The following is a 57,671-nucleotide window of genomic DNA, read 5'->3' as shown; positions in this document are numbered from 1 at the left end:
GAGTTTTAAACGCATGCTACGTCCTTATATGATATCGGCCGGTATCATCGCGATCTCTACCTTTATATTAGGATCGTATGTTATCCCGAGGGGAAGTGTGACGCGTTTGGATTTTGAAGATAAATACGTAAAGAAAAAAAAGACTACTTATGTACATAACATACAGTTGGAGATCGACACAGGCGTGATTGCTTATATTGATAATTATCAGGATTATAACAAAACGGGAAACCGCTTTTCGCTGGATAAGTTTGTAGATAAGAAGCTGGTGTCTCATTTGACCGCCCGCAGTATAACTTATGACACTACAGCTGTTAATAAATGGACGATCAAGGATTATATGATTCGTAATCTGGACGGATTGAAGGAGACAATTATCCGTGGGGATAAACTGGACTCCATCATACCGATGGAACCTGCCGATTTTATGATCATGCGTAATCAACAGGAAATGCTGACCAGTCCGCAATTAAGCGCTTATATTGATAAACAGCGCCAAAGAGGCATCGCTAATATCAAAGAGTTCGAGATCGAGTATCATAAGCGGATCGCCATGTCATTTGCATCGTTTATCCTGACTGTAATCGGAGTATCTCTTTCTTCAAGAAAAACAAAAGGGGGAATGGGGTTACATTTGGGAATCGGGCTTGGTTTGAGTTTCTCATACATCCTGTTCCAGACCGTAGCATCCACTTTCGCAGTGAATGGAAATATGCCTCCGGTGATCGCAATGTGGATTCCTAACTTACTATATGCACTGATTGCATTTTACTTATATAGAAAGGCTCCCAAATAATGGAGTGCATCTGAATATGAAAGGTCTAAAAATAAGAATTTCCGCCTGCTCCTGTGAAATCACAAGTGCGGGCGGAATTTTTTGTTGTATTCATTTCCTCTTTTGTCTCGTTCCCAAGACCGAAGTCCTGTAGGGAACCCCCACTCTCTTCTTACGCCTTAAAATCAACCTTTGATTTTGTTTGCATAAGCAGAAAGTTCTGCAGCAGAGATGTTTTTGGCTATAATCACACCATTTCCATCCAATAAATAGTTAGTGAAACCCCGGTTCAAACGGTATTTCTTAAACAAGCCGGAGCTTTCGCCTTTAGTTTCCACGAAACAGGTGGGCGTAACTATTTGGTCCTTACGAATGGTTTCTTTAAATACCGACTGGTACTCGTCAAACGAAACGGAAACCATTTCCATATCTTGAGAAGTTGATCGAAGCGCATTGCTTAAACTTGCGTTTTGCATCCGGGACTGCGCATCATAACTTGCCCAGAAACTAAGCAGCACATATTTACCTTTCAAATCGGTTAAATCAAGATTGTGCTGTACATCTGACGTAGTTTCGATTCTGAAATCAGGGGCTACGTCACCCACGTTCAAACCTCCGGTGGGTTTGTCTTTTTCTACGAAAGAAGTCAAGGAACTAATTAGTAATACAACAAAAATCCATTTTACATGCCTCATGTAATTCGGTTTTAGTTAATACTATCCGGGACTGTCCTCTAAACAGTGGTCTCTCCCCGAAACATCGTCTTTTTAGGCACAACAGAGAGGAATCTGTTGACTGTCAAGGCCTTTAATTCAGAAACCGGGTGCAAAGGTAAGTAAATATTATTTCAACTTCCAAATAAACAAGTAAATTTCTCACTTTTTAGGTGCAGTTTTTTATGTTATTTAGCATAAATACTGGGAATTTTCTCCTACTTTTGCAGGATACTTAATGAACAATCCGCTATGCAACCATCAAAAACAGAACTAATTCTGATCCGTATCACCGGTGAAGATCGTCCGGGACTCACAGCTTCCGTAACAGAAATATTGGCAAAATACGATGCTACTATTTTGGACATTGGTCAGGCAGACATTCATAATACTCTTTCGTTGGGTATTCTTTGTATGACTGAGGAGCAACTTTCGGGATTTATGATGAAAGAGTTACTTTTCAAAGCATCTTCTTTGGGAGTGACTATTCGTTTCTATCCAATTTCTGCGGAAGAATACGAAAGCTGGGTAAATCTGCAGGGTAAGAACCGTTATATTCTTACTTTGTTGGGACGTAAGCTCACTGCTCGTCAGATTGCAGCGGTAACCCGTATCTTAGCTGAACAGGACATGAATATTGATGCCATCAAACGCCTGACCGGACGTATTCCATTGGACGAAAGGAAAATGCACACTCGTGCTTGCATTGAGTTTTCAGTTCGTGGTACCCCCCGGGATAAAGAAGCTATGCAGGGACAATTGATGAAGTTGGCCAGTGAACTTGAAATGGACTTCTCTTTCCAACTCGACAATATGTATCGTCGTATGCGTCGTCTAATCTGTTTTGATATGGATTCTACCTTAATAGAGACCGAAGTGATTGACGAACTGGCTATGCGTGCAGGTGTAGGGGCCGAAGTAAAAGCAATCACCGAACGTGCCATGCGCGGGGAGATTGACTTTACGGAAAGCTTTCGCGAACGGGTTGCATTGTTGAAGGGGCTGGACGAGTCTGTTATGCAAGAGATTGCCGAGAGTTTACCAATTACCGAAGGAGTCGATCGTCTGATGTATGTACTGAAGAAATATGGTTATAAAATTGCTATTCTTTCGGGAGGCTTTACCTATTTCGGACAGTACTTGCAGAAAAAATATGGTGTTGATTATGTATATGCTAATGAACTTGAAATAGTCGATGGCAAACTGACAGGCCGTTATCTGGGAGATGTAGTGGACGGAAAGCGTAAGGCGGAATTGCTCCGGCTGATTGCTCAGGTAGAAAAAGTGGATATTGCTCAAACCATTGCCGTGGGTGACGGAGCCAATGATTTGCCAATGTTGGGGATTGCAGGTCTTGGCATAGCCTTTCATGCAAAACCTAAAGTAGTAGCCAATGCCAAGCAGTCTATTAATACAATTGGGCTTGATGGGGTACTCTATTTTCTGGGCTTTAAAGACTCATATCTGAATATGTAAGAGTGGGAATAATAAAAGAACCCGAAAAATTTGTACTACGTAGTGAATTTTCTATCTTTGCGAGCAAATAAAAAGAAACGATGAAGTTTTCCGAATTACAATTAAATGACAATGTACTTGAAGCACTCGACGCTATGCGTTTTGAGGAATGTACTCCCATACAAGAACAAGCGATTCCTGTAATACTTGAAGGTAGAGATTTAATAGCAGTAGCGCAAACGGGAACCGGAAAGACGGCTGCCTTTTTGTTGCCTATATTGAATAGATTGTCCGAAGGCGGACACCCGGAGGATGCTATTAACTGTGTGATCATGTCCCCTACTCGTGAACTGGCTCAGCAAATAGACCAGCAAATGGAAGGATTTTCTTATTTTATGCCTGTTTCAAGTGTAGCTGTCTATGGTGGAAATGACGGAATACTTTTCGAACAACAGAAGAAAGGCTTGATGCTCGGGGCTGATGTGGTTATAGCTACACCGGGACGCTTGATTGCACATCTGAGTTTGGGTTACGTTGATTTATCCCGAGTTTCTTATTTTATTCTGGATGAAGCGGATCGCATGCTTGATATGGGCTTTTACGAAGATATAATGCAGATTGTAAAATACTTGCCTAAGGAACGTCAGACCATTATGTTTTCTGCTACCATGCCCTCCAAGATACAGCAATTGGCCAATACTATTCTTAATAATCCGGCGGAGGTCAAACTGGCAGTATCAAAACCGGCTGAAAAAATCGTTCAGGCTGCCTATGTTTGTTACGAGAATCAGAAATTAGGCATTGTACGAAGTCTCTTTGCGGAGGAAGTTCCTGAAAGAGTGATCATCTTTGCATCTTCCAAATTAAAGGTAAAGGAGGTTGCAAAAGCCTTGAAAATGATGAAATTGAATGTCGGAGAGATGCATTCGGATCTTGAGCAGGCACAACGTGAGTTTATTATGCATGAGTTCAAATCGGGACGTATTAATATTCTGGTTGCTACGGACATCGTATCCAGAGGTATTGATATTGATGATATCCGTTTAGTCATCAATTTCGACGTACCGCATGACAGTGAGGATTATGTACACCGCATTGGACGTACTGCGCGTGCAAATAATGATGGAGTCGCTCTTACGTTTGTTAATGAAAAAGAACAGACAAACTTTAAAAATATCGAGAACTTTCTTGAGAAGGAAATTTATAAGATTCCTGTACCTTCAGAATTAGGAGAAGCACCTCAATATAACCCTCGTTCGAATAATAGTGGCGGAAGAGGAGGAAGAAACTTTCGAAATGGAGGTAGAAGAAACAGTAATGGGGGACGCTCTGCATCACCCAGATCGGGCAGAAAATAAGCGTACGCTTTCTGCCCCCTACCCTTTTTTTCTAAAATATGTCTCTTTGATATCTTTTACAATCAGATGCTTATTTGTATTTAGCAGCTGCTATATTCAATTGTCCATTAAAGCTAATGGTCAAATTCACAAGATTGCATACCGGACTTTCCGGAATGCAAACTAAGGCTTGGTAATGATAACCTGTGCGATCAATTCCTGTAAAATTCATATCGGACAAAATGGCTTGTTGCAAAAAGTCCGCAGGAATCACATCAACAAACATTTGTTTGGTGATATCTTTGGCATATAGACTCTTTTTGCCTTCATACACACATATATGCATCACGTTATCATAGTAAATGTTGTCCATACTGATACCATCGTCTGAATATGTTGTTTTCACTACTTTCATTTGTGACGGATTAATGTATACGTAGGCTCTGTAACGGACACCATCGTATATTACTACACTATCTTTTTTAGTAACTTCCGTATAAGTTGGGATAACTTCTGCAGATTTGCGAGAGAATACCAATGTATCATTCGGATCTTCTGATTTATGCAACTTGACAATGTTGTCAGCCAGAGAATGAAACCAAAAAGAGTATTCACTCTGTTTGTCAATCTGGTATCGGGTTATATCTTTGCCATATGTATAAAGAGTATCTTTTAAAACCTTGAAGTAAACCGGAGTGCTCTGAGTGTCGGCATAATATATAGTATCTCCGATTATGCGCATCAGGGGAGTTTCTGTTTCATCATCAAGCCAAATGCCTTGGAGGATTTCTTTAGCTTTGGGGTCTTCATTGTCTTCAGAGGGCTGTTGTCCTTTGCCATTATTGCATGCTACGAATAAGACCATCAGTAACAATGTTGCAATGTACTTTATCATCTGTTTAATTTTGTGCAAAATTACTCATTTATATCGATAAAGATATAAAAAGGAGCTGAAAAGTAAGTCGGGGATTACAAAAAAACTCCTGACTTTTCAGCTCCGTTATTACTTTTTTGAGGATATGGATATTGGATATTATTTACCGATGCAGTGGTAAATAAAGCCTTGTTCCTCCATTTCTTTTTTATCATAAATGTTACGACCGTCCATGACTACCTGTTGTGACATTGTCTTTCTCACAACAGCCCATGAAGGCAGACGGAATTCTTTCCATTCGGTAACCAGCATCAGCGCATCGGCATCCAAAACGGCATCGTACATGTCGCGTGCATAATATATGGAGTCGCCGATCCGCCTTTTACACTCATCTGCTGCTGCCGGATCATAAGCACGTACGTGACATCCTGCTTTAAGCAACTTATCAATTAATACCAGCGCAGGTGCTTCACGCATGTCATCTGTTTCGGGTTTGAATGCCAGTCCCCATAATGCAATGGTTTTGCCTTTCAGGTTTCCATTGAACTGTTTTACTAACTTATCGAATAACAGGCTTTTTTGAGCTTCATTCACATCCTCTACAGCCCGTAATACCCGCATTTGATATTCATTCTGTTCAGCCGTTTTAATCAAAGCCTTTACATCTTTTGGAAAACATGATCCGCCATAACCGATGCCCGGATAGAGGAATTTACGTCCGATACGGGTATCTGAACCGATACCACTGCGTACCATATTGACGTCGGCCCCTACCAATTCACACAAGTTTGCAATGTCGTTCATGAAACTGATCCGGGTAGCTAACATTGAGTTGGCAGCATATTTAGTCATCTCAGCAGAAGGAATGTCCATGAATATCACACGAAAGTTATTTAGCATAAACGGTTTGTAAAGCTTGGTCATTAGTTTCTCTGCACGTTCCGACTCGACGCCAATGACAACACGGTCAGGACTCATAAAATCATTAACAGCATTACCTTCTTTCAGGAATTCAGGATTCGAAGCCACATCAAATTCTATTTTGGCTCCCCGTTTGTCCAGTTCTTCCTGAATGGCAGTACGAACTTTACAGGCTGTACCTACGGGTACGGTACTCTTGGTAACTACCAGTTTATATTTTTTCATGTTCTGTCCGATAGTGCGTGCTACTGCAAGTACGTAACTCAAGTCGGCACTTCCGTCTTCATCGGGAGGGGTTCCAACAGCGGAAAATACCACTTCTACATCATCCAGGCAGCTTTCCAATGAAGTTGTAAACTTCAGTCTTCCGGCTCTGGTATTGCGGATAACCATTTCTTCCAACCCATTTTCATAAATGGGAATAACACCTTTTTTAAGTGCTTCTATTTTTTCGTTGTTCGTGTCAACACAAGTGACATCCACGCCTATTTCTGCAAAACAGGTTCCTGTGACCAAACCTACGTATCCGGTTCCGACAATTGCAATTTTCATATTCTTTTGATTATTGAGGGTTTCTATTCAAAATACTCTGCTGCTCGGAAATTTCCTGCCTGCCGGTCTTTTTCCGACATGACGAGTTGTGAATCGGCAATAGGCCAGTCGATGCCCAATGCCGGATCATTGTATATTATGGAGGCTTCCGCCTGAGGAGCATATATATTATCTACTTTATAAGTAAAAACGGCCTCTTCGCTTTTCACCAGAAATCCATGAGCAAAACCACGAGGAATAAAAAGCTGGCGCTTATTGTCATCACTTAGCAATACGCTGATATGTTTTCCGAACGTGGGAGACGATTTTCTTAAATCAACAGCTACATCCAAAACTTCGCCTTTAATGACGCGTACCAGTTTAGCCTGGCAATAGTCTCCTTTCTGATAATGGAGTCCGCGCAACGTGCCGAATGAAGATTTGGATTCATTATCCTGTATAAAATTTATCTGCCCGATAGTAGCATCAAACTCTTGCTGTTTAAATGCTTCCATGAAATATCCGCGCGGATCAGAAAAAACCTTCGGTTCAATGATCCACACACCATCTATTTCTGTTTGTATATAATTCATTCGTTTCTGATGATATTATTAAGTAGCGCAAAAGTAGGCATTTTTTCTAATATGACAGGTATAGATAGATAAGAAAGGAAGGTTGAGTTTAGCATTTGTTAATAATAAAATGTGCAGTTTTATGGCATATCTTGAATTAATCTGTTAATTTTGCACACATGATTGAATTGGCACAGCATATTGAAGTATTATTATTGGAGAATGATTGTGTAATTGTTCCCGGATTTGGTGGATTTATCGCTCACTACGCTCCTGCTATGAGAGTGGCTGAAGAGAATATATTTCTCCCTCCTACCCGTGTTATCGGTTTCAATCCCCAATTGAGGTTGAATGACGGAGTATTAGTGCAATCATATATGGCTGTGTATGATACCAATTTCTCGGATGCCACAAAAATGGTGAAAAGAGAAGTGGCAGAGCTTATTGCCGTTCTCCATGAAGAAGGAAAAACTGATTTACCTAATATTGGAGAAATCCGTTATACTATTCATAACACTTACGAGTTTATTCCATACGACAATAAAATTACTACTCCTTATCTTTACGGACTCGATTCGTTTGAGATAAAAGAGTTAACGTCTTTACGACGTCCGGAAAGAGAGAAAATTCTTCCGTTCATTCCTAAAGAAAAGAAAAATCGTGAAATCAGCGTAAACTGGGCATTTTTAAGAAATGCAGTAGCAATGATTGCTGCAGTTGCATTGTTTTTTCTAATGTCTACTCCTGTCCAAAATACATATGTAGAAAAGGGCAATTATGCTCGATTGCTCCCTACTGATTTGTTTGAGAAGATAGAAAAACAATCAGTAGCAATGACTCCGGTTATGCTGAAAGCAAACGTTGCTACTCCACAAGCTAAACCGGTAACTACAAAGAAGAAAACGACGACTGTCTATAAAGCGTCTGTAACAAAACCGGTTGCAGTAAAAGAAGTAAAAGTTGCCCATCCGGAAAAGCCAATGAAAACAGCTGATGCAAAGGTTACAGAAGCTTCTTTTCCATATCATATAATCATAGCCAGTGTAGCTAATACCAAGGATGCTGAGTTAATGGCTGCCGAATTGAAAACTAAAGGTTATGCAGGTGCCAGTGTATTGACAGGTGACGGCAAAATTCGTGTTAGCATAATGTCATGTGCCAATCGTGAAGACGCTAACCGTCAATTGTTGAAATTAAGAGAGAACGAGGCTTATAAGAATGCCTGGATGCTGGTTAAATAAATATTTTTATAATGAAAAGAATTCTTTGCCCTAAGTGTGAAAATTACCTTTCTTTTGATGAAACCAAATATAGCGAAGGCCAATCATTGGTTTTTGTATGTGAACATTGTGGTAAACAGTTTAGTATCCGACTGGGAAAGAGCAAAATAAAAGCTTCCCGTAAGGAAGAGAAGTTGGACGAGGAGGTATATAAAGAAGAATATGGCTGTATCGTCGTGATTGAGAACGTATTTGGTTTCAAACAAGTCCTACCCCTGCAGGAAGGTGATAACATCATTGGGCGTCGATGTATCGGTACAAATATCAATACTCCGATTGAAACCGGCGATATGAGTATGGACAGACGTCACTGCATTATCAATGTAAAACGTAACAAGCAGGGGGAATTAGTTTATACTTTACGTGATGCCCCGAGTCTGACAGGTACTTTTCTTATGAACGAAATTTTGGGTGATAAAGACCGTATTCGTATTGAAGACGGAGCTATCATTACTATTGGAGCTACTACTATTATTCTCCGTTCCGCAAGAGAAAGAGAGGAAATCTGAATTCTCAATAGAGTATGAACAGTGATATACTTTTTATGCTAATAATCTGAAAAACAGTGTTTTTAGGAAGTTAATATCGTAAAGGCAGGAAGTTAACTTCTTGCAAACAAGATATTAACTTTCTATCCTTTATGAAGTTAATATCTTACCCCTCCCTTTAAAAGAGTGTTTTTTCCATATTATTTTAAAGTTTAAATTCATAAATATCTGGTTTGTCTTTGCATCTCTAAGTAATTTTTTTAATTTTGTGTTCGATAACGATAAATAAAATCGAAATATAAATAGAATATATTGTATTTATAATCAACAATATACCTTGGCTTTAATACAAATAACTATTCTGTACAATAAAAACACAAAGAAATGAAAAAATTTATGGGTAAGAACTTCCTGCTGCAAACAGAAACGGCTCAGGAATTATATCACGAACATGCATCTAAGATGCCGATTATTGATTATCACTGTCATTTAGTTCCCCAGATGGTAGCGGACGATTACCAGTTTAAATCTATAACCGAAATCTGGCTCGGTGGTGATCATTATAAATGGCGTGCCATGCGCTCAAATGGTGTGGAGGAGCGTTTTTGTACAGGAAAAGACACATCAGATTGGGAAAAATTTGAGAAATGGGCGGAAACAGTTCCATATACCTTACGTAATCCTTTATATCACTGGACTCATCTGGAGTTGAAAACAGCATTTGGTATTGATAAAATATTGAACCCCAAAACAGCACGTGAAATTTATGATGAATGTAACGATAAACTGGCTTCTCCAGAATATTCTGCCCGTGGAATGATGCGTCGCTATCATGTGGAAGTCGTTTGTACGACCGATGATCCTATCGATTCATTGGAGTATCACATTAAAACACGTGAAAGTGGATTTGAAATAAAGATGTTACCCACTTGGCGGCCGGATAAAGTGATGGCTGTAGAAATACCATCAGACTTTCGTGCTTATGTTGAAAAATTATCGGAAATAAGTGAGGTCGATATCTCTGATTTTGATGATATGATAACAGCCTTGCGTAAACGCCACGATTACTTTGCCGATCAGGGATGTAAGCTGTCTGATCATGGAATCGAAGAATTTTATGCTGAAGAGTTTACGGATGGCGAGATTAAAGCTATTTTCAATAAAATTTATGGTGGATCTGAACTAACAAAAGAGGAGGTTCTGAAATTTAAATCGGCTATGTTGATTATACTGGGTGAAATGGATTGGGAGAAGGGATGGACACAACAATTTCACTATGGTGCAATTCGCAATAACAACAGCCGGATGTTTAAATTGCTGGGACCTGATACTGGGTTTGATTCCATTGGTGAGTTTATGACTGCTAAAGCAATGAGTAAATTTCTGGACCGTCTGAATTCAAAAGGTAGACTGGCCAAAACAATTCTATATAATCTGAATCCTTGTGCAAATGAAATGATTGCTACTATGATAGGTAATTTTCAGGATGGCAGTATCCCCGGAAAAATTCAGTTTGGATCGGGATGGTGGTTTCTTGATCAGAAGGATGGAATGGAAAAACAATTGAACGCCCTTTCTTTACTTGGATTGTTGAGTCGCTTTGTAGGAATGCTGACGGATTCTCGTTCTTTCCTCTCTTACCCTCGTCATGAGTACTTCCGCCGTACATTGTGTAATCTATTGGGGCGTGATGTGGAAAGCGGTGAAATACCGGCATCTGAGATGGACCGTGTCTGTCAGATGGTTAAAGATATCAGCTATTTTAATGCTAAAAACTTTTTTCAGTTTTAATTACCTGTTTATTTAACTGTTATAATAAATTAAGTCGGAAACTGGTTCTCCAAGCCTTTTTCCGGCTTTTATTTCATGAGTGGCTGGTCGGATTGGCAAAAAATCTTATCTTTGCGTTCGATTATCAATTAAAAAAAGAAAAACATAAATGAACAATTCCCCTCAGCCTGCTGCTAAAGGGTTCACAAGAGCCTTTTATGTCAGCAACACAGTCGAACTGTTTGAACGCATGGCTTACTATGCCGTGTTTATCGTTCTCACTATTTATCTATCTACAATTTTAGGTTTTAATGATTTTGAAGCAAGTATGATTTCCGGCCTTTTTTCCGGTGGATTATACTTGCTTCCTATTTTTACCGGAGCATATGCCGATAAAATTGGTTTTCGCAAATCAATGCTTGTTGCTTTTTCATTATTGACAGCCGGATACTTGGGCCTGGGAGTATTACCCACGTTACTTGAAAGCGCCGGATTAGTGACTTATGGAGAAAGCACTCATTTCGATGGACTGACGGATAGTGCCTCCCGTTGGTTGATAGTCCCGGTTCTATTTATAATTATGATAGGCGGCGCATTTATTAAATCGGTTATTTCAGCTTCTGTTGCCAAGGAAACAACTGAAGCGACTCGGGCACGCGGATATTCTATTTTTTATATGATGGTTAATATCGGTGCCTTTACCGGTAAAACGGTTATCGATCCTCTACGGAATGTTATTGGTGACCAAGCTTATATCTATATTAACTATTTCTCAGGAGTCATGACTCTCATCGCTTTGTTGGCTGTTTTCTTTTTGTATAAATCGACTCATACCGTAGGAGAAGGAAAGAGTATGCGTGAGATCGGACAAGGTTTCTTGCGTATTGTCACTAATTGGCGTTTGCTGATCTTAATCCTTATTATTACGGGATTCTGGATGGTACAACATCAGCTTTATGCTACAATGCCTAAGTATGTTATTCGCATGGCTGGTGAAACTGCAAAACCGGGGTGGATTGCCAATGTAAATCCTTTTGTCGTTGTTTGTTGTGTGAGCTTTGTGACTCGCTGGATGGCCAGACGAAGTGCTATCACTTCGATGAATATTGGTATGTTTCTGATTCCGATATCAGCGCTGTTGATGGCATGTGGTAATCTCTTGGGCAATGAAGTTATCTCGGGAATGAGTAATATTACGTTGATGATGATTGCCGGCATCGTGGTACAAGGCTTGGCAGAATGCTTTATTTCTCCGCGTTATCTGGAATATTTCTCTTTACAAGCTCCTAAAGGTGAAGAAGGCATGTACTTAGGTTTTAGCCATCTTCACTCTTTTTTGTCTTCTATTTTTGGCTTTGGGCTCGCAGGGGTGCTGCTGACCAAGTATTGTCCGGATCCTGCCCTGTTTGAATCCAGAGAAGCTTGGGAAGCCGCCAGTGTAAATGCTCATTACATCTGGCATTACTTTGCAGCAATCGGTTTGATTGCAGCAATTGCATTGCTTATTTTTGCAAAAATCACCGATTTCATCGATAAAAAGAAGAAAGCTAACACCTGATTGTTTCCTTTTTTATGTATATTTGCCGTCACTTTGCCATAAAAGTTGACGGCAATTTGCATTTAAAAGAAGAGAATAATAATGAAGATTAGATTTATAAGCCTGGCAAGTGGCAGTAGCGGAAACTGTTATTATCTGGGTACCGAAAAATACGGCATACTCATTGATGCAGGTATCGGAATTCGTACCATAAAAAAAACGTTGAGAGATATAAATGTGACGATGGATTCGATACGCGCAGTGTTTATAACGCATGATCATGCTGATCATATCAAAGCTGTGGGGCATTTAGGTGAGAAGTTGAATATTCCGGTATATACCACAGCACGTATACATGCGGGGATTAATAAAAGTTATTGTATGACAGAAAAATTGCATGCTTCTGTACGCTATCTGGAGAAAGAAGAGCCTATGCAATTGGAAGACTTCCGCATTGAATCTTTTGAAGTTCCACATGACGGAACAGACAATGTGGGTTATTGTATAGAAGTTGATGGTAAAGTCTTTTCTTTTCTAACAGACTTGGGAGAGATTACTCCGACTGCTGCCCGATATATCTGTAAAGCCCATTATTTGATTCTTGAAGCTAATTATGATGAAGAAATGCTTCGTATGGGACCTTATCCTACATATCTGAAAGAACGTATTTCAAGTAGTACAGGCCATATGAGTAATGTAGATACTGCCGACTTTCTTGCTGAGAATATCACGGAACATCTTCGTTATATCTGGCTTTGTCATCTGAGCAAAGATAATAATCATCCGGAACTGGCTTATAAAACGGTTGAATGGAAATTAAAGAATAAAGGCGTCATTGTTGGGAAGGATGTGCAACTGCTTGCTTTAAAGAGAAATACGCCATCAGAGCTCTATGAATTTGAGTAAGTGTGAGAAAAAAAGAATAAAAAGATTCCTATTTGTTTTGCAATATGAAATAAAAGCCCTACTTTTGCAACCGCAAACGAGAAACAAGCACTCTTAGCTCAGCTGGTAGAGCAATTGACTCTTAATCAATGGGTCCAGGGTTCGAGTCCCTGAGGGTGTACAAAAGGAGATTATTTATAATCTCCTTTTTGTTTTTGTGACATTTTGAAATATTATCTTATCTTTGTCGCCGCAAAGAATAAAATTGATGAAAACAACTTATCTGTTTGACATACTTGTCGATTATTTGGAACTGGCTTAGCTACGGTTTCACCTTATTTTGATATGCCTTTTCTCGTAATGGTATATCTCATTCTTCTTTTCCTCCTGTATAAATGCAACAGAGGAATGATCTCATTCTTTATCTTATTTCAACTTTAATATGAATAATTGGAAGAAAAAGTTTATTATTATATGGACCGGGCAGCTATTCTCTATACTAAGTAGTTCTATTGCCCAGTTCTCTATTGTTTTGTGGATTAGTCTTAAAACTGGTTCTGCAGAAGTATTGTCATTTGCAACAATTGCTGCCCTATTGCCACAGGCGGTATTAGGTCCTTTTGCCGGTGTATTTGTCGATCGTTGGAATCGTAAGTGGACTATGATTGGAGCAGATAGCTTCGTCGCCCTTTGTTCCGGTATAATTGCATTGTTGTTTTATCTTAATACAGTTGAGCTATGGCATATATATTTTTTGCTTATGTTGCGCTCTGTCGGTGGTGCATTTCATACGCCTGCCATGAAATCGTCTGTGCCATTGCTGGCACCCGAGAAAGAGCTTATGCGCATTGCAGGTATCAATCAGGCGATTCAGTCAGTATGTAACATCGGTGGACCAGCTCTGGGGGCTATATTACTGCTTGCCTTCGACATGAGCCTTGTTATGCTTTTGGATGTATTTGGAGCCATAATAGCTTGTACAGCTTTACTTTTTGTGTATATTCCTAATCCTAAAAAAGAAAATGCTTCTGCTAAGAATGTGCTTTATGATATGCGAGATGGGTTTAATGTCATCATGCGCAACAAAGGAGTCAGTTGGGTTATGGTAACTGAAGTTCTTGTTACATTTTTTGTTATGCCTATGGTAGCTTTGATGCCATTGATGACCTTGAAGAATTTCTCGGGAACGGCATATCAGGTGAGTTTGATAGAGGCCCTTTTCGGTGCAGGCATGCTGGCCGGTGGTGCATTGCTGGGTGTTTGGAATCCTAAGATACGGAAAATTCTGCTGATTGCCACCTCTTACTTTTTACTCGGTCTGGCGTTGGCATTCTGTGGAGTGCTTCCGGCTGAAGGCTTTATCTATTTTGCCATACTAACAGTAGCACAGGGCATAGTTGTTCCGTTCTTTTCCGGACCTTTTACTTCATTGCTTCAGACTCAATTTGAACCGGCATATTTAGGACGGGTATTTTCACTTTTTGATAGCGTGAGCTTACTCCCCTCTATTATAGGGTTGTTTATTACGGGATTTGTTGCTGATAATCTGGGGATAGCCAATATTTTCATTTATTGCGGAATAGCAATTGTGCTTACCGCCGTTTTGATGATGTGTATTACAGCCGTTAGGGATTTGGAAAGAAAAGGCAGGTAGAACGAATTTATTTATTATAAGTCATCCGTTTATGCTCACTGTTTACCTCTTGGGTTGCGAAGAGATAAACAGTGAGCATTTTATGAAATATAGTATAACCTGAATATATTAAAGACTATTGATTAGAAAATGAATTGGAATCTTCCCTGAACTACGCTGAAGTTTTGGTTGCTTATCTCTTTTATATTAGCTCCGGGTATCATATAGCTATAGTTTAATTTTACTCCGATGTATTTATTAATGTAATAATTAAGTCCAACGGAGATATCTTTTTGTTCTCCTCCCCAGATAGCAGCTTTTCCGTCATTAAGTGTTAGATAATTAAATCGGGAACAGAGCTCCAGGCTTTTTCCTTTCGGCCGGCCGGGACATGCGACTGATTCGTCATATAAATAAGTCTGACCGGCTAAAAGCCAAGAGCATTGAAGATAACCACCTTGTGCTACATAATTTTCAAATGCATCATCCCGCTTCACATGTGTGCGTATATATTCACTTTGCAGACAAAAACGGTGATAATAAACCAATAATTCGGTGCCAAACTTTATCTGATGTGTCGCATGGTCGACAGTGGCTGCAACAATGTTTCGGTTGTCAATCGTGCTCACTCCAGGAGATTTATAAGAAAATACGTTTTTGTCTTCTTCATTCAATGAACCGTCAGGAGTACGATAGATTGTTGCAAACCCTATATGGATAAGCTTCTCATCTTCAAATACCGGTCGATATACTATCCTGCCATCCAACGCATAGCCTTGTGAAACATTTTTCAGATTATTGACATCATTGTCGGTAAATGCCCCTCCCGACAAATAGTAACGTTTACTTCTATAGCTATATGCGACTCCCATTCGCCGGCTGTTTGTCAAGGCAAGAACGACTCCGGGAGATTGATTAAAGCGAAGGTCGAAAGTACTACACAGCATTTCTAAGCTGAAGGGTTCATAAAATTGTCCAACCTGTATAGTGTGCTTTTTTTGTGTATACATTGCGTAAGCATCCTTGATTGCTGCTTTATTGCCCGTATAGCCTATTTCAACTTTCATATTCCAGTTTTGATAAGCAACTTTTGCGCCTATGCGAAGATCACCAAATTCCACTCCATTACCAAAATGGTTATCATTTTTAAGATATACGCCTCCATCCAGAAGCATTCGTCCTGTCACTTTACATTGTAGTTTGTCCGAGTTGGGCTGTGCCGAAGATAATAAAGCGTAAGATATGCCTAACAAGTAGGAAAGAGTGTGTTTTAGATATAAGTTCATTTGTTATTAGATTTTTAGCCTTGCTATTTATTTCGGATACAAAAATACATTAAAAGAAATATAGATGAAATGAATATTTATAATTTATTGATATATTGATTTTTTTTCATTAGAAGATTGTAATATAAATCTAATTAAATAGATACAGATAATTTTATAAATTATATATTATAAGAGGTATTATACATTTATCTGTTGAATTATAATAGTTTACGTAAATCGTACTATATAAAATGCTTTAATGTGCGATTAAAAAAACTTTTTTAAAACTTAATCTTTGACCGGAATATGTTTTTTCTTTACTAAATCTTAATTCAACGCTTCTTGGTCTAATATAGATTATTGTAAATGAGACAATTTATCATGTATGATTATTTATGAATGAATACTTAAAAAGATACAAGTGTTTCATTAGACAGAATAAAAGACATTCTTTAGACGAAAAAATTCCTTCAAACATTTGCAGTTTAAAAATAAAGGTTTACCTTTGCACCCGAAATCAAGAACGCTTGATAACATGCACTCTTAGCTCAGCTGGTAGAGCAATTGACTCTTAATCAATGGGTCCAGGGTTCGAGTCCCTGAGGGTGTACAATTCATTATAAATCCACTGCATATAAAAATGTAGTGGATTTTTTATGTGTTTATTTTTATTTTGCTTCTGTTCTTCAACAAGATATTGAATTAATCGGAAATTTTTGTTGGTGCTCCTCTCTTTATATTTCTGCATCTTAGCGATGCCTTTGTCGCACAACCTTCTTCGTATTGATGTTTTTCCTGATAAGTAAGGATAGTCCATCAATAATGAAACCTAAAGGTTCAGGTGGAGGAGTATATTTTGATCCTTGGGAAAATGGTTGCTTCCTATAATTCAAGTTCATCTTGGCAGCTAAGATACAGATCTTGCGGGCCAAGATGTGTATCTTGCGAGCTAAGATGTAGATCTTAGCCCGTAAGATGGACTTTAACTATCGGTCTGAAAAGTTTATTTTCTATGTTTCAGCACTTTATAGTAAAGTGATTTGTTATTTTATAATTGGGTCTTTACAACCAATAAAAAGAAATGTATACCGCTCCTGTGGTTAAGTTCTGATTATATTTCCTTAGGTGTACTTTAATCATTTTTATGGGCTGCAATCGGACTGTCCCTTTTTACATAAAGATGAATGCCAACAAAAATTTCCGATTACTCCGTTTTTATGTATTTGATAGTAAATAGATAGATAATTATAGCAAAAAGACTGGAAAAAATTGGATTTTATTTTGTTTTTAACCTTGAAACTTACTATCTTTAGGAAATAGATTATAATTGGGGGCAATTAATAAGTCCTGGCCCACAGGCGAATGATATGAGAATACAATTTGAAATTAAGGAAAAGTTACCTGAAATAATCGGGGAAATTCTGAATTCCGAAAGATGGACGACCCTTATTAAGGAAGATATTTCAGGTAGGAAATTAGTCGTAATCCGTGATCGTGCATTCGATTCGGAGGCAACTGTGGAGATCTACTCTCGTGAGGTTACTATTAAAACAGCATGGTCCAGATACACTTATCGGCTGTTTATATTGGGAGATTGTGTGTGGTGTGAATACAACGGTGCTTATCGTGGATTATTAGAACAAAACTTATTGCCGTCTATAACTCCTAAAGAGAGTTTATTGGATTCGGAAGTTTTGGATAGTTCATTGTATGGGCATGAAAAGAAAAAACTCCGGGAATATGCTGAGGATAATCTTAAACTGAAGAAATTCAGACGTGAGAATTTTAATGAAAATCGCACTGGAGTAGCTCCGTTTGATCATCCGAAAAAGGTGTATGACGAATTCATTAAAGAAGATTACATTGCTCCTTCTTCGGAAAATAATAATAAATAAGAATAATAAAGGAGGATTTTATACTATTCAGAGTATCAATCCTCCTTTATTTCTATAGAGGATTACTCTCTGTATCCTCCATTTCCGGTGCATCATGTATACTTTTCATTATAAATGCCCACGTGATAAGCAAAAAAGCTATATAAATAATTATATATTCCATAATCCCTCTATTTTATTGACTATATAACAGGTTGGATTTTGAAAAGATGTTCGTATTACATTTTTTTTGCATATTCGGATGAAAATAAATGCATTGTTCCTGAGAATACGATACATTTCTCCAATAATAACATCAGTAAGAGATTTATTTGTCATCAGAGTAGCCATATTCTTTAAGAGTATTTCTGCCAATCTCCTCCAGACAGCTTCTCAGAAACTTCCCTATTTTTTTCATGATCACATTCCTTTCATTTTAGTTGTCATTCGCCGATACAACAAAAATGATAATTCATGAGTTGTATTTTGATATTGCTTTTTGGGGGGATCTGGCTATTATTTGATCTGTATCAAGTAAACAATACAAAACGGATAGTTGTTTATATTATAAAATCTAAAAATATAAACTTATGATTTACAAATTTTTATTTCCTCTTAAACCAGACAGTATGGGAGCATCCGCATTCCTGCTGATTCTAAGAATCTCGTTTGGATTATTGTTAATGAATCATGGCATACAAAAATGGAGTAATTTTCAGGAACTTTCCACATCCTTTCCTGATCCGTTGGGATTAGGTTCTCCCCTCTCCTTGGGGTTGGCCATTTTTGCAGAGTTAGTATGTTCGATGGCCTTTATTATAGGTTTTCTTTACAGGTTGGCCATGATTCCAATGATCTTTACTATGGGTATTGCATTCTTTGTTATTCATGCAAATGATGCATTTGCAATGAAAGAATTGGCATTAGTATATTTGATTGTTTTTATTTTGATGTATATAAGCGGACCGGGGAAATATTCTGTCGATTATATGATAGGCCGGCAACTCCGAAACAAAAGGAAAATGTAAGCAGAAAAGTAACCTAAATTTGTTCTCTTTAGCTAAAAAGAGTATATTTGCAGATTATAACAGGATCGTTTTTATATAAATGATCCATAATATTAACCTAATAACAAATAAAAAAATTAGTATGAAAAAGAACAGATTAACTTTGGTTGCTGCCATTTTTCTCAGTGGTACTATCCTGTTTAGTTCATGTGTAGGATCATTCGGATTGTTCAATCGCATTTCGTCATGGAATCAGTCCATTGGTACAAAATTTGTAAATGAACTTGTTTTCCTTGCTTTAAATATCGTTCCGGTATATGGTGTCGCTTATCTGGCAGATGCATTGGTGATTAACTCAATCGAATTCTGGAGTGGCACCAATCCTATGGCTAATGTAGGTGATGTGAAGAAAGTAAAGGGTGAGAACGGAGATTATCTGGTAAAGACCCTTGAGAATGGTTATTCCATCACTAAAGAAGGTGAAGATTCAGCTATGGAGTTGATTTATAACAAAGAAGCAAACACTTGGAATGTTGTTGCTGACGGAGTCAGCACGGAATTGTTGAAAATGAACAATGACGGTACTGCTGAAATGAATTTACCGAATGGAGAAAAGATGAACGTAACTCTTGATGCACAAGGTATGATGGCTGCACGTCAGGCTACAATGGGCGGACTGCTTTTTGCAGCACGCTGATTATCGAAATAACTATAAATATAAAGATGAAACCGCTCTGAGAGTCAGTTTCATCTTTTTTTATCTCTATCCTTAATAGAATCAGAATGGATAGCCTACAGCAAAATGAAATGCGAAATCACGGCTAAATTTAGGATGAATAATAGGATAACGTTCTTTTGTTTTCTCATATTTAGGATTTACAGCTTTCATACCTCCGTCAAAACGAAGTACAAAAAAGTCAAGGTCCAGTCTGAGCCCTAATCCATAAGCCACTGCGATTTGCTTATAGAACTTGTCGAATTCAAAAGCTCCTCCCGGCTGGTTTTCATATTCACGGATAGTCCATATGTTACCTGCATCGATAAATGCCGCTCCGCGGAACTTCCAAAACAGACGGGTCCGGTATTCGATGCTTGCATCCAATTTGATATCTCCGGACTGATTCATGAAATTTCCATCGCCGGCAAAAGAGCCCGGTCCTAAATTACGTACAGACCATCCTCTTACGCTGTTGGCTCCTCCTGAGAAATAACGTTTCTCAAAAGGAACTACCTTTGCATTTCCATAAGGTACGGCAACTCCTATCCCCGCATGAAACGCAAGGGAATTGCGATGATCGATTATAATATTCTTGGCAAAATCAAAGTCACCTTTCAAATATTGTGCATAAGGTATCCCTAAAATAGCATATTCCCCATCTTTATTCTTTCTCATATTAATCATTTTAGAGACTCCGTAAAGAATGTTGCCTGCAGATTCGAAGCCTGCCCGTATGGAATAAGAATTGGAAGTTATCGTATTATTGACAAGGGTTCCTCCTGCACTATTATAGTTATAAGTATATCCCATACGTACAATAAGACGATTTTCATAATTATATCTGAGGATGTAGTTGTCTTTGTCCTTATCAATATAGTCTTCCTGGAATTGAGGAGAAATCCAGGGAAGGTAGAGGTAACTGATATCCAATAAATCGATGCGGTGCTGAATCTTTTGTTTTTGCATCCATTTGTAGCTCCATGAAGCCGAAGCAATGGTGCGGGAGAACTCGGGGCGTAATTGATAATTGTATTGTAGTCCGAACTCTGTCGTTGCTCTTATCCGCCGTTTAAAGTCAGAAGTAAGAAAGGGAAATAAGAAACTGGGGAAATTGATGCTTGTTTCAACTCCGTATTCAGTATAATTATGGTTTTTATATCCCGGCTGTAATCCGGATATGGCCTCATAAGCTCCTCGGAATTTTACCATGAAAGTTTCTGAGCCGCGAAATAAATTTCTATGTTGAAAAGAAACGGACGCGGCAGCTCCCAAATCACCTGCCGAATTAGTACCTTCCAACTCAAAAGAAATGGATTTATGCTTGCTTTTGGTTAGCATTACATAGCAATTCAGTCTGGTACTATCGTCATTTTGTGTCTCAAAAAAACGAATGTTAGTATACTTGAGAGCTGAAAGCCTCCCAAAATAAGTATAGGTCTTTTGTACGTTACGTTCATCATATAAATCTCCGGAGGTGAATCTTAAGTTATCTACGAGCACTTTAGGACGTAAATACAGTTGGTCTTTATAATAGATCGGGAATCCGTTATAATGCAAAGAGTCATTAATTTCAATGCTGCTCAGAGCTGATGATTGCAAGACATCATAATCAGTAATAAAATTGATTTTGTTGATCTTGTACTGAGGATGTTCTTTAGGAACATCACCAACATAAGCTTTATAGGGCAACAGATGTAAAGTCAAATCTACTTGATAAGTATTGCGGGCAGTATCTGCCGTATAAGTAATATAATCCTTATTAAATTTATAATAACCGTTACACAATAAGTAGTCTGTAATACGTTGCCGTTCCGCATCAAGTGTGTTTACATCGAAAAGCATTCCTTCTTTCAACGTTGATTTGGTAGAATCATTTTGAAGATATTCGGCTATTTTCTTATCAGAAATATCATACTTCAGTGTGCGTACAGTATAAGGTTTGCCTGAATTGATTTCATAAAACAGTTTTAGCTTTTTCTTTTTAGTTTTTATGGTTCTTTTTACGGTAGCTCCCATATAGCCGAGATTCTGCACTGCTTTTGCAATTTCTTCTTGCGAACGGATAGCATCGGCTTCATTATAGATAACCGGAGCATCTCCTATCTTGCGCAAGAATTTATTGAGCCATTTCGTAGAATCCCTTCCGGACCAATTATACACATACAGTTGAGTCTTGACTGCACTGAACCATTTCGAGTTAGGATTCTGTCGCACATAAAGTCGCATGTCCGACGGTTTTATGTCTTTATTATCAGTATGTATTTTTACTTCATCCAACAAATAAGAACCCTCCGGCACAAACTTAGTGGCAGAACACGAAGCCAGTGACAAAACAAAATAAAGAAGAATCGTGTAAAGAACCCCTTTCTTCATATACGGTTTTTAATAGATTACGCCAAATAGGTTACAAATATAAACCATATTTTTTGTTTTGGGAAATAAAAATGCCGGAAGAGCATTTCTACTTTTCCGGCATTTTTATAGATGATTACATCATTTAAGCCTAAACCTGACCGGAAGTGTAAATCGTGAGTTTACATTTTCACCTTTGTGTTTTCCTGGGATCCAATCGGGCATTGAGTTTACCACTCTGATAGCTTCGGCATCAAGTAGCGGAGATATGCTTTTTACAACAATCGGGTTAAGCAGTTTACCATTCTTAGAAACAATAAACTGAACTACTACCTGACCTTCTTCCTTGTTTTCAATAGCTTGGGCCGGATATTTGATGCTCTTTGCAATAAACTGTAAGCATGCCTTCATTCCATCCGGAAATGTAGGAGCACTATCAACGACATCATACACTACGTCTTTTAGTATAGCTACAGAGTCCGGTACTACTTCTTCTTTAAGGGATTGTGTGGCACTTACAGAGTCTTTCACTTCGGTAACAGCCTGCTCGTTACTTGTTTTACTCCCGCAATTGCTAAACAATAGCAACATGGCTACTACCGGCAGAAATATCAGAAATTTGCTCTTCATAATTTTTTGAGTTCTTTTTTCGTTCAACATTTTAATTCGTTTTTAAAGGTTATACATTAGGATTAATATCTGGATTTGCTGCAGCCAATCAGAGCTTATTTATTTTTTAAGAGAAGATACTGTTCTTCTTTCTTTATTGTATTTTATGTGTCTGGGCATACCTTCTTCGTTCTGGATATCAATATAATGATGTATTACAAATCTACTAAATTTAAGTAGATGGTTTATATTTATCAATATAAAGTTTGTTAATGGTAAGAAAATAAAGACATAAAAAGGATTAGAAATATAATAGTTAATTGGGAATATCTTTATAGCTTTGCCGTAAAATTAGAGTTAGATGGGAACATTAAGTAAAAATAGAGTTAAATATATCCGATCGCTGGAATTAAAAAAAAATAGGAAAGAAGAAAGAGTCTTTCTGGCAGAAGGTCCCAAATTGGTAGGTGATTTACTGGGACATTTCCCTTGCAAGTTTCTGGCGGCCACTTCGGAATGGCTTAGAGAACATTCTGCAGTTAAGGCTGTGGAGGTAATTGAAGTCGGTCCTGAGGATTTATCTCGTGCCAGTTTGTTGAAGAGCCCTCAACAAGTACTGGCATTGTTTGAACAACCGAAGTACGAGATCGATACAGAAGTTATTCGTAATTCTTTATGTTTAGCTTTGGATGATATTCAAGACCCCGGTAATCTTGGGACAATCATTCGTCTTGCAGACTGGTTTGGTATTGAACACATTTTCTGTTCGCCCAATACTGTTGATGTTTTTAATCCTAAAGCCATACAAGCTACCATGGGAGGCATTGCCAGAGTAAAAGTACATTATATCGCATTGCCAGAGTTGATTCATGTACTGGGAAATGTACCGGTATATGGTACCTTTCTGGATGGAAAGAATATGTATGAGCAGCCTTTGTCAAAGAATGGAATAATAGTAATGGGGAATGAAGGAAATGGTATTGGAGCCGAAGTGGAAAAGCTGGTAAACCGTAAGTTATACATTCCAAATTATCCTCAGGAACGCGAGACCTCAGAATCATTGAATGTAGCCATTGCTACCGCAATTGTCTGCGCTGAGTTTCGGCGACAGGCCGCATTGTAGCAAAGTCAAATGGAAATAACAAATAAGCCTGCCATTTCATGCATGAGGTAATTTCCTGAATAGTAATACTTTGTTCATCGGTATTGGTTAAGTTGAACAAAGTATTATTTATATCCATCCTTTCTTGCGGAATCAATAAAATGACACCGGGAAACCATTCTACAGATTCAATTTCTTCACTACAGGGAAAAATACGATAGACATACTCTCCCTCCATTTCTATGGCATGCAGTTTTAAAAATCCACTTTCCGGAATAAATATATAATGTGCAGCAAAACGTTTCATCTTATTTTCTAATTATTCTGACGACGCAATGGTCTCCTTGGATTAGTTCGTTGCTGTCTTTCTAATTGCTGTTTTTCTTTTTCTATTTGTTGCTCTTTCTCTCGTTGTTCCGGTTTAACGGGACGGACATCGTTATTGGGGCGGTTCAAATCCTTTGGATTAGTCCGTTGATGTACCGGCGTCGTTTGAATAGTATCTTGGGGAGCTTTCTTCCGGATAGAATCTACCTTATTTTTTTCTGTTATTGAGTCGGCATTTAAAGAGTCTTTTCCCATTTGTGTTAATGAGTCATTTACATGATAACGGGTCAACGAAATGTCACTAACCAAAAGTGTTGTTGACTTTTGGGATTGCGGATAGAAAATGAATCCTTTTATTTCCTTGATAGTCATCGTATCTGATTGAAGACGAATGTCCTGAATTCCTGATTCAAATATATGTTTCGTGCAACTATTGGTCACACTGTCGTTCTTATAAACAATCTGCATGGCCATTACCGGAGCCATTGTTGAGTCCGGCATTCCATCCAGGAAGTTATATTGTATTTTCCAGAGCAATACATCACGTTTCTTGAAATTTGTATCAGAAGGTAATGTGAACGTGAACCTATTATTCAATGGAGATCCCGTTAACTGGGCAACCCGCTGCCATGCCCAGACATCAATACTGTCGCCTGGAGCAGACATCTTAGGCTTATTATCACGCAATGCTATTAAGTGGTTGATGGCATCCTGTTGGGCTTTCAGCCTTTTATTTACCTTTTCATAGATTTCCGATAGTATTTTTGTGTTGCGTGTATACCATACCATAGACGAGTCAAAAACTTCTTCTGTTGTACCATATTTCTTAAATACAGCTTCTACATACAGTGCTTTTTTGTAATTCTCGCCACCAGGCATGTTCTCACCCATCGCTTTGGCAATGTGGTAATCGTATAGCAGATTTTCCATCTGTGATTCTGATATAACGCTATCAGGTCTTTTCACCTTACAAGCAGATGTTATCAGTACCAAAAGACAGATACAACATAATTGAAACCGGAAATACTTTTTCATTACCTCTTTTTTACTTTTTGGTCACAGAATGATGGTATGAATCATTCAGATATTTGCTATAGAACAGTAATAAGGCAATAATTCCGCAGCTAATGGCGGCATCTGCGAAATTGAAGATCGGACTAAAGAAAATGAAATGCTCTCCACCTACAAAAGGCATCCATGCCGGCCAGTTTGTATCGATAATCGGGAAATAAAACATATCAACTACTTTACCATAGAACCAAGTGGAGTAACCACCTCCTTCGGGCATAAAACTGGCTATTTGTGAATGTGTGCTTTCGTTGAAAAAGACTCCATAGAAAACACTGTCAATAATGTTACCCAGTGCACCGGTCAAGATTAACGATACACAAATGATATATCCGGTTTTTAATCCTCTTTTTACTATTTTATATAAGTACCACCCTATCAAGCCTACTGCAACGATTCGGAATGTAGTCAGAAAGAGTTTTCCAAATATCTCCATTCCAAACGCCATACCATTATTTTCGGTAAAATAAATATAAAACCAATCTGTAATACGGATACTCTCATGCCAATACATATGAGTCTTGATCCAGATTTTAATCACTTGATCAATGATCAGCACAGAAAAAATGACGAGCAGAGCGATTTGTCCTTTCGTGAGTAGTTTCTTCATTTTGTTAAGCTATCAGTTATATAAGATACGAGCTACCAATTACAAGCTAAAGAGAAACACGATATTGCTGTGTATACACTTGTCTCTTGCAATAGGTAGCTCGTAGCCTACTATTTATTTCTTTCCACTGTTCTTTGCTTCAATGCTCAGTGTAGCATGAGGCACAGCACGCAGACGTTCTGCCGGAATTAATTTTCCTGTTTCACGGCAAATACCATACGTTTTATTCTCGATACGTACAAGAGCAGCCTGTAAACCCTGAATAAACTTCAGTTGGCGTTGAGCCAAACGTGTAGTCTCTTCTTTCGACAATGTATTTGCTCCTTCTTCCAAGACTTTATATGTGGGGGACGTGTCATCTGTGTCATTTCCGTCCAGCCCCATTAAGCTCAGTTTTAACTGTTCATAGTCACGTTGTGCTAGTTCCAGTTTTTCATTAATGATGGCACGGAATTCTTCTAACTCCGCATCCGAATATCTTGTCTTTTCTGCCATAACTTTTACTGTTTATTAGGTTATTAGTATTAGAATTATTCTTTCACTACATTCACAAACAAAGAGAAGTCGTCGAAATTTAATTCTGTGCCGCCTTTTACTTCGTCTGCCAAAGTAAGGGATGTACCCAAAACTTGGTTACAAATATAACCATTATATTCATTTACCGCATCATCTGTCTGCGGATTTTTAGATAATGTTATTTTTATTTTGTCTGTAATCTCGAAACCACTTGATTTACGGATATTTTGAATGCGGTTTACCAATTCACGTGCAATTCCTTCACGGCGAAGTTCTTCCGTTACAGTAACTTCCAGCGCAACAGTCAATTTCCCTTCATTGGCAACCAACCATCCCGGAATGTCCTCGCTGAAGATCTCTACATCTGCAGTTTCTATAATAGCTTCTGCCCCATCTAAATTAAGGGTATAACGGCCGTTCTTCTCGAGTTCGGCAATAGCTTCCTGTGACATTTCTGCTACAGCTGCTGCTACAGCTTTCATTTGCTTTCCGAATTTTGGTCCCAGTTTCTTGAAGTCACATTTAACCTTTTTCACCAGAACGCCGGCTGCACCATCAACGAATTTAATCTCCTTTACGTTGACTTCACTCATGATAAGTGCTTTTACAGCCTCGATATGGGCTTTTTGTGCTTCATCCACTATAGGAATCATGATACACTGCAACGGCTGACGAACTTTAATATTCACTTTACGACGCAATGCCAACACCATGGAAGTAACGTCTTGTGCCATCTGCATTTGTGCTTCGAGTTCCTTATCTACCATTTTTTCATTGTATTCCGGGAATTTCGCCAGATGGACAGAAACTACATTATCGCGTCCTGTTGCACTGATTAGGTCGCCATACAGACGGTCTGCATAGAAAGGAGCGATAGGTGCCATTAATTTGGCTACCGTTTCCAGGCATGTATACAAAGTCTGATATGCAGATAGTTTATCCTGAGTGAATCCACCACCCCAGAAACGCTTACGGTTCAGGCGGACGTACCAGTTAGACAGATTATCGTTTACGAAATCAGAAATTAAACGCCCTGCTTTAGTCGGTTCATATTCGTTATAACAGGTATCTACTTCCTTTATTAATGTGTTCAGTACAGAGAGAATCCATCGGTCAATTTCCGGACGATCGCTCATCGGAACATCAGCCTCTTTGTATTCAAACCCGTCTACATTAGCATACAAAGCAAAGAAAGAATAGGTATTGTATAAAGTACCAAAGAATTTACGACGAACTTCCTCGATGCCTTCTACATCAAACTTCAGGTTATCCCATGGAGAAGAATTGGTAATCATATACCAACGCAAGGGATCGGACCCATATTTCTCGATGGTAGAGAACGGATCAACTGCATTTCCTAAGCGTTTAGACATTTTATTGCCATTCTTGTCTAATACCAATCCGTTTGAAATGACTGCTTTGTATGAAACACTGTCAAATACCATGGTTGCAATGGCATGTAAAGTGAAGAACCATCCACGTGTCTGGTCCACACCTTCTGCAATGAAATCTGCCGGATATACCTGATGGCTATCCAATAACTCTTTATTTTCAAATGGATAATGGATCTGTGCATAAGGCATCGCACCCGAATCAAACCATACGTCAATCAGGTCTGTTTCGCGTTTCATAGGCTTACCATCTTTTGAAACAAGGATAATATCGTCTACATATGGGCGATGGAGATCTATCTTATTATAATTTTCTTCATTATATTCACCCGGTATGAAACCTTTATCTTTATAGGGGTTCGATTGCATATACCCTGCGGCAACCGATTTTTCGATTTCATTATATAACTCCTCAACCGACTCTATACATTTCTCGTCGCTGTTGTCTTCTGTTCGCCAAATAGGCAACGGAGTACCCCAGTAACGGGAACGGCTCAGATTCCAATCATTCAGGTTTTCCAGCCATTTGCCAAAACGTCCGGTTCCGGTAGATTCCGGTTTCCAGTTAATGGTTTTATTTAACTCTATCATGCGCTCTTTGCACGCAGTAGAACGAATAAACCAACTATCCAGCGGATAATAAAGCACCGGTTTGTCTGTACGCCAGCAGTGCGGGTAATTATGCACATGCTTTTCTATTTTGAAAGCCTGATTATTAACTTTCATCATCATACAGATACTTACATCCAATGATTCATCCTGATCGGATAGATTCGGATCATAAGCATTCTTCACGAAACGACCTGCATACTCTTTGTATAAATCTACGTTAACGCGCTGTTTTACAAAATCTTCATCCAACTCATCTAAAGTATAGAATTTACCGGTCAGATCTACCATCGGACGAAGTTCACCTTTTTTATTAACCAACTGTAATGGAGGCACACCGGCAGCTTTTGCCACTTGAGCATCATCCGCACCAAATGTCGGAGCGATGTGTACAATACCCGTACCGTCCTCTGTTGTTACATAATCGCCCAGTATTACACGGAAAGCACCTTCTCCCGGATTTACCCATGGAATTAATTGTTCATATTCCATGTCTACCAAATCGGTACCTTTATATTCAGCAATTACTTTGAAAGGAACCAACTTATCACCTGGTTTATAATCTTCCAGTTTCAGTTCGGCTGCTTTCGGGCTGAAATGTGCATTCAACAATGCCTTTGCCAATACTACCGTGATTGGCTGTCCTGTATATGCGTTATACGATTGAACTGCAACGTAGTCAATTTTAGGACCTACACAAAGTGCTGTATTCGAAGGTAGTGTCCATGGAGTAGTAGTCCATGCTATAAAATAAGGAGTACCCCACTCTGCCATTTCGGGTTTAGGGTTCTTCATCTTAAATTGTGCCACTACCGTTGTGTCTTTCACGTCACGATAGCATCCCGGCTGATTCAGCTCATGCGAACTTAATCCAGTCCCGGCTGCCGGAGAATATGGCTGGATAGTATATCCTTTATAAAGTAATCCTTTTTTATACAATTGTTTCAATAACCACCACAGTGTTTCGATGTAACGGTTGTCGTATGTGATGTACGGGTGCTTCATATCCACCCAATACCCCATTTGATGAGTCAGGTCTTCCCATTCTTTTGTGAATTTCATTACATCCTGACGGCAATGAGCATTGTATTCTGCTACAGAAATTGTTTTTCCAATATCCTCTTTGGTGATCCCTAAAGACTTTTCTACACCTAATTCTACAGGGAGCCCGTGTGTATCCCAACCTGCCTTACGTTTCACTTGATATCCTTTCATCGTTTTGTAACGACAGAAAATATCTTTTATAGAACGAGCCATTACATGGTGAATACCCGGCATACCGTTAGCTGATGGAGGCCCTTCGAAGAAAACAAACGAAGGACAGCCTTCACGTTCTGTCATACTCTTGGCGAAAACCTGGTTTTCGTCCCATTTTTTCAATACGTCCTTATTCACCTGCGAGAGGTCGAACTGCGAATATTCGGCAAATTTCTTGCTCATGGCTATATTTACAATTTTACTATTTTACAATTTAAGATCGGGATACCCTCCCTATTTTAAGGGTGCAAATGTACAAAAACATTCGTTTTCATACAAGAAAAGCCTTTTTAATTTCAGTCTGACAGGAAGGGCCACCTTGTGAAAAGAGTGTAAAAAGTAGTAAGGAGAGCAAAACAAAAAACTATATGCCTTGTTTATCAGGGAAATTTTAAAACCCTATATGTTATGAATTACGGTATTAGTATATTGTTCAGAGCAATTCCTTTGGCGATGGCTCTGTTTTGTTTCGGCTACGGAGCGTTTATCAGTGTATATGGAGATGATCCTAACCGATTGGTGGCAGGTCCTGTAGTCTTTTCATTAGGTATGATTTGTATTGCATTGTTTGCAACGGCTGCTACTATTATCCGGCAAATCATACATACTTATGGGCGCGGTTCTTTGTACGCACTGCCTATTATCGGTTATCTCGCTGCTGCCGTTACTATTATTGGTGGAATCTGTATGTTTACCGGATCTGCCTCTGCCTCTTCCTTTGTGGCTGGGCATGTGGTTGCCGGAGTAGGACTGATAACTACTTGTGTAGCAACCGCTGCAACATCTTCTACCCGTTTTTCACTGATTCCTGCCAACTCAAAAATGATTGGTAATGGTATTCCTAAAGGAGCGTTTACTAAAGGTCAAGAACTTGTATTAAAAACAATAGCTATTATTGTATCGTTGATTGCTTGGATATGGGCTTTTGTTTTATTGGCCAAAAGCGATGTACATCCTGCTTATTTTGTAGCAGGGCATGTGATGGCAGGTCTGGCTTGTATTTGCACAAGTCTGATTGCTTTGGTCGCTACTATTGCCCGTCAAATCAGAAATGTATATACGGATAAAGAGCGTAAACAATGGCCGAAACTCGTATTATTGATGGGAACTATTTCCCTCCTTTGGGGGCTGTTTGTTATTTTTGCCGATTCAAGCAGTACAAATGGGGTTATCGGATATATTATGATTGGGCTTGGCCTTGTTTGTTACAGTATTTCCAGTAAAGTAATTCTACTGGCAAAAATCTGGGGACGAGAATTTGCTTTGGCCAACCGCATCCCTCTGATTCCGGTATTGACAGCATTAGCTTGCCTGTTTCTGGCCTCTTTCGCCTTCGAATTAGGTACAACACGCGATGATTATTTTATCCCTGCACGCGTATTAGCCGGTTTAGGGGCCATTTGCTTCACCCTCTTTTCAATTGTCAGTATTCTTGAGAGTGGAACATCTTCAAAATAAATGCAATAGGACAATACTAAAAAGAAAGCGGAGTTCACAATTCCGCTTTCTTTTTAGAGAGTTCATTTATTCATAGAATTTATTAAGTGAGACATAATATTCTAATCGGGAATTGGGTAATGTGAATGACATATAATTGCCAAAATATACATTTGGACAGCCGGTTTCACCAAGAATTTTTCCTGCATGAGATTTTTTAATAGCAGATGCAAATGTCGACGCTCCGGAATAAGTGGTTTCATTTACCAATACTGTAACTGTTCCTTTATAAATATCTGCTTTATTCCGGTTTCCCGCTACAGAAGAATCTTGAATAGCAAATAAAGATCCGTCAGGTAAATTTTTGATCTCTTCATAGGTTTCCGGATGTTTTTGCTTATTATACAGTTTTGAGTATGAACTGATTTTTAAATCAGTTTTAGTATATAATGTATAAGCATCATGCGATAAGTATGATAGAAGCATGTCAACTCCGGCACTTGACCCTCCTTTGTTATTCCTGATATCTATAACCAAATTGGGTACATGCTCTCTGTTAATCACCGAAAAGACAGAGTCACAAAATTGTTTTAGTTGTGGTAATTGATATAAGTTCATTATTTGCAGAGTAGCAGTCTGTTTATCGGGGCTTAGAGTATAACTAAATTGCGGCAGGCTTTTTCCAAGTTTTGCTTTTAAAACAGGGAGGGCATCTATTTGTCCGATGCCATTCAATGATTCTTTCCAGATCTTATTTCCCCTTTTAATTGTAAAATCATATTTGTCACCCCAATTATATTTATACCATAGCAAAGTAGAAAGATAAAGGGTCAATTGATTTTCCTTAATAGCGTTTCCTTTTTCAGCTCCCAGTAAAAGATACAATTGGCTTAATATAGTTTGACTATTTATATTATTCATACATGTTATTTCATCATTTTCCTGCATCGAACAGGATATTAAGGGGAAATCAACTACTATCTTATCGTCTACTATTTTTAAGCGTAAAGGCAGAGTCAGTCCTCCATGATTCAAATAGTCTATTCTGTCTGGAGTAGCAGGAATTGCGAAATTAGTATGACCATCTTTTACAGATGCAACAAATGGAGAGACTATAAAGTAGAAATCGGAAACGTTTCGTTCTTTATTCAACAAGCGATATATTGAATCATGCTTTTCTTCGAATTCTTTTTGCGTTTGATACATAAATAAATCCGGATGTACTTGACATAATAAGCTATATAAGGTGTCAAAATCTTCTTTTTGCTGGCGGGAGGTTAGTACTTGAGCATTTATTGGGATGCTGAGATTACATAAAATAATTATCATCAGAATTAAAGATGGAGTTTTCATGTTTTGCCGTTTTAAGATTAGACATTTAATGATTAAGCTATTTTGTGAATGCTAATATAGATAATCTCCTGGAAAGCTACTTTATTCTAAGTACTAATTTATATTTTCTTTTGTATTCCGGTCATCCCCAACCAATATTATAAATAGCAATGTTCCTTTTTAATTTAAATCTACTTCAAAATTGTATTTAATACAAATTAATAGCCTTTTATACGTTTATTGGCATATTTTTACTTACTTTGCACCATATAAAGGCACAACTATGCACAAAAAACTATTAGTAACTGCATATTTTGTAATAGCGGCATTATTGCAAACTATGACAGGCAATTTCCCCTTATCTTTTTTTGCATTCCCTCTGAATGTAATTGTAGCAGTTATATGGGTCTATTTATTATGGCGTCTCTATAAAGAAGGGAATAAGTTGCCGTTAACCCGTTTTCTGCTGTCTTCCCGGACAAGTATTTTATCAATCTTATTATTAGTAGGTGGCAGCTTGGTTATCGGGTTGTTTCCCCAATTATCGGAAGCAGAAGCTGCATCCATATCAGGAGTCCCAGCCTCATTGGGATGCTATAACTTTATGACTTCCTGGATATTCATTGCCATTCTTTTTCTATTATTGAGTAATCTGGCAATGGTGGTTATCCATGCTTTCTATCATCGTGTTCCGGCGAAGAAGCGTTTTCTCCTGAACCATTTGGGATTATGGCTCGCTTTATTTGCCGGATTCTTCGGTAGCAGCGATGTGCAGACATTACGGATTCCGCTTTATGCCGGACAACCGGGACGCGAAGCCTATAGTATGGATGGGAAAGCCTATTATCTGGATTATGAATTGGAACTCTACTCTTTCAATACAGAGTATTATCCGAACGGGATGCCTTCGCGTTTTGCGGCAGATGTACGTATTGGAGAGCAGAGAACTACGCTTGAAGTAAATCATCCTCACAGTTACCGTTTGGGAGAAGATATTTATCTGACCGGATATGATACACGTAATGTGGGAAATACCCGATATTGCATTCTTCAGATTGTACGTCAACCCTGGAAATATGTAATGGTGACTGGTATTTTAATGATGTTAGCAGGAGCTGTTCTGCTATTTATTGATGGTCCTAAAAAAGCTAAATCATGATAACCTGGGATAACTTCTATCTGTTTGCAACTGTCTCCATCTGCCTTTGGCTTACGGGTGCCATATCGGCACTTCGTTCATCGGGACAAAGTAAAATAGCTGTTGTACTGACTGTAGCAGGAATTACTTGTCTGGGGATATTCATTGCCGGGCTATGGATATCTCTGCAACGCCCTCCTCTTCGCACTATGGGTGAAACCCGTTTGTGGTATTCCTTTTTTATGGGGATTGCCGGGCTGTTGACGTATATTCGCTGGAAATATCGATGGATACTTTCTTTCTCTACTCTGCTGTCCACTGTTTTTGTTATCATCAATTTGCTGAAGCCCGAGATACATGACCAATCACTTATGCCGGCTTTGCAAAGTGTCTGGTTTATTCCCCATGTCACAGTTTATATGTTCTCCTACTCTGTATTGGGATGTGCTTTCATTATTGCTATTTGCGGGCTTGTACACCACAAAGAAGAATATTTGGTGACAGCAGATAATCTGGTCTATTCTGGTGTGGCTTTTTTATCGATCGGCATGCTTCTTGGATCTTTATGGGCAAAGGAGGCCTGGGGAAATTATTGGAGTTGGGATCCCAAAGAGACCTGGGCAGTGGTTACCTGGATGGGATACCTATTATATATGCACCTGCGCTTACGGGGCAGGTTTCGTAAAAAGATGCTGTATGTCATACTTATTTTCTCCTTTTTGGCTTTGCAGATGTGTTGGTATGGAGTAAATTATTTGCCTTCGGCTCAACAAAGTGTACATTTATATAATCGTAATAATTAACTAAAAGAATCCACAATGAAGAAAAGTACAAAATTTATCATCGCATTACTGGTGACGGTCGGAGCTTTGGCTATCACTTACCGCGTTGTAAATCAGGCTCCGTCAAAAGAGCTTGCCGCTGACGCTCAGATGCAAGAGATCATTACTTCCGGTGGCTGCCTGCAATGCCATTCGGGTAGTCCGGATCTTCCTTTTTATGCAAACTGGCCTGTTGCCGGCGGAATGGTTCAGAAGGACGTGGAACAAGGTTATCGCGCTTTTGACATGACCGAAATGGCCGAAGCCTTAAAAGTCGGTAAACCTGTAGGAAAAGTGGCTTTGGCCAAAGTAGAGAAAGTGATCATGGACGGAACAATGCCCAAACATGCTTACTATATGGTACACTGGGGAGCCAGTGTGACAGATGCTAAAAAGGAAATGGCTATGGCGTGGGCAAAACAACACCGTCTGGCACATTATGCTAACGGGCTGGCTTCAGCCGAATTCGCTAACGAGCCGGTGCGTCCCATCGCTGATTCCATTCCGGTAGATATGCGTAAAGTGATTTTGGGAGATATGCTTTATCACGATACTCGCCTTTCGGCCGACAACACCGTTTCATGTGCATCATGCCATGGATTGAATACGGGAGGGGTAGACAATAAGCAATATTCAGAAGGTGTAGGTGGACAGTTCGGAGGTGTGAATGCTCCGACGGTATACAATGCTGCCTACAATTTCGTGCAGTTCTGGGACGGACGTGCCGGAACACTTGCCGAGCAGGCTGCCGGTCCTCCGTTGAATCCGGTCGAGATGGCTTGCCAGTCTTTTGACGAAATCATTGCAAAACTCGAACAGGACGCTAATTTCACCAAAGCCTTTTTAGCTGTATATCCCGACGGATATTCGGAAAAGAATATCACTGACGCTATCGAAGAGTTCGAAAAGACATTGCTCACTCCCAATTCTCGTTTCGACCTTTATCTGAAAGGTGAAAAGACTGCTATTAACGATATGGAACTTGCCGGATACGAATTGTTTAAGAAATACGATTGCGCTACTTGCCATGTAGGTGAAACTTTGGGTGGTCAGTCTTACGAGTTAATGGGTGTGAAGAGAGATTATTTTGCAGATCGTGGCATTGAATTGACAGAAGAAGATAACGGACGCTTCAAACAGACCCAAAATGATCGTGATAAACATCGTTTCAAAGTTCCCGGTTTAAGAAACATTGCCCTGACAGCTCCTTACTTTCATGACGGTAGCATGAAAACAATGAAGGAGGCTGTGGATTATATGGCCAAATATCAGGTAGACAAGAATCTGCCGGAAGATGAACTGAATAAAATAGTAGCTTTCCTGGAAACACTGACCGGAGAGTATAAAGGTAAACCACTGACCAATGATAATCAGAGCAAGGCATTGTAATGTCTGCCGGATAAAAACAAGAAAAGGATACTCTGCAAAGAGTATCCTTTTTAGTTTTATGCTATAAATGGATTAGTTACGAGGCAGGGCTTCTTTAACAACCATCTGACGGCCTTCGTATTCAGCACCGTTCAACTCAGCGATAACATTTTTGGCTTCGTCGTCGTTCGGCATTTCAACGAATGCGAATCCTTTAGATTTGCGAGTCTCGCGGTCGGTGATCAGTTTTACTGAATCAACTGTTCCGTACTCTTCCATTACTTGTCTCAAATCTGCTTCCTTAACACGATAGCTAAGGTTTCCAATGTACATGTTCATAAAATAAAAAAAATAAAAATTGATAAATAAATTTAGAAACAACAGAAGTTTGAGATTAGATCCGGATTCGACTGATTCAGTAGAAAATAGAGTAAAATAAAACGATCAATTGTTTTCGGCAGCAAAGAACGCCATAATATTTGGATTATCAACTATAAAAGGGCATTTATTTTTCAATAAACGCCCTTTTTTCTTACAGATGTGTCTCTATTAATGTTTACTCAGATAGCTGGCCACTCCGTCTTCGGTTGCTTTCATGGCATCTTTACCTTTCGACCAATTGGCCGGACAAACCTCGCCATACTCTTCAAAATGTTGCAAGGCATCCACCATACGCAGTACTTCGTCTACGTTACGTCCCAATGGTAAGTCGTTGATGACACAATGTCTCACTACACCTTCTTTGTCAATCAGGAACAGACCGCGGAAAGCCACCGGTGCCCCTTCGCATACCCAATTGCCATTTTCATCGGGAGCATAGCTTCCGGCCAGTACTCCGTAACTTTCAGAGATTGATTTAGAAAAGTCGGACACAATAGGATACTTCACGCCTTGGATACCTCCCTCGCTCTTGGGCATCTGCAACCAGGAGAAATGAGAATATTCAGAGTCGACCGAGCAACCTACCACAGCTACGTTCCGTTTTTCAAACTCGTCGAGCTTTTCCTGAAATGCGTGCAGTTCGGTGGGGCATACAAAAGTAAAATCCATCGGATAGAAGAAGAATACTACATACTTTTTCCCTTTATACTGATCCAACGAGAAGTCCTGAACGATTTCATGCCCATTGATTACGGCCGTGGCATCAAATTTCGGCGCTTGTTTTCCAATTAATGATCTCATAATTTTCTTGTTTTAGAAGTTATTAAACGATTCATTTCGGAAACAAAGCTATCAGAATCTTTGTTTGCTACCAAAGTTTAACGATTTATAATATCTATCGGATAATAGACAAAATCTATTGCGGCTTCTTAAATCTCACTTCATATACATCGTTCCGGCGATCTTTCAGGTTACGTACACTGCCATAAGTATGCAACTCGTTCAGCAAATCGAGATCTACGTCCGAAACCAGGATCATTTCCGTATTTGGAGTGGCTTCGGCGCGCTTTCCGTCCGTCGGGAAGGCAAAGTCGCAAGGTGTAAATACCCCAGACTGGGCATACTGAATGTCCATGTTATGTACACGGGGAAGATTGCCTACGCTGCCGGCTATTACAACAAAACATTCGTTCTCAATGGCACGTGCCTGTGCACAGACCCGTACACGTGAATAAGCATTTTGAGTATCGGTGAGGAACGGCACAAACAGAATCTGCATTCCCTGGTCGGCCATCAGCCGGGAAAGTTCGGGAAACTCTACATCATAACAAATCAATATGCCGATCTTGGCACAGTCTGTTTCGAATGTTTTCAACTGTTTGCCCCCGCTCAGTCCCCAGCTCTTTATCTCGTCCGGAGTGACATGAAGCTTTTCATACATTTCGTAAGTTCCGTCACGCCGGCAGAGGAAACCGGCGTTGTACAACAGTCCGTCCTCTTTTATTAGCGGCATGCTGCCCGTAATGATATTGATATTGTAGCTGATTGCCAGATTGATAAAGCGGTCACGGATTTCCTCGGTATATTGGGCCAGTCCGCGGATAGCTTGTGATTCGCCTTTATCATTGTACTTTGACATCAGTGGCGCATTAAAGTATTCGGGGAAAAGCACAAAGTCGCTTTTATAGTCGGATACGGCATCAACGAAAAATTCTACTTGTTCGAAAAGGTCGTCCAAAGTTTTGTAACTGCGCATCTGCCATTGCACCAATCCTACGCGAACCGTCGTTTTGGGAGCGAGGTATTCCTGTGTAGGGGGCTGATAGTAAATGTTGTCCCATTGCAACAGGCAAGCATAATGTTTGGATTCTTCATCATTCGGCAGATAATTGGTCATCACCTTCCGAACGTGGAAATCATTGGAAAGTTGAAAAGTGAGCACCGGGTCGTAGATTTCCCGCTGGCGTACGCGGTCAATATACTCTTTGGGACGCATCTTGTCAGCATATTTATGGTAATTCGGAATACGTCCGCCAAACATGATCGCTTTCAGGTTAAGCGTTTCGCAAAGTTCTTTGCGATATTCGTACATGCGCCGTGCCAACCGTAATCCGCGATATTCGGGATGAATAAAGACCTCGATGCCATATAGGATATTTCCTTGGGCTGTGTGGGTATTGAAAGTCTCCTTCCCTGTGACTTGGGCATAAGTGTGGTCGTTCTTCACTTTATCATAATCTACAATGATAGAGAGTGCACAGCCAACGATCTTCTCGTCGACTACGGTTACAATCTGCCCTTCGGGGAAAATCTTGATTAGTTTCTCAATCTGTCCGTGTGTCCAGAAGACATCACTTCCGTCCGAATATACACGTGTAAACGATTGGGATAATTGAGCGTAATCTTCAATCTGGAGGTTACGGATCTGTACCTTATTAATTTTATGAGGATAATCCATAGTAACTTGTATTAAAAAAACGTTGCAAAGGTAAGCTTTATCTTTATAACCGGACAGCTTTCATATAATTTTATACCTTTGCACTTCATAACAACTATCAAGAGTATGCGTAAATTTATTATTTCTTTCTGCTGCTATGTTTTCTTTATTTTTACTTTGGCAGCGCAGGACAAGGCTCCGCACTACACCGTAATTGTTTCGTTGGATGCCTTCCGCTGGGATTATCCGGAGATGTATGATACCCCTAACCTGAACCAGATGGCCCGCGAAGGGGTTAAGGCAACGATGCTCCCCTCCTATCCGGCATCTACTTTCCCCAACCATTATACATTGGCTACGGGGCTGGTACCTGACCGTAACGGTATTATCAACAACACTTTCTGGGATGTAAAACGGCATCGGCAATACTCCATGGGAGATCCTGCCACACGAAACAATCCCGACTATTATCTGGGTGAACCGATTTGGATAACAGCCCAGAAGCAAGGTGTAAAAACAGGAAACATCTATTGGGTAGGTTCGGATATTGCCATTAAAGGTTGCTACCCCACTTATTACCGGGAATATGCAGAAAAGCCCCGTCTTACTTTTGAGCAACGGGTAGATTCGACCATCGCTCTGCTGAGAAAGCCGGAAGCGGAACGTCCCCGTTTTGTTATGCTTTACTTTGAGGAGCCGGATGGAGTGACGCATCATCATGGTCCTTACAGCGCGGAAGCTGCCGCTATCGTACATCGTATGGATAGTCTGATAGGAATGTTGCGACAGGGAATCGCTGCTCTCCCCTTCGGAAAAGATGTCAACCTGATTGTTACTGCCGATCATGGGATGACGGAAATCAGTGACGACCGGGTGGTAGATATGAATAAATATCTGCGTCCGGAATGGTGCGAAGCGGTAGACGGGCGGACACCGACTTCTATCTTTACCAAGCCGGAATATCGTGACTCGGTATACAATGCTTTAAAGAATGTAGCCCACATCCATGTTTGGAAAAAAGAAGAGATTCCTGCTGAGCTGAATTACGGAAGCAGTGACCGTGTTGGAGATATTGTAGTGGCTCCCGAATTGGGATGGCAATTTACCGATGTGCCGCGTGCGCTGAAAGGTGCTCATGGTTATTTTCCGCAAAGTCCGGATATGCAAGTAATGTTTCGTGCCTGCGGTCCCGATTTTAAGGAAGGATATGAATCGAAAGGTTTTGTCAATGTAGATATTTATCCGTTACTGGCGTATTTGATGAAGATCACTCCGGAGAAAACGGACGGACAGTTTGAAAGGATAAAAGACATTCTGAAAGATCTGTCTTTTTGATAATCTACTGCGTGTAGAATAGCATATTTCTGTCCAACGGCAAGGCGGACAAAAAAAACGCCCGGAATTTGAATCAGTCTATTTAAGAATGCAAGCCTATTGCGCGTATTTATTACAATATGCGCAGCAGGCTTGTGTTATTTTAATCTTTATGATCGGAGTCGGCTCTAAACAGTGATCTTTTTTCTATTTTTCGCTTGTTGATCTTTTGCGCTCAAATAGAGAAAAAAGGTCTGCGTTCTTACCATTTTATAATATCATTATACCATATGGGGCAAATGTAGTAATCATCCGGACGGGATGGTTACGGCATAATGAGCAAATGCAGTAACCATTTTCTCTCTTTGCTTACTGTAATTTGTCCGAAAGCCTATTGTTCTACCCCTCTCACGTTACTTCTGAGAGGGGTAGGACTATAGGCTTCGTGTTATTACGCTTCCGGTTCGCCGGATTCATAAAAAGTGCATGTCAGCAAAGATAAGTATATGCTACATTCGGTCAGTATTCAGACCATTCTGCTTTCAAAGTGGAATGGGGCAAGAATCCTCTCCCATCAATGTTTTTTCCAAAGTTTACTCATATCTTCCAATGTCTTTCCTTTGGTTTCGGGCACCCAACGCCATACAAACAGTGCGGCAATCACACAAATGACCCCATAAAGGCTGTAAGCAAACATCGGACTGAAATCATAGAGGGCAGGGAAGGTGGACGAAACAATGTAATTGAATATCCATTGAAATGCTACGGCAATGGCTACGGCTTTGCCACGGATGGTGTTGGGGAAGATTTCGGATATCAGTACCCAGCAAATAGGTCCCCACGACATCATGAAAAAGGCTGCGTATACAATTACCGACAGCACGGGAAGTATCCCCTTGACGCCCATGCTGTCGCACAAGGCAACAGCGAATGCCCCGGCCGCCATACCGATGGACCCGATGATGAGTAAGGGCTTACGACCGAAACGGTCGACGGTAAAGATGGCTACCAGTGTGAAGATAATGTTGACAATCCCCATAATGACGGTTTGCATCATTCCTCCCCCTTCGGCGCCGGCATTTTCGAATATTCGAGGTGCGTAATAAAGCACGGCATTGATGCCGATGGCCTGCTGGAAGACGGAAAGCAGAATACCGATGACAATCACTGTTGCGCCATAAGTGAACAGCTTTTCTGCCTTTTCCTGCGAAGTAGCCTTTATATCCGCCAAGATTTCTTGTGCCTTGGCGGCTCCGTTCACTTTCTTTAGAATGGAATATGCTTTCTGATCCTGATCGATCATCACCAGATAGCGGGGAGTTTTGGGTACAAAGAAGAGCAGCATGCCGAAGAAGGCAGCCGGAAAAGCTTCGGAACCAAACATGTATCGCCATCCTTCGGTTACGGTCCACATATCCGATTCGCTGCTGACGGAAAGTGTACCGGCGGCATCTTTCAGGATGATCGGATTTTGGTGGTCACCCAAAATCAAGAAGTTTACAAAGTAGACTACCAGCATGCCGAAAATAATGGCAAACTGATTGCAGGACACCAGTGTACCCCGGATATTGGATGGTGCTATTTCGGCAATATACATCGGACAGACGGCAGATGCCAGCCCCACACCGATACCACCTACGATGCGGTAAAGGTTAAAGGCTATAAGCAGGTTCATATCAGCTTTTCCATATTCAAAGAACAGGAACTCGGGGTAATATGACCCCAGTGCCGAAAGGAAAAAGAGAACGGCAGCCAGTCGCAGCGAGTTGCGGCGACCCAACCGTGAAGCAAAGATGCCGGACAATGCACCACCCAGTACGCAACCAATCAGTGCACTTGAAGAGGTGATGCCGTGCATCACTTTGTCGTATTGAAAATCTGTGGCTGTGAGGAAGAAGGCTTCGAGCCCTTTCTCAGCTCCCGAAATCACAGCGGTGTCATAGCCGAACAACAGTCCACCCAGGATGGCTACCGATGTAATGGAATACAGGTAGAGCTTGCTACCTTCGTTGGTATGATTCATGGCATTAGCTTTTTTGAATTACGGTTTGCAGACGGAAACTGTCTGCAAACCGCATTGTACGGACTTATAGTGAGTATATGTTAACGAGCGCTTCATACAACTCCTGTTTACCACTGGTTTGTTTCGGCTCACCATTGGATTTTGCATAAGCAACAAGTTCATCCAGAGATATTTTACCTTCTTCAAACTCTTTCCCTTTACCTGTATCGAACGAGGCATAGCGTTCGGACAGCATCTTCCGGTAAGGAGATTCATTGAGCAGATTGGCTGCGCTTTCCAAAGCACGTGCCATCGCGTCCATTCCGGCAATGTGGGCAATGAAAATATCCTCCGGATCGGTAGAGTTCCGGCGGGTCTTGGCGTCGAAGTTTGTTCCGCCGTTGCCCAATCCGTCATTACGGATAATCTGCATCATGGCTTGTGTCAGTTCGAAGTTATCAATCGGGAACTGGTCGGTATCCCATCCATTCTGATAGTCGCCGCGGTTTGCATCGATAGATCCTAACATACCGTTATCTACAGCCACTGCCAGTTCGTGTTCAAATGTATGTCCCGCAAGGGTGGCATGGTTCACTTCAATGTTCACTTTGAAGTCGCGTTCCAGCCCGTGAGCTTTCAGGAAACCGATGACAGTTTCGGTGTCGACATCATACTGGTGCTTGGTCGGCTCCATGGGTTTCGGCTCAATCAGGAAGGTGCCTTTGAAACCTTGTGCGCGGCCATAGTCACGGGCAATGGTGAGCATTTGTGCCAGATGTTCTTTTTCTCGTTTCTGGTCAGTATTCAGCAGCGACATATATCCTTCGCGTCCGCCCCAAAAGACATAGTTTGTCCCCCCCAATTCTATAGTGGCGTCAATCGCATTCTTAATCTGAACGGCAGCACGGGCCACAACATCGAAATCGGGATTGGTAGCCGCACCGTTCATGTAACGGGCATGGCTGAATACATTGGCTGTTCCCCACAATAGTTTGATACCGGTTTCGGCCTGCTTCTGCTTTGCGTAGGCAACCATCTCTTTCAGGTTGGCTTCATAGGCCTCGATGGTATCAGCTTCTGCAACCAAGTCTACGTCGTGGAAACAATAATATCCAATACCCATCTTCTGCATAAACTCAAAACCTGCATCCATCTTGTTCTTGGCTGCCTGTAAGGGATCAGGGTCACCGTTCCATGAAAATTGTTTGGTTCCGCCTCCAAACTGGTCACCGCCCTCGGCACAAAGTGTATGCCACCACGCCATTGCAAACTTCAGCCAGTCTTTCATCTTGCGGCCGTTAATCACTTTCTCGGCATCGTAATAACGAAATGCCATCGGGTTCTTACTATCTTTACCTTCGAACTTAATTTTCCCTATACCCGGGAAGTACTCTTTTGTTGCCATATTATTTAAAGTTTTAGGAGCTTCGCCCGCTCCTTCTTCATTTGGAGAAGGCACAGGAGACAGCTTTGATGATTCATTTTTTTATCTTATGATTATTCGTTTTTTTTATTCATCTGCATAGATCGGGCCAGGCATTGTTTCCAACGTCCATATGCATCGGCATATTCCTGTTGCCGGGCCGGATCGGGTTCAACGACTTCCAGCTTGTCGAGTGACGCGAAAGCCTCTTGATGGTTTTTGTAGATGCCTGCTCCCATCCCGGCACCCTTGGCTGCGCCGACAGCACCATCTGTGTTATAAAGTTCGATGGTAGCTCCCGTCGTGCCGGCCAATGTCTCACGAAAAATGGGGCTGAGAAACATATTGGCATGTCCGGCATGGATCTTTTCGACAGGGATACCCATTCCTTCCATAATATCGATACCATATTTAAAGGAAAAGACGATGCCTTCCTGTGCCGCACGGATCAAATGCGCCTTGTCATGCATGTTGAAGTCAATTCCGTGAAAACTGCAACCGGTCGTCCGGTTGTTCAGCATGCGTTCCGCTCCGTTACCAAAAGGCAGAATGCTGATGCCTGCACTGCCAACCGGAACCTGTGAAGCAAGGCGGTTCATCTCTGTATATGAGATGCCTTCCGGAGCGACATTGCGTTTTATCCACGAATTTAGAATCCCTGTTCCGTTGATGCAAAGCAATACACCCAGACGTGGATTCGCGGCAGTATGATTGACATGCGCAAAGGTGTTGACACGCGACTGCGGATCATAGCTGATTTCCCCGTTTACTCCGTATACGACTCCCGACGTTCCGGCAGTGGAAGCTATTTCACCCGGATTAAATACATTCAAGGAAAGAGCGTTGTTGGGCTGGTCGCCAGCACGGTAAGTGATCGGTGTACCTTCCTGCAATCCAAGTTCCCGGGCAGCACTCCCGGTTAATAGTCCCTGTTCGGCGAAAGTTGGCCGGATGTCGGCTATCAGAGAAGAATCGAACCCATAATATTGCATTAGGAAATCTGCCGTACGGTCATTCCGGAAATCCCAAAGCATACCTTCGGAAAGCCCTTCGACTGTCGTACAGATTTCTCCGCTCAGTTTCATGGTAATATAATCACCCGGCAACATAATTTTATCAATCTGTGCGTAAATGTGCGGCTCGTTTTCCTTTATCCATGCCAGTTTAGAAGCGGTAAAATTGCCGGGAGAATTGAGCAAGTGCGCAAGGCAAAACTCCTCTCCGATTGTTTCGAACGCCTTTTGTCCATAGGGGACCGCACGCGAATCGCACCAGATTATAGCCGGGCGCAGCACGCGCTGCTGTCTGTCTACACATACCAGGCCGTGCATCTGATAAGAGATGCCGATGGCCTTGATGTCTCCGGCAGCTATCCCCGATTCTGAAAGGACGGACTGTGTGGAGAGTTTCAGATTCTCCCACCAGTCTTCCGGTTCCTGTTCTGCCCATCCGGAGCGTACGGCAATAATGCCTGCCTCCGTTTTCGGAAAGAATGCGGAAGCGACGCATTTGCCTGTCCCGGCATCTACCAAGCTCGCTTTGACAGACGAGCTGCCTATGTCATACCCTAATAAAAACATGATCTTGTTTATTAATTAATTTGTGATTTAAAATAAAATCTCCATAAGACTTACCGTCTTACCTTATTATATATCTTTTTGTCGAATTTATAATAGCGGGCTGCCCGGTGGGCCACTCCGGTTTGTTTTTCTTCCAATGGTACGACGTACTCCATCAAGGCTATCTTTTTATGGAAGTTGCGTACATCCACTGCTTTGTCGTATACCAGTTCGAACAAGATCCGAAGTTGGGAAGCGGTAAACTTGCGCGGCAGCAGATCAAACAGCATTGAAGGATTGAACTCCACAAATTGCCGGATATAAATCAGCGCCTCTCTGATAATCAGATTATGGTCAAAAGCCAACGTCTTTATATCTTTCAGTGCCACCCAACAGGCCTGGAACTCATCCAGGTTTTTGTCCAACGCCCGGTCTATCTTTACCATCGATAGATAAGCTATGGTGACAATGCGCTCTACTTTCGATTGCATTGCCCGTTCCAACCAACGCACATCTTTAGGATTGCTCGTCCGGTTTTTAGAACCAAATGCTTTAAATTGCATCAGGTTGACGCTCCGGATACCTGTCAGTTCGAATAAAACACGTTGTGCTGCTTCGTCCAGGTCTTCATCCATGTAGATCAGGCTCCCGGGAAGCTTCATATCATGGTAAACTTCTCCGTTTTCCTCTCCTACCCGCTTAATCAACAGGACTTTGAGTTGCTCTCCGTCAAAACCAATCACTACACAGTCTACTGAGATATGATTGTTTGCCAATGGGGTTTGTTTCGGTATGTCATGCATAATATTTAGTCTTTGAACATTGCAAATATAGAGATATTCTCATCTGGTAAGCAATTAAATTATATGCTATAAAGCATTGTTTTTCATATATATACATATCGTATGTTTTACACTAAGGAGTATTCATCTTATTGTATATACAACAATATGTATTTCTACCTTCCAGGAAAGACAGTAATTGTAGAAAGTACAAAAAGACGGGGATACTTTATAATCAGCTCTTTCGATTGATGGCAGACCATTGGTTTTACGGCGGACTTATTGTATTTTATAAGGTGTGTCATTTTGTATCTTCTTTGTTTTTATCCTATCTTTGTTGTAGAATTATTAAAAAAAACTAAAATGAAACGTTATCCGGTTGTTCTTTCTATTGCCGGTTCCGATTGTTCGGGAGGGGCGGGTATACAGGCAGATATTAAAACGATTTCTGCTCTGGGCGCATACGCGGCATCGGTGATTACCGCAGTCACCGTACAAGATACAAGGGGAGTGAAGGCTGTACACACGGTTCCCGCTGGGATTGTGCAGGGACAGATTGAAGCGGTAATGGACGACTTATGTCCAGATACTCTGAAAATAGGTATGGTAAGTGAACCGCTCCTCGTAAAAGTGATTGCGGATTGCTTACGAAAATACCCTCACCGCCCGGTGGTTTATGACCCCGTTATGGTGTCTACCAGTGGGCGGAAATTAATGACTGACGATGCAATACAGTTGATTAAAGAAGAACTTATCCCGCAAACAACCTTGATAACTCCCAATCTGGATGAAACGGAAGTGCTGACGGGAATGAAAATAGCCACAGTGGAAGAGATGATAGATGCGGCCCGGACGCTCTCCACGATGTATCATACTGCGGTATTGGTGAAAGGAGGACACTTGCAGGGAAACGAAATGCAGGATGTATTGTTTGCGGGCGGAAACACCTATATATATAAGGAGAGAAAAATAGAAAGCCGGAATTTACATGGTACCGGATGTACTCTCTCTTCTTCAATCGCCACCTATCTGGCATCAGGACTTCCAATGGATCAGGCAGTAGGTAAAGCTAAAACATATGTCAGCAGGGCCATTGATGCCGGAAAAGAAATAATTGTCGGTCATGGCAACGGCCCGTTGTGTCATTTCTGGGGACCGGAAAAAGCCAGTATATGGGAAGATAAAGAAGAGGAATAAACCGAAAAACACTTCTCTATTGCACAATTTTGTCAATTCTGTGCTATCATATTGCAAAAATATATAACTTTGCACCCGCAAATTAAATTAAAAAACAAAAATATGAAAGCATTTGTATTCCCCGGTCAAGGCGCCCAGTTCGTAGGTATGGGCAAAGACCTGTATGAAACTTCAGCTTTAGCAAAAGAATTGTTTGAAAAAGCAAATGATATCCTGGGATATCGCATTACAGATATTATGTTCAACGGTACTGATGAAGACCTCCGCCAGACCAAGGTTACCCAACCTGCTGTATTCCTTCATTCTGTTATCTCTGCGCTTTGCATGGGGGAAGATTTCAAACCGGAAATGACTGCCGGACACTCATTGGGTGAGTTTTCTGCATTGGTTGCTGCCGGTGCTCTTTCTTTTGAGGACGGTTTGAAACTGGTTTATGCACGTGCCATGGCAATGCAGAAGGCTTGTGAAGCTACTCCTTCTACAATGGCTGCCATTATCGCTCTGCCTGATGAGAAAGTAGAAGAAATCTGTGCGGCTGTTGCCGCCGAAGGCGAAGTTTGTGTACCGGCTAACTACAACTGTCCGGGACAGATTGTAATTTCCGGATCTGTACCGGGAATCGAGAAAGCTTGCGAACTGATGAAGGCAGCCGGAGCAAAACGTGCACTTCCGCTGAAGGTAGGTGGAGCGTTCCACTCTCCTCTGATGGATCCTGCCAAAGTAGAACTGGAAGCTGCTATCAACGCAACCGAAGTCCACACTCCGAAATGTCCGGTTTACCAGAATGTGGATGCTCTGCCTCATACAGATCCGCAAGAAATCAAAAAGAACCTGGTTGCTCAATTGACAGCTTCTGTACGCTGGACTCAAACCGTAAAGAATATGGTTGCCGACGGTGCTACCGACTTCACAGAATGTGGACCGGGCGCCGTATTACAAGGGCTGATCAAGAAGATCGACTCTACAGTATCTGCTCACGGAATTGCATAAAAGTCTTTTTGAAGACTTTTTCTAAATACAACACCGAAACTCTTTCTATAGGGTTTCGGTGTTACTTTTTTAAAATAACATATCCGATATCTTGATTTTACAATCTTTCTTCTGGTTTTAAGGAGATATCCAGTTGCCTTTATATCCATTTTGCACATGTGAATCCGATGGGTGGACATATCTGGCGTGTCCTGAGTACTTTGCAACCTTTTTGCCTATGCTTTTGTTATAATTAGAAACAAACCTATTTGTCCAATGAAAGTACACGAATATCAGGCAAAAGAGATTTTCTCCTCTTACGGAATACCTGTCGAAAAACATGCTTTGTGCCATACTGCAGACGGCGCTGTAGCCGCTTACCACCGTATGGGTGTAAACCGGGTCGCAATTAAGGCACAAGTATTGACCGGGGGCCGTGGAAAAGCCGGTGGGGTAAAACTTGCCGATAACGACAGAGATGTCTATCAATATGCTCAAACGATTTTGGGGATGACCATTAAAGGATATCCCGTAACCAAAGTCCTTCTTAGTGAAGCCATCAATATCGCCGCAGAATATTATATCAGTTTTACGATAGATCGTAATACACGTTCTGTTGTACTGATCATGAGTGCAGCCGGTGGCATGGACATTGAGGAAGTGGCTCGTCAATATCCCGAGAAAATAATGCGTTACAACATTGATCCTCTGGTCGGGATTCCCGATTATCTGGCACGTAAATTTGCTTTCTCTCTATTCGAACAAGCCGAGCAGGCCAATCGGATGACAACCATTATTCAAAACCTTTACAAAGCATTTATTGAAAAGGATGCCTCACTGGCTGAGATTAATCCATTGGTACTTACCCCTACGGGTACATTACTGGCAATTGATGCGAAAATGGTGTTTGATGATAACGCACTTTACCGTCATTCGGATTTGCAGAAACTATCAGAACCTACAGAAGATGAAAAGCTTGAAGCTATTGCCAAAGAGAGGGGATTCAGTTATGTCCGTATGGATGGCGAAATTGGCTGTATGGTTAACGGAGCCGGTTTAGCTATGGCAACCATGGATATGATTAAACTTTATGGAGGTAATCCGGCAAATTTTCTTGATATTGGCGGTAGCTCGAATCCTATCAAAGTAATAGAAGCAATGAAATTATTGCTGGATGATAAAAAGGTAAAGGTTGTCTTTATCAATATTTTCGGTGGCATCACCCGAGGTGATGACGTGGCTATCGGACTATTGCAGGCATTTGACCAGATACATACGGATATCCCTATTATTGTACGACTGACGGGCACGAACGAACGTATGGGACGTGAATTATTGAGTAAAAATAGTCGTTTTCAGGTAGCACAAACAATGGAAGAAGCTACTCGGATGGCTGTAGAATCATTAAAAAAAGAATCGATATGAGCATACTTATTGATAAATCCACCCGACTCCTGGTACAGGGAATTACAGGCAGGGACGGACTCTTTCATGCAAAAAAGATGGCTGAATATGGAACTAATGTAGTGGGTGGCACATCGCCCGGAAAAGGAGGCACAATGGTAGATGATAACTTTCCGGTATTCAATACCATGTATGAAGCTGTCCGCCGCACACAGGCCAATACATCTATTATTTTTGTACCGGCCCGTTTTGCTGCTGATGCTATTATGGAGGCTGCCGATGCAGGTATCCGATTGATTATTTGCATTACAGAAGGAATTCCGACACTGGACGTGATAAAAGCCTATCGGTTTACTGAACAGAAAGGAGCAAAACTGATTGGACCAAACTGTCCGGGGCTTATCTCTCCGGGGAAAAGTCTGGTAGGTATTCTTCCCGGACAGGTATTCAGTCCGGGCAATATAGGAGTGATAAGCCGAAGCGGAACACTGACTTACGAAATCGTGTCACATCTCACAGCCAAAGGTATGGGGCAATCCACCGCTATCGGCATGGGGGGAGATCCTGTTGTCGGACTTTATTTCCGTGAATTATTGGCAATGTTACAGAATGATCCTCAAACAGATGCTATTGTTATGATTGGTGAGATCGGAGGAAATGCAGAAGAACTGGCCGCAGCATATATTTGTGAACATGTAACTAAACCTGTAGTAGCATTTATTGCAGGGCAATCTGCCCCGCCGGGCAAGCAGATGGGACATGCCGGAGCCATTATATCCGGAAGTTCCGGTTCTGCTGCCGAAAAAATTTCAGCATTGGAGATTGCAGGAATCAGGGTCGCCGGCGAACCTTCGGAAATACCGGACCTGTTAAAGGGGCGTTTTTGAACAAATCATTTTAATTCATCAAACTTATAGACTTAACGATATGAGTAGGCGCAAGGAATTAGAGCATGAGGTATCTCTTGCTCAGGAAAGAATTAAGAAAGCTCCCAATGATACCCCCAGAGAGATACTGAAGATATGGGAGCAAGAGTTGGTTGATCTGGAAGTGGAACTTAATAATTTGGTCGACGACGAGGAAGATAATAACGATTGAATCACTTTTCTGCCTAATAAAAGGCCCGTACAAAAATTGTACGGGCTTTTTCAAGGAAATAGAATACTCCCAGCTACCTTCGGGAATGGCTACGCATAAAGGGTGTACGGCTCCCTCACTTTATCAGTTGTATAACATTTATAATAAGACGGTATTTTATCTACTTTGTTCCGTTTTCATCCATCTTTTAACTATTTATTTTCACATTTACTCTTTGTCGGGTTATTCTTTGATAAGATGTAACAGGATTATCCTGCAATCATTGACATACATCAAAAACAAACAGTTTAAAACAGCCTTTTTATCCTACGTCAATTCAATCGTCATATTTCTCCCTTACATTTGTAATGTTTTCAAGGTATAACATAAAAATTTGAGATTATGAAATGGGTAAAAAGATTGTTGGATAGAATCGGTAATTCCGATTCTATGATTTGGGGCTATGTAATGCTCCATGAATAAAGGATTATAAAACAGAGTTTGATTGAAAAAAACGTTTGAAAAAGGAGGCCGGGATTATCGCGGACTCCTTTTTTAGTTAATCCCCCTTATTATTTGCACAAATATGGTTTATTTTACTCTTCTTGTTCCAAAGCCGGATTATCCGGTAAAGAGTACTTGAGATTTACACTAAAAAATGCAAAACCAGAATAAAAACATGACTTAAAAATTCTGTATTTGAATGTTTTTCTGTATATTAGGAACATAACCAAATAATGTAAAATGGAATTAGAAACAATTGGAGAAAACGCCGGCAAAGTATGGCGCACCCTGAATGAAATGAGGGGAAAAATATCTATTCAGGAACTTAGTCGGAAAATTAACCTCAGCGCTGAAGATGTTGCACTTGCAGTAGGTTGGTTAGCCAGAGAAAATAATATTTTTATTCAGAGACACAACTATCTGCTATATGTCAGTCATGATGCTTTCTGATTTTACTTTAAGAGAATTGACTGTCAGAGTCTAAGAAATATAATAGGGATTATTCGTCACCGGATAATCCCTATTATATTTCTTATGATTTAGGACAAGTATGCGTGTCACTCTCTTTCCTAAAAATTAAATTTGTCAGAAAATAAGCTAACTCTACCATCATGATGCCAATGGTAGCACCGGCCAATACGTCACTTAGCCAATGACGATTGTTTAATTGGCGTGTGAAGCCGGTAACAACAGCCGGCAGGAAAGTGGCAATGGTGGCTAAAGGAGTCTTGAAGCCATATTCTTTATATAAAAGAGTAGCAGCCGTAAAAGCAGTAGCCGTATGGCCTGAAGGGAAGGAAAGAAAATCCGAACCGTCTGGACGGAGAACACCCGCCAATGATTTCATGGAGATGACTACTGCTCCCATCAAAACATACGCAAATGCAGTTGAAACGAGCATACGTTTCCAGTTACTACGACTTTTTACTCCTGCAAGTTTCAATATAAACATGACAACAATCGGTAGATAGGGTAGAAAATCATCATACCGATATGCAAAAGTCGAAGCATGCATATTCCGCAGATGATAGATATATTGATCTGCACTTGTCAATAATCCGGCCCGCAGGGCACATACTATAAGGGTACAGGCAAATAGCCAAAGTATTAATTTACGTGGACTCATTTCGTTCTATTATAGGTTTATAGTATATGCCTACAAAGATAATTCTTTTGATGCAGAAGACATTAGGAACAATTAATATGAAAATATTATTTGTCTTATTATAACATTCATATTAATAAATATTCCGGGAGCAGCAAAGATCGAACGAAAGTAGATAACTCAATCTGTCAAATGTCAGAAAAACCGGAGCCCTACTTCTGCTGTCACATTTTACAATAAATAGAAGCAGGCATTATTCTCAAAAGCATTGCTACATATCTCCACCTTCTTGAGATGTATACAACTTTTCTTTTCCGAAAGATTGCCCGGTATATCTGTTGTACGGCTTTCTGTAGTGGAGTGACCCAAAACAACCCCTCTCCTTTAGCCATCGCTGTGTCTACGAATCCTGGGCGTATGTCCGTAATGTGAATGGGGTAAGATAGCTTGGCTGCTTTCTTCCTCAAGCCTTCCGTATAATTGATTTGATAGGCTTTCGAAGCATTGTATGCCGGTGCTATTCCTTCACCACGCATCCCGCCTACAGAGGAAATTGTAACCAGATGCCCCGATTCTTGTTTCTGGAAAAAATGAAATGCCCAGTCTGCTACATTGGTGAATCCGATAACATTGGTCAAAAGAGTCGGTCTCTCTAAATTATAATCGAGCTCAGGGTTTAGTTCCCCTACCCCCGAACAGAACACGAGTATATCCATACCTCCCATTCTGTCCACAAGATTATTGAGTTGCCGGATTGTATCAGTTTCCTTTGTAACATCTGATATGGTATAAAAACAGTTTTTATTTTGTGAACAAAGCTCTTGCAGTTTATTTTCCCTTCGTCCCGTTATGCCAACCATATTCCCTTCCTGAATAAACCGTTCTGCCAATCCTCTGCCGATCCCGGATGTAGCTCCTATTATGATAACCTTTTTCATTTTTATTCTTTTTAATGCTTACACAAAGGTATTGGGATCGGAACAAATGAATCTTGACTGAAATCAAGATTTTATTTTTGTACTAACTTTCTTCGAAGACGGCTGAGTGTTTCCGGACATATCATCAGATAGGATGCCAGTTCCTTCAATGAAATCAAATTCAACAGTCCGGGACAACGTTCAAGTATCTCCCTATATCGTTCTTCGGGCGTCATGCTGTACATCGATATCATCCGTTCATATACTTCCCATAACAATATTTCAGCTATATGTCTGCCCAATTTCAGATTCGTGTCGTCCCGGTCATAGAATTCCTCTAACTGTCTGTTGTTTACTATATAAACAGTGCAGTTACAAATGGCTTGTATATCTACATTTGAATTATCTCCTAAACGGAATGCCGGATAATTACCCACAAACGAGTGTTCGAATGTATAGCCTACAATTTTATTTTCTCCCCGACTGTTGGTACAGCAATAGCGGAAAGAACCTTCTGCCACATACCCCATCAATTTGCAGGATTCATTTTGTCGGCAAAAGAAATCTCCTTTTTGATATTGGGTAAGTTGCCCATTTTGAAGTACAAAATCTGTAATGGGGGCAAAGTTAACCTTCGATGTATACTTATTGAAATCTTTTGCTTCTTCCATGATATAATTTCATTTTGAAGTGCGAATATAAATAATGCGGACTGAACTATGATACTCAATCCGCATTAAAATGATCTTTGGGGGACTTTATCCGCAATGGAAGTACTTGCTTACTAATGCCAGCATCTCCTCCGGTTTGCCCTGTATCTCTATACGCAGGGTAGCATCATTATAGCTTCGTAATCTACTGATAATGCCATCAATCATAGCAGGGCTGAATACATTATACTGTTCAAATACAGTCCGTTGTTTCTGTAAGCAGTCTGCTGATGCCGCACAGCTATCCGGTAGTTGTGCTAAGTTTTTCAGTTTATCAACATTTTCTTTCTGATGGATATTTACGTTAACGTATGTCTTCTCTGCAATGGTTAAGGCGTTGTCTATCTCAAAACCGTGACGACAGGCCACTGCAAGTCCTGCCAGTAATTGATAGAGATCGGCTGATCCGTCCGGTGAACGCATTTCCACTGTCTGCTTTTGCGTCGTATCATAGTGGCTGTCCAACTCCAATGGATTGGCTAACGCACACATATCTGTCTTAGCAGACCATCCCAATGGAACTCGTACCAATACAGAACGGTTTCGATCGCCCCAACAAACATTAGTCGGCGCCTCTTGATGTGGTACAAGCCGGAAATATGAAGTAGGATTTGTATTTCCGAAAGCCGTGATGGATGGGGCAAGCAGCATCATGCCCGCAATGGCTCTACGAGCTGTATCAGAAAGAATCCCACCTTTTAGCATCTGGTTCTGTCCGTCTTTCATCATGCGCATATGGATATGTAATCCGGATCCAGCTTTGCCCACTGTAATTTTCGGAGCAAATGTAATATCATAACCATATTGGTAAGCTAAGTTGCGGATAACCCATTTGGCTATTATCAATTGGTCGGCAGCATCTTCTGCACGGACTGGCAGAAATTCTATTTCATTTTGCTCGTAGACTTTATCATCAAGCATAAAATTACCGACTTCAGAATGCCCGTATTTTATTTGTCCACCCGTTTGAGCTATGTAAGACATACATTGTGTACGGAAATCATTGAATTTAGCATAAGGTCCTGATTCATGATAACCGCGCTGATCGGTTGCCGGAAACATTCCGTCGTCCTCGGCAATCACATAATACTCCAATTCTCCCATAGCCTGAAACTCCATGCCTGTTACTTCCGTGAACGCTTTACAAGCTTTGTGTAAGGTATATTCGGGAGAACTTTCCAGAGGTTCTCCATCTTTATTAAAGAAAGAGCAAAGCATCACGAGTGTAGGTAATTCTGCAAATGGATCAACGAATGCGGTACGGAAGCGTGGAATTACATACAAATCACTGCTCCCTGCCTCTATAAAAGGAAACAGGCTTGATCCATCCACTCGTTCACCACAAGTCAGGATAGCATCCAGATAGGCAGCGTTGTTTATTACAAAATTCAATGTTTTAAGTCGTCCGTCCGCAGCAGGATACATAAAGTTGACCATGCGGATTTCATTTTGTTGGATATAGGAAATAATATCTGCTTTTGTAAATTCAGCAGCAGGCTTTTGCAAAAATGTCACCAGATGATTGGGACTCATTAATAATTCTTGATTCATCATACGTTGATTGTTGTTTCATTAATTATTTGGGTTAACAGATTATTTTATGAACCAAAGATACACAAAAAGTTAGCAAATCAAGATTTATTCCCATGAAAAATAATAGTTCCCTTTCATCCGCTGACGATTCGGCTATTCTTTAATTTAGACTCACTCCTATGCTACTTACTTCTTTGTTTTTTATACCTTTGCATCCGATTTTAAATAAGGTATAGAATATATGGTACAAAATCAGGTCCAACCGGTTCGTAGGATTGCATTTCCTATATTGATCGCATTAAGTATTTCTCACTGTTTAAATGATCTTTTGCAGGCTGTCATTTCGGCTGTATATCCTCTCTTTAAAGAAGATCTCTCGTTAAGTTTTGCTCAGATTGGATTGATAACTCTTGTTTACCAGATGTCCGCTTCCGTGTTTCAACCACTGACCGGTCTTATTTTTGACAAACGTCCTATAGCATGGTCACTTCCCATCGGAATGAGTTTCACACTGGTAGGTATGTTGAATCTGGCTTTTGCATCCAATTTACACTGGTTGCTTGCATCCGTTTTTATTATTGGAATCGGTTCTTCTGTCCTTCATCCCGAAGCATCACGTATAACCTTTTTAGCTTCAGGAGGAAAACGGGGATTAGCGCAATCACTCTTTCAGGTGGGCGGCAATTTGGGCGGATCATTAGGCCCTTTGTTAGTGGCGTTGTTAGTGGCTCCTTACGGCAGGCATTATATTGCTTTGTTTGCAATTCTTGCTTTAGCGGCTATCTGTGCAATGTTCCCTATTTGTCGGTGGTACCGGGCCTATCTGAACCATCTTAAAAAACGTCCCATACTTGCAAGAACCTATATTGAACGCCCGCTCTCTCCAGGCAAAACAGTGTTTGCCATTACGATACTGATGATCTTGATCTTTTCTAAATATATTTATATGGCGAGTCTGAATAGCTATTATACTTTCTATCTGATACATAAGTTTAATATAAGTATTCAGCAATCACAACTCTTCTTATTTGTATTTCTGGTAGCTACTGCCATCGGTACATTAATGGGAGGCCCTATCGGTGATAAGGTCGGGCGCAAATATGTAATTTGGGGATCAATCCTTGGCACAGCACCGTTTAGTTTGTTGATGCCACATGCCGGACTTGTATGGACTGTACTTCTTAGTTTTTGCGTCGGACTGATGTTATCGTCCGCTTTTCCCGCTATTTTGCTTTATGCGCAGGAACTGCTTCCTAATAAATTAGGGCTGATTTCGGGACTCTTTTTTGGATTTGCATTTGGTGTTGCCGGTATCGCCTCTGCTGTCCTTGGCAATATGGCCGATAAATTTGGAATCGATGCGGTATACAATGTTTGTGCATTCATGCCGTTATTAGGATTGGTAACTTGGTTTTTACCGGATTTAAAAAAAACGAAAAAAGAAAAATAAGAATAATTGAAAAGTAGTCTGTATCTGCTTTTTATATTTGAATAAATAAAATCCGGAAGCACTTTTCCGGATTTTATCCTTTTTAATGCTATTTTCTACCAGTTTTTTTCTTATATCAATTCTCCCTCTTAATTATTTTACTAATTTCGTGGCGTACATATATGAATCAAGTAAATGAAAATGGAGAATAACGCATTAACCGGAAAACCTTATAACATTGGATATGCCTTAAGCGGAGGCTTTATTAAAGGATTTGCCCATTTGGGAGTTATCCAGGCCTTATTGGAGCATGATATTAAACCGGATATCATTTCAGGAGTAAGTGCCGGAGCTTTGGCCGGAGTTTTTTACGCCGACGGTAACGAACCCTATAGAGTGTTGGACTACTTTTCCGGACATAAATTTCAGGACTTGACCAAACTTGTGATTCCCAAAGTCGGTTTATTTGCACTGGGAGAATTTATAGACTTTCTGAAGTCGAATCTTAAAGCACAGAAACTGGAAGACTTAAAACTTCCACTTATCATCACCGCCACTGATCTGGATCATGGGCGCAGTATGCATTTTCATAAAGGGAATATAGCCGAACGAGTGGCAGCTTCATGCTGTATGCCGGTATTGTTTACGCCTGTAAAAATAGGAAATACACACTATGTGGACGGAGGGCTTTTGATGAATCTACCGGTTTCTACCATCCGAAATGAATGTGAAAAAGTAGTGGCAGTAAATGTCAGTCCGCTGATGGCAGAGAAATATAAAATGAATATTGTCAGTATTGCCATGCGCTCTTATCATTTTATGTTTCGCGCCAATACGTTTCCGGAGCGCGATAATTGTGATTTACTAATAGAACCTTATAATCTGGAGGGTTACAGCAATACTGAGCTTGAAAAAGCTGAAGAGATTTTTGAGCAAGGCTATAACACAGCTTCCGAAGTTTTGGATCAACTGATTGAGGAGAAAGGAAAGATATGGAGATAATAAAAACCGGATTGGCTGCTTTTGGTATGTCGGGACAGGTATTTCATGCCCCGTTTATCAGTACGAATCCGCATTTCAAACTTTGTAAAATAGTAGAGCGTACCAAGGAACTCTCTAAAGCACGTTATCCGCAAGCAACGATTGTGCGTAGTTTTAATGAGTTGACAGAGGATCCCGAGATAGATCTGATTGTGGTTAATACCCCGGACAGTACACATTATGAATATACCCGAATGGCTCTTAAAGCCGGAAAAAACGTGGTAGTTGAGAAACCTTTTACTTCTACTACAGAACAAGGAAAAGAATTAATAGCTTTGTCTGAACAAAAAGGACTAATGCTTAGTGTGTATC

The 57,671-nt window shown here is 40.5% G+C and carries 51 protein-coding genes and 2 tRNA genes (2 of these 53 cut by a window edge); 29 read left to right on the top strand and 24 right to left on the bottom strand.

Translation table 11 applies throughout. The features are described from left to right. Positions 1-796, top strand: partial view of an LptF/LptG family permease gene (locus DBK98_RS15355; RefSeq protein ID WP_005777794.1) — the 3' portion only. 302 nt of this gene lie to the left of the window's left edge; 796 of the gene's 1,098 nt are visible here — the last part of the coding sequence; its start codon lies off the left edge, out of view; its stop codon occupies positions 794-796. A 164-nt stretch (positions 797-960) separates the two neighbouring features. Here DBK98_RS15355 and DBK98_RS15350 read toward each other — a convergent pair whose 3' ends face one another. Further along, on the bottom strand, positions 961-1,470 hold the full coding sequence (locus DBK98_RS15350; protein WP_005806096.1) for a thioredoxin-like domain-containing protein: 510 nt from the start codon (positions 1,468-1,470) through the stop codon (positions 961-963). Positions 1,471-1,740: 270 nt separating this feature from the next. Between DBK98_RS15350 and serB the strand changes: the two genes are divergently transcribed. After that, the gene (gene serB / locus DBK98_RS15345) at positions 1,741-2,964 is read left to right on the top strand and encodes a phosphoserine phosphatase SerB (RefSeq protein WP_005777787.1); all 1,224 of its coding nucleotides are present in this window, start codon (positions 1,741-1,743) and stop codon (positions 2,962-2,964) included. Positions 2,965-3,044: 80 nt separating this feature from the next. Further along, on the top strand, positions 3,045-4,301 hold the full coding sequence (locus DBK98_RS15340; RefSeq protein ID WP_005806092.1) for a DEAD/DEAH box helicase: 1,257 nt from the start codon (positions 3,045-3,047) through the stop codon (positions 4,299-4,301). A gap of 70 nt (positions 4,302-4,371) precedes the next feature. Here the strand turns inward: DBK98_RS15340 and DBK98_RS15335 are convergent, their stop codons facing one another. The 3 genes from DBK98_RS15335 to rfbC form a co-directional block, all read right to left on the bottom strand. Beyond that, entirely contained in the window at positions 4,372-5,175 is an 804-nt protein-coding gene (locus DBK98_RS15335) for a DUF4738 domain-containing protein (RefSeq protein WP_005777779.1), read from the bottom strand. A 138-nt stretch (positions 5,176-5,313) separates the two neighbouring features. Further along, positions 5,314-6,627, bottom strand: a complete 1,314-nt coding sequence (locus tag DBK98_RS15330) for a UDP-glucose/GDP-mannose dehydrogenase family protein (protein WP_032537124.1) — start codon at positions 6,625-6,627, stop codon at positions 5,314-5,316. 23 nt (positions 6,628-6,650) lie between these two features. Then, positions 6,651-7,199 (bottom strand): dTDP-4-dehydrorhamnose 3,5-epimerase, encoded by a 549-nt coding sequence (rfbC, locus tag DBK98_RS15325; RefSeq protein WP_005777775.1) that lies wholly within the window; start codon positions 7,197-7,199, stop codon positions 6,651-6,653. Positions 7,200-7,357: 158 nt separating this feature from the next. Between rfbC and DBK98_RS15320 the strand changes: the two genes are divergently transcribed. The 7 genes from DBK98_RS15320 (at position 7,358) to DBK98_RS15290 (ending at position 14,792) form a co-directional block, all read left to right on the top strand. Further along, on the top strand, positions 7,358-8,419 hold the full coding sequence (locus DBK98_RS15320) for an SPOR domain-containing protein (protein WP_032537125.1): 1,062 nt from the start codon (positions 7,358-7,360) through the stop codon (positions 8,417-8,419). Positions 8,420-8,430: 11 nt separating this feature from the next. After that, the gene (locus DBK98_RS15315; protein ID WP_005806084.1) at positions 8,431-8,967 is read left to right on the top strand and encodes an FHA domain-containing protein; all 537 of its coding nucleotides are present in this window, start codon (positions 8,431-8,433) and stop codon (positions 8,965-8,967) included. Positions 8,968-9,330: 363 nt separating this feature from the next. Beyond that, positions 9,331-10,737, top strand: a complete 1,407-nt coding sequence (gene uxaC / locus DBK98_RS15310) for a glucuronate isomerase (RefSeq protein ID WP_005806082.1) — start codon at positions 9,331-9,333, stop codon at positions 10,735-10,737. A 148-nt stretch (positions 10,738-10,885) separates the two neighbouring features. Beyond that, positions 10,886-12,274: an MFS transporter gene (locus DBK98_RS15305; protein ID WP_032537126.1), complete on the top strand. Its 1,389-nt coding sequence runs from the start codon at positions 10,886-10,888 to the stop codon at positions 12,272-12,274. Between the two features lie 81 nt (positions 12,275-12,355). Continuing rightward, positions 12,356-13,159 (top strand): MBL fold metallo-hydrolase, encoded by an 804-nt coding sequence (locus DBK98_RS15300; protein WP_005777763.1) that lies wholly within the window; start codon positions 12,356-12,358, stop codon positions 13,157-13,159. 87 nt (positions 13,160-13,246) lie between these two features. Further along, a tRNA-Lys gene (locus DBK98_RS15295) sits at positions 13,247-13,319 on the top strand. A 261-nt stretch (positions 13,320-13,580) separates the two neighbouring features. Beyond that, positions 13,581-14,792, top strand: a complete 1,212-nt coding sequence (locus DBK98_RS15290; RefSeq protein WP_005806078.1) for an MFS transporter — start codon at positions 13,581-13,583, stop codon at positions 14,790-14,792. A 122-nt stretch (positions 14,793-14,914) separates the two neighbouring features. Here DBK98_RS15290 and DBK98_RS15285 read toward each other — a convergent pair whose 3' ends face one another. Next, positions 14,915-16,057 carry an OprO/OprP family phosphate-selective porin gene (locus tag DBK98_RS15285; protein ID WP_005806076.1) on the bottom strand — a complete coding sequence of 381 codons (1,143 nt, stop codon included), beginning with the start codon at positions 16,055-16,057 and terminating at the stop codon, positions 14,915-14,917. 519 nt (positions 16,058-16,576) lie between these two features. Here DBK98_RS15285 and DBK98_RS15280 point away from each other — a divergent pair. From DBK98_RS15280 to DBK98_RS15265, 4 genes are all read left to right on the top strand, one after another. After that, a tRNA-Lys gene (locus tag DBK98_RS15280) sits at positions 16,577-16,649 on the top strand. A gap of 757 nt (positions 16,650-17,406) precedes the next feature. After that, on the top strand, positions 17,407-17,934 hold the full coding sequence (locus DBK98_RS15275) for a hypothetical protein (RefSeq protein WP_005806074.1): 528 nt from the start codon (positions 17,407-17,409) through the stop codon (positions 17,932-17,934). Positions 17,935-18,503: 569 nt separating this feature from the next. Further along, entirely contained in the window at positions 18,504-18,941 is a 438-nt protein-coding gene (locus DBK98_RS15270) for a DoxX family protein (protein ID WP_005806070.1), read from the top strand. 121 nt (positions 18,942-19,062) lie between these two features. Then, positions 19,063-19,617, top strand: coding sequence for a DUF3332 domain-containing protein (locus DBK98_RS15265; RefSeq protein WP_005806068.1), 555 nt, complete (start codon positions 19,063-19,065; stop codon positions 19,615-19,617). A gap of 81 nt (positions 19,618-19,698) precedes the next feature. Here DBK98_RS15265 and DBK98_RS15260 read toward each other — a convergent pair whose 3' ends face one another. Together DBK98_RS15260 and DBK98_RS15255 are read right to left on the bottom strand one after the other, a co-directional pair. Next, positions 19,699-22,011 carry a BamA/TamA family outer membrane protein gene (locus DBK98_RS15260; protein ID WP_005777747.1) on the bottom strand — a complete coding sequence of 771 codons (2,313 nt, stop codon included), beginning with the start codon at positions 22,009-22,011 and terminating at the stop codon, positions 19,699-19,701. Between the two features lie 120 nt (positions 22,012-22,131). Continuing rightward, positions 22,132-22,620, bottom strand: coding sequence for an energy transducer TonB (locus DBK98_RS15255; protein WP_227560225.1), 489 nt, complete (start codon positions 22,618-22,620; stop codon positions 22,132-22,134). 340 nt (positions 22,621-22,960) lie between these two features. On the opposite strand from DBK98_RS15255, the gene DBK98_RS15250 reads away from it, so the two are divergent. Then, positions 22,961-23,722: an RNA methyltransferase gene (locus tag DBK98_RS15250; protein ID WP_005777744.1), complete on the top strand. Its 762-nt coding sequence runs from the start codon at positions 22,961-22,963 to the stop codon at positions 23,720-23,722. Here DBK98_RS15250 and DBK98_RS15245 read toward each other — a convergent pair. The 5 genes from DBK98_RS15245 to ileS form a co-directional block, all read right to left on the bottom strand. Further along, on the bottom strand, positions 23,676-24,008 hold the full coding sequence (locus tag DBK98_RS15245) for a hypothetical protein (protein ID WP_005806066.1): 333 nt from the start codon (positions 24,006-24,008) through the stop codon (positions 23,676-23,678). The two genes, DBK98_RS15250 and DBK98_RS15245, sit on opposite strands and share 47 nt — an antisense overlap. Before the next feature lie 8 nt (positions 24,009-24,016). Then, positions 24,017-25,063 (bottom strand): DUF4296 domain-containing protein, encoded by a 1,047-nt coding sequence (locus tag DBK98_RS15240; RefSeq protein ID WP_005777740.1) that lies wholly within the window; start codon positions 25,061-25,063, stop codon positions 24,017-24,019. Positions 25,064-25,073: 10 nt separating this feature from the next. Further along, positions 25,074-25,706, bottom strand: coding sequence for a lipoprotein signal peptidase (locus DBK98_RS15235; protein WP_005777738.1), 633 nt, complete (start codon positions 25,704-25,706; stop codon positions 25,074-25,076). Positions 25,707-25,820: 114 nt separating this feature from the next. After that, positions 25,821-26,201, bottom strand: coding sequence for a TraR/DksA C4-type zinc finger protein (locus DBK98_RS15230; protein ID WP_005777736.1), 381 nt, complete (start codon positions 26,199-26,201; stop codon positions 25,821-25,823). Between the two features lie 35 nt (positions 26,202-26,236). Further along, positions 26,237-29,662: an isoleucine--tRNA ligase gene (gene ileS / locus DBK98_RS15225; RefSeq protein ID WP_005806064.1), complete on the bottom strand. Its 3,426-nt coding sequence runs from the start codon at positions 29,660-29,662 to the stop codon at positions 26,237-26,239. Between the two features lie 225 nt (positions 29,663-29,887). Between ileS and DBK98_RS15220 the strand changes: the two genes are divergently transcribed. Further along, complete coding sequence (locus tag DBK98_RS15220) at positions 29,888-30,937, top strand: DUF2776 domain-containing protein (protein WP_005806062.1); 1,050 nt, start codon at positions 29,888-29,890, stop codon at positions 30,935-30,937. A 66-nt stretch (positions 30,938-31,003) separates the two neighbouring features. Here the strand turns inward: DBK98_RS15220 and DBK98_RS15215 are convergent, their stop codons facing one another. Continuing rightward, positions 31,004-32,269 (bottom strand): S41 family peptidase, encoded by a 1,266-nt coding sequence (locus tag DBK98_RS15215; RefSeq protein ID WP_005806060.1) that lies wholly within the window; start codon positions 32,267-32,269, stop codon positions 31,004-31,006. Between the two features lie 262 nt (positions 32,270-32,531). Here DBK98_RS15215 and DBK98_RS15210 point away from each other — a divergent pair, with 262 nt between their 5' ends. Genes DBK98_RS15210 through DBK98_RS15200 form a run of 3 tightly spaced genes read left to right on the top strand, consistent with a single transcriptional unit; the run spans position 32,532 to position 35,596 of the window. Continuing rightward, a complete protein-coding gene (locus tag DBK98_RS15210; RefSeq protein ID WP_032537127.1) occupies positions 32,532-33,407 on the top strand; it encodes a cytochrome c biogenesis protein ResB in 876 nt (291 codons plus the stop codon). After that, positions 33,404-34,189 carry a cytochrome c biogenesis protein CcsA gene (ccsA, locus tag DBK98_RS15205; protein WP_005806056.1) on the top strand — a complete coding sequence of 262 codons (786 nt, stop codon included), beginning with the start codon at positions 33,404-33,406 and terminating at the stop codon, positions 34,187-34,189. The genes DBK98_RS15210 and ccsA overlap by 4 nt, the downstream gene beginning before the upstream one ends. 15 nt (positions 34,190-34,204) lie before the next feature. Then, entirely contained in the window at positions 34,205-35,596 is a 1,392-nt protein-coding gene (locus DBK98_RS15200; RefSeq protein ID WP_005777723.1) for a cytochrome-c peroxidase, read from the top strand. A 72-nt stretch (positions 35,597-35,668) separates the two neighbouring features. Here DBK98_RS15200 and DBK98_RS15195 read toward each other — a convergent pair whose 3' ends face one another. From DBK98_RS15195 to DBK98_RS15185, 3 genes are all read right to left on the bottom strand, one after another. Next, positions 35,669-35,914 carry an RNA-binding protein gene (locus DBK98_RS15195; RefSeq protein ID WP_005777722.1) on the bottom strand — a complete coding sequence of 82 codons (246 nt, stop codon included), beginning with the start codon at positions 35,912-35,914 and terminating at the stop codon, positions 35,669-35,671. Between the two features lie 210 nt (positions 35,915-36,124). Continuing rightward, positions 36,125-36,757, bottom strand: coding sequence for a peroxiredoxin (locus DBK98_RS15190; RefSeq protein ID WP_005777720.1), 633 nt, complete (start codon positions 36,755-36,757; stop codon positions 36,125-36,127). Between the two features lie 115 nt (positions 36,758-36,872). Continuing rightward, positions 36,873-38,414, bottom strand: coding sequence for a carbon-nitrogen hydrolase family protein (locus DBK98_RS15185; RefSeq protein WP_005777718.1), 1,542 nt, complete (start codon positions 38,412-38,414; stop codon positions 36,873-36,875). 105 nt (positions 38,415-38,519) lie between these two features. Here DBK98_RS15185 and DBK98_RS15180 point away from each other — a divergent pair, with 105 nt between their 5' ends. Further along, the gene (locus tag DBK98_RS15180; RefSeq protein ID WP_032537128.1) at positions 38,520-39,728 is read left to right on the top strand and encodes a nucleotide pyrophosphatase/phosphodiesterase family protein; all 1,209 of its coding nucleotides are present in this window, start codon (positions 38,520-38,522) and stop codon (positions 39,726-39,728) included. Positions 39,729-40,281: 553 nt separating this feature from the next. On the opposite strand, the gene xylE is transcribed toward DBK98_RS15180, so the two are convergent. The 4 genes from xylE to DBK98_RS15160 form a co-directional block, all read right to left on the bottom strand. Continuing rightward, complete coding sequence (gene xylE, locus DBK98_RS15175; RefSeq protein WP_022012729.1) at positions 40,282-41,730, bottom strand: D-xylose transporter XylE; 1,449 nt, start codon at positions 41,728-41,730, stop codon at positions 40,282-40,284. 64 nt (positions 41,731-41,794) lie between these two features. Next, the gene (xylA, locus tag DBK98_RS15170) at positions 41,795-43,114 is read right to left on the bottom strand and encodes a xylose isomerase (protein WP_005806049.1); all 1,320 of its coding nucleotides are present in this window, start codon (positions 43,112-43,114) and stop codon (positions 41,795-41,797) included. Positions 43,115-43,206: 92 nt separating this feature from the next. After that, positions 43,207-44,712, bottom strand: coding sequence for a xylulokinase (locus DBK98_RS15165; RefSeq protein WP_032537129.1), 1,506 nt, complete (start codon positions 44,710-44,712; stop codon positions 43,207-43,209). 50 nt (positions 44,713-44,762) lie between these two features. Continuing rightward, complete coding sequence (locus DBK98_RS15160; protein ID WP_005806044.1) at positions 44,763-45,494, bottom strand: NUDIX domain-containing protein; 732 nt, start codon at positions 45,492-45,494, stop codon at positions 44,763-44,765. Positions 45,495-45,836: 342 nt separating this feature from the next. On the opposite strand from DBK98_RS15160, the gene thiD reads away from it, so the two are divergent. The 6 genes from thiD (at position 45,837) to DBK98_RS15130 (ending at position 51,074) form a co-directional block, all read left to right on the top strand. Next, positions 45,837-46,670 (top strand): bifunctional hydroxymethylpyrimidine kinase/phosphomethylpyrimidine kinase, encoded by an 834-nt coding sequence (gene thiD / locus DBK98_RS15155; protein WP_022012732.1) that lies wholly within the window; start codon positions 45,837-45,839, stop codon positions 46,668-46,670. 102 nt (positions 46,671-46,772) lie between these two features. Beyond that, on the top strand, positions 46,773-47,660 hold the full coding sequence (gene fabD, locus DBK98_RS15150; RefSeq protein ID WP_022012733.1) for an ACP S-malonyltransferase: 888 nt from the start codon (positions 46,773-46,775) through the stop codon (positions 47,658-47,660). A gap of 255 nt (positions 47,661-47,915) precedes the next feature. Continuing rightward, positions 47,916-49,064 carry an ADP-forming succinate--CoA ligase subunit beta gene (gene sucC, locus DBK98_RS15145; protein WP_005820221.1) on the top strand — a complete coding sequence of 383 codons (1,149 nt, stop codon included), beginning with the start codon at positions 47,916-47,918 and terminating at the stop codon, positions 49,062-49,064. Next, positions 49,061-49,930 carry a succinate--CoA ligase subunit alpha gene (gene sucD, locus DBK98_RS15140; RefSeq protein ID WP_032537130.1) on the top strand — a complete coding sequence of 290 codons (870 nt, stop codon included), beginning with the start codon at positions 49,061-49,063 and terminating at the stop codon, positions 49,928-49,930. The genes sucC and sucD overlap by 4 nt, the downstream gene beginning before the upstream one ends. Positions 49,931-49,970: 40 nt before the next feature. Beyond that, positions 49,971-50,141: a hypothetical protein gene (locus tag DBK98_RS15135; RefSeq protein WP_164932422.1), complete on the top strand. Its 171-nt coding sequence runs from the start codon at positions 49,971-49,973 to the stop codon at positions 50,139-50,141. Between the two features lie 723 nt (positions 50,142-50,864). Continuing rightward, positions 50,865-51,074 carry a winged helix-turn-helix domain-containing protein gene (locus DBK98_RS15130; RefSeq protein WP_005777689.1) on the top strand — a complete coding sequence of 70 codons (210 nt, stop codon included), beginning with the start codon at positions 50,865-50,867 and terminating at the stop codon, positions 51,072-51,074. Positions 51,075-51,156: 82 nt separating this feature from the next. Here the strand turns inward: DBK98_RS15130 and DBK98_RS15125 are convergent, their stop codons facing one another. The 4 genes from DBK98_RS15125 to DBK98_RS15110 form a co-directional block, all read right to left on the bottom strand. After that, a complete protein-coding gene (locus tag DBK98_RS15125; RefSeq protein WP_005777688.1) occupies positions 51,157-51,750 on the bottom strand; it encodes a phosphatase PAP2 family protein in 594 nt (197 codons plus the stop codon). 203 nt (positions 51,751-51,953) lie between these two features. After that, the gene (locus tag DBK98_RS15120) at positions 51,954-52,667 is read right to left on the bottom strand and encodes an SDR family NAD(P)-dependent oxidoreductase (protein WP_032537131.1); all 714 of its coding nucleotides are present in this window, start codon (positions 52,665-52,667) and stop codon (positions 51,954-51,956) included. A gap of 71 nt (positions 52,668-52,738) precedes the next feature. Next, positions 52,739-53,317, bottom strand: coding sequence for a Crp/Fnr family transcriptional regulator (locus tag DBK98_RS15115; protein ID WP_022012736.1), 579 nt, complete (start codon positions 53,315-53,317; stop codon positions 52,739-52,741). 87 nt (positions 53,318-53,404) lie between these two features. Next, positions 53,405-54,907 carry a glutamine synthetase family protein gene (locus tag DBK98_RS15110; RefSeq protein WP_032537147.1) on the bottom strand — a complete coding sequence of 501 codons (1,503 nt, stop codon included), beginning with the start codon at positions 54,905-54,907 and terminating at the stop codon, positions 53,405-53,407. A 223-nt stretch (positions 54,908-55,130) separates the two neighbouring features. Here DBK98_RS15110 and DBK98_RS15105 point away from each other — a divergent pair, with 223 nt between their 5' ends. The 3 genes from DBK98_RS15105 to DBK98_RS15095 form a co-directional block, all read left to right on the top strand. Continuing rightward, positions 55,131-56,339: an MFS transporter gene (locus tag DBK98_RS15105; protein WP_032537132.1), complete on the top strand. Its 1,209-nt coding sequence runs from the start codon at positions 55,131-55,133 to the stop codon at positions 56,337-56,339. Positions 56,340-56,519: 180 nt separating this feature from the next. Then, complete coding sequence (locus DBK98_RS15100) at positions 56,520-57,320, top strand: patatin-like phospholipase family protein (RefSeq protein WP_005806024.1); 801 nt, start codon at positions 56,520-56,522, stop codon at positions 57,318-57,320. Beyond that, a protein-coding gene (locus DBK98_RS15095; protein ID WP_005806023.1) for a Gfo/Idh/MocA family oxidoreductase crosses the window boundary here: on the top strand, positions 57,311-57,671 show its beginning. Its footprint extends 698 nt past the window's final position; the window shows 361 of its 1,059 coding nt (coding positions 1-361); the start codon lies at positions 57,311-57,313; its stop codon lies off the right edge, out of view. The genes DBK98_RS15100 and DBK98_RS15095 overlap by 10 nt, the downstream gene beginning before the upstream one ends.

Origin of the sequence: Bacteroides sp. PHL 2737 (genome assembly GCF_004115325.2) — a bacterium.
Lineage (GTDB): Bacteria > Bacteroidota > Bacteroidia > Bacteroidales > Bacteroidaceae > Bacteroides > Bacteroides hominis.
This window is presented reverse-complemented; position numbering and strand designations above follow the sequence as displayed.

What these genes read in the sequence shown, in the direction of transcription:
- DBK98_RS15125 (WP_005777688.1), bottom strand. Translation starts at nt 51,750, where the DNA reads ATGAGTCCACGTAAATTAATACTTTGGCTATTTGCCTGTACCCTTATA.
- fabD (WP_022012733.1), top strand. Translation starts at nt 46,773, where the DNA reads ATGAAAGCATTTGTATTCCCCGGTCAAGGCGCCCAGTTCGTAGGTATG.
- ileS (WP_005806064.1), bottom strand. Translation starts at nt 29,662, where the DNA reads ATGAGCAAGAAATTTGCCGAATATTCGCAGTTCGACCTCTCGCAGGTG.
- DBK98_RS15245 (WP_005806066.1), bottom strand. Translation starts at nt 24,008, where the DNA reads ATGAAACGTTTTGCTGCACATTATATATTTATTCCGGAAAGTGGATTT.
- DBK98_RS15105 (WP_032537132.1), top strand. Translation starts at nt 55,131, where the DNA reads ATGGTACAAAATCAGGTCCAACCGGTTCGTAGGATTGCATTTCCTATA.
- DBK98_RS15290 (WP_005806078.1), top strand. Translation starts at nt 13,581, where the DNA reads ATGAATAATTGGAAGAAAAAGTTTATTATTATATGGACCGGGCAGCTA.
- DBK98_RS15185 (WP_005777718.1), bottom strand. Translation starts at nt 38,414, where the DNA reads ATGGATTATCCTCATAAAATTAATAAGGTACAGATCCGTAACCTCCAG.
- DBK98_RS15275 (WP_005806074.1), top strand. Translation starts at nt 17,407, where the DNA reads ATGAGAATACAATTTGAAATTAAGGAAAAGTTACCTGAAATAATCGGG.
- DBK98_RS15190 (WP_005777720.1), bottom strand. Translation starts at nt 36,757, where the DNA reads ATGAGATCATTAATTGGAAAACAAGCGCCGAAATTTGATGCCACGGCC.
- DBK98_RS15235 (WP_005777738.1), bottom strand. Translation starts at nt 25,706, where the DNA reads ATGAAGAAACTACTCACGAAAGGACAAATCGCTCTGCTCGTCATTTTT.
- ccsA (WP_005806056.1), top strand. Translation starts at nt 33,404, where the DNA reads ATGATAACCTGGGATAACTTCTATCTGTTTGCAACTGTCTCCATCTGC.
- DBK98_RS15195 (WP_005777722.1), bottom strand. Translation starts at nt 35,914, where the DNA reads ATGAACATGTACATTGGAAACCTTAGCTATCGTGTTAAGGAAGCAGAT.
- sucC (WP_005820221.1), top strand. Translation starts at nt 47,916, where the DNA reads ATGAAAGTACACGAATATCAGGCAAAAGAGATTTTCTCCTCTTACGGA.
- DBK98_RS15265 (WP_005806068.1), top strand. Translation starts at nt 19,063, where the DNA reads ATGAAAAAGAACAGATTAACTTTGGTTGCTGCCATTTTTCTCAGTGGT.
- DBK98_RS15260 (WP_005777747.1), bottom strand. Translation starts at nt 22,011, where the DNA reads ATGAAGAAAGGGGTTCTTTACACGATTCTTCTTTATTTTGTTTTGTCA.
- DBK98_RS15350 (WP_005806096.1), bottom strand. Translation starts at nt 1,470, where the DNA reads ATGAGGCATGTAAAATGGATTTTTGTTGTATTACTAATTAGTTCCTTG.
- DBK98_RS15210 (WP_032537127.1), top strand. Translation starts at nt 32,532, where the DNA reads ATGCACAAAAAACTATTAGTAACTGCATATTTTGTAATAGCGGCATTA.
- DBK98_RS15315 (WP_005806084.1), top strand. Translation starts at nt 8,431, where the DNA reads ATGAAAAGAATTCTTTGCCCTAAGTGTGAAAATTACCTTTCTTTTGAT.
- DBK98_RS15180 (WP_032537128.1), top strand. Translation starts at nt 38,520, where the DNA reads ATGCGTAAATTTATTATTTCTTTCTGCTGCTATGTTTTCTTTATTTTT.
- DBK98_RS15215 (WP_005806060.1), bottom strand. Translation starts at nt 32,269, where the DNA reads ATGAAAACTCCATCTTTAATTCTGATGATAATTATTTTATGTAATCTC.
- rfbC (WP_005777775.1), bottom strand. Translation starts at nt 7,199, where the DNA reads ATGAATTATATACAAACAGAAATAGATGGTGTGTGGATCATTGAACCG.
- xylE (WP_022012729.1), bottom strand. Translation starts at nt 41,730, where the DNA reads ATGAATCATACCAACGAAGGTAGCAAGCTCTACCTGTATTCCATTACA.
- DBK98_RS15320 (WP_032537125.1), top strand. Translation starts at nt 7,358, where the DNA reads ATGATTGAATTGGCACAGCATATTGAAGTATTATTATTGGAGAATGAT.
- DBK98_RS15230 (WP_005777736.1), bottom strand. Translation starts at nt 26,201, where the DNA reads ATGGCAGAAAAGACAAGATATTCGGATGCGGAGTTAGAAGAATTCCGT.
- DBK98_RS15120 (WP_032537131.1), bottom strand. Translation starts at nt 52,667, where the DNA reads ATGAAAAAGGTTATCATAATAGGAGCTACATCCGGGATCGGCAGAGGA.
- DBK98_RS15250 (WP_005777744.1), top strand. Translation starts at nt 22,961, where the DNA reads ATGGGAACATTAAGTAAAAATAGAGTTAAATATATCCGATCGCTGGAA.
- DBK98_RS15335 (WP_005777779.1), bottom strand. Translation starts at nt 5,175, where the DNA reads ATGATAAAGTACATTGCAACATTGTTACTGATGGTCTTATTCGTAGCA.
- DBK98_RS15160 (WP_005806044.1), bottom strand. Translation starts at nt 45,494, where the DNA reads ATGCATGACATACCGAAACAAACCCCATTGGCAAACAATCATATCTCA.
- DBK98_RS15240 (WP_005777740.1), bottom strand. Translation starts at nt 25,063, where the DNA reads ATGAAAAAGTATTTCCGGTTTCAATTATGTTGTATCTGTCTTTTGGTA.
- thiD (WP_022012732.1), top strand. Translation starts at nt 45,837, where the DNA reads ATGAAACGTTATCCGGTTGTTCTTTCTATTGCCGGTTCCGATTGTTCG.
- DBK98_RS15115 (WP_022012736.1), bottom strand. Translation starts at nt 53,317, where the DNA reads ATGGAAGAAGCAAAAGATTTCAATAAGTATACATCGAAGGTTAACTTT.
- DBK98_RS15285 (WP_005806076.1), bottom strand. Translation starts at nt 16,057, where the DNA reads ATGAACTTATATCTAAAACACACTCTTTCCTACTTGTTAGGCATATCT.
- xylA (WP_005806049.1), bottom strand. Translation starts at nt 43,114, where the DNA reads ATGGCAACAAAAGAGTACTTCCCGGGTATAGGGAAAATTAAGTTCGAA.
- DBK98_RS15100 (WP_005806024.1), top strand. Translation starts at nt 56,520, where the DNA reads ATGGAGAATAACGCATTAACCGGAAAACCTTATAACATTGGATATGCC.
- DBK98_RS15340 (WP_005806092.1), top strand. Translation starts at nt 3,045, where the DNA reads ATGAAGTTTTCCGAATTACAATTAAATGACAATGTACTTGAAGCACTC.
- DBK98_RS15165 (WP_032537129.1), bottom strand. Translation starts at nt 44,712, where the DNA reads ATGTTTTTATTAGGGTATGACATAGGCAGCTCGTCTGTCAAAGCGAGC.
- DBK98_RS15220 (WP_005806062.1), top strand. Translation starts at nt 29,888, where the DNA reads ATGAATTACGGTATTAGTATATTGTTCAGAGCAATTCCTTTGGCGATG.
- DBK98_RS15330 (WP_032537124.1), bottom strand. Translation starts at nt 6,627, where the DNA reads ATGAAAATTGCAATTGTCGGAACCGGATACGTAGGTTTGGTCACAGGA.
- uxaC (WP_005806082.1), top strand. Translation starts at nt 9,331, where the DNA reads ATGAAAAAATTTATGGGTAAGAACTTCCTGCTGCAAACAGAAACGGCT.
- DBK98_RS15255 (WP_227560225.1), bottom strand. Translation starts at nt 22,620, where the DNA reads ATGAAGAGCAAATTTCTGATATTTCTGCCGGTAGTAGCCATGTTGCTA.
- sucD (WP_032537130.1), top strand. Translation starts at nt 49,061, where the DNA reads ATGAGCATACTTATTGATAAATCCACCCGACTCCTGGTACAGGGAATT.
- DBK98_RS15305 (WP_032537126.1), top strand. Translation starts at nt 10,886, where the DNA reads ATGAACAATTCCCCTCAGCCTGCTGCTAAAGGGTTCACAAGAGCCTTT.
- DBK98_RS15200 (WP_005777723.1), top strand. Translation starts at nt 34,205, where the DNA reads ATGAAGAAAAGTACAAAATTTATCATCGCATTACTGGTGACGGTCGGA.
- DBK98_RS15300 (WP_005777763.1), top strand. Translation starts at nt 12,356, where the DNA reads ATGAAGATTAGATTTATAAGCCTGGCAAGTGGCAGTAGCGGAAACTGT.
- DBK98_RS15130 (WP_005777689.1), top strand. Translation starts at nt 50,865, where the DNA reads ATGGAATTAGAAACAATTGGAGAAAACGCCGGCAAAGTATGGCGCACC.
- DBK98_RS15135 (WP_164932422.1), top strand. Translation starts at nt 49,971, where the DNA reads ATGAGTAGGCGCAAGGAATTAGAGCATGAGGTATCTCTTGCTCAGGAA.
- serB (WP_005777787.1), top strand. Translation starts at nt 1,741, where the DNA reads ATGCAACCATCAAAAACAGAACTAATTCTGATCCGTATCACCGGTGAA.
- DBK98_RS15270 (WP_005806070.1), top strand. Translation starts at nt 18,504, where the DNA reads ATGATTTACAAATTTTTATTTCCTCTTAAACCAGACAGTATGGGAGCA.
- DBK98_RS15110 (WP_032537147.1), bottom strand. Translation starts at nt 54,907, where the DNA reads ATGAATCAAGAATTATTAATGAGTCCCAATCATCTGGTGACATTTTTG.